42 protein-coding genes and 2 pseudogenes (1 of these 44 running past the window's edge) are annotated in these 43,511 nt (G+C 66.2%); 24 read left to right on the top strand and 20 right to left on the bottom strand.

Annotated elements, in window-relative coordinates:
- From ABIC44_RS19620 to ABIC44_RS07880, 3 genes are all read left to right on the top strand, one after another.
- A partial coding sequence (locus tag ABIC44_RS19620) for an integrase core domain-containing protein (protein WP_502959829.1) occupies positions 1-317 on the top strand: 317 nt, incomplete at its 5' end.
- 516 nt (positions 318-833) lie between these two features.
- Positions 834-1,010, top strand: a complete 177-nt coding sequence (locus ABIC44_RS07885; RefSeq protein WP_354294717.1) for a hypothetical protein — start codon at positions 834-836, stop codon at positions 1,008-1,010.
- Positions 940-1,305, top strand: coding sequence for a DUF4878 domain-containing protein (locus tag ABIC44_RS07880; RefSeq protein ID WP_354294706.1), 366 nt, complete (start codon positions 940-942; stop codon positions 1,303-1,305). The genes ABIC44_RS07885 and ABIC44_RS07880 overlap by 71 nt, the downstream gene beginning before the upstream one ends.
- 117 nt (positions 1,306-1,422) lie before the next feature.
- Here the strand turns inward: ABIC44_RS07880 and ABIC44_RS07875 are convergent, their stop codons facing one another.
- The 4 genes from ABIC44_RS07875 to ABIC44_RS07860 are packed head-to-tail and all read right to left on the bottom strand — an operon-like array spanning position 1,423 to position 7,425.
- A complete protein-coding gene (locus ABIC44_RS07875) occupies positions 1,423-1,680 on the bottom strand; it encodes a hypothetical protein (RefSeq protein WP_309697963.1) in 258 nt (85 codons plus the stop codon).
- Positions 1,681-1,686: 6 nt separating this feature from the next.
- On the bottom strand, positions 1,687-4,962 hold the full coding sequence (locus ABIC44_RS07870; RefSeq protein ID WP_354294705.1) for an error-prone DNA polymerase: 3,276 nt from the start codon (positions 4,960-4,962) through the stop codon (positions 1,687-1,689).
- Positions 4,962-6,746: a Y-family DNA polymerase gene (locus tag ABIC44_RS07865; RefSeq protein ID WP_354294704.1), complete on the bottom strand. Its 1,785-nt coding sequence runs from the start codon at positions 6,744-6,746 to the stop codon at positions 4,962-4,964. The genes ABIC44_RS07870 and ABIC44_RS07865 overlap by 1 nt, the downstream gene beginning before the upstream one ends.
- Positions 6,664-7,425: an ImuA family protein gene (locus tag ABIC44_RS07860; protein WP_502959830.1), complete on the bottom strand. Its 762-nt coding sequence runs from the start codon at positions 7,423-7,425 to the stop codon at positions 6,664-6,666. The genes ABIC44_RS07865 and ABIC44_RS07860 overlap by 83 nt, the downstream gene beginning before the upstream one ends.
- Positions 7,426-7,904: 479 nt before the next feature.
- Between ABIC44_RS07860 and ABIC44_RS07855 the strand changes: the two genes are divergently transcribed.
- Both ABIC44_RS07855 and ABIC44_RS07850 read left to right on the top strand, forming a co-directional pair.
- Entirely contained in the window at positions 7,905-8,531 is a 627-nt protein-coding gene (locus ABIC44_RS07855; RefSeq protein WP_354294701.1) for an SOS response-associated peptidase, read from the top strand.
- Between the two features lie 2 nt (positions 8,532-8,533).
- Positions 8,534-9,514: an MBL fold metallo-hydrolase gene (locus ABIC44_RS07850; protein WP_354294700.1), complete on the top strand. Its 981-nt coding sequence runs from the start codon at positions 8,534-8,536 to the stop codon at positions 9,512-9,514.
- Positions 9,515-9,740: 226 nt separating this feature from the next.
- Here the strand turns inward: ABIC44_RS07850 and ABIC44_RS07845 are convergent, their stop codons facing one another.
- From ABIC44_RS07845 to ABIC44_RS07815, 7 genes and pseudogenes are all read right to left on the bottom strand, one after another.
- Positions 9,741-11,876: a relaxase/mobilization nuclease domain-containing protein gene (locus ABIC44_RS07845; protein WP_309697949.1), complete on the bottom strand. Its 2,136-nt coding sequence runs from the start codon at positions 11,874-11,876 to the stop codon at positions 9,741-9,743.
- Positions 11,873-12,187, bottom strand: a complete 315-nt coding sequence (locus ABIC44_RS07840; RefSeq protein WP_309697947.1) for a hypothetical protein — start codon at positions 12,185-12,187, stop codon at positions 11,873-11,875. The genes ABIC44_RS07845 and ABIC44_RS07840 overlap by 4 nt, the downstream gene beginning before the upstream one ends.
- Before the next feature lie 243 nt (positions 12,188-12,430).
- Positions 12,431-13,372 carry a hypothetical protein gene (locus ABIC44_RS07835; RefSeq protein ID WP_354294697.1) on the bottom strand — a complete coding sequence of 314 codons (942 nt, stop codon included), beginning with the start codon at positions 13,370-13,372 and terminating at the stop codon, positions 12,431-12,433.
- Complete coding sequence (locus ABIC44_RS07830; protein WP_354294696.1) at positions 13,369-13,863, bottom strand: hypothetical protein; 495 nt, start codon at positions 13,861-13,863, stop codon at positions 13,369-13,371. Before ABIC44_RS07830 ends, ABIC44_RS07835 begins: the two co-directional genes overlap by 4 nt.
- Complete coding sequence (locus ABIC44_RS07825) at positions 13,860-14,162, bottom strand: recombinase family protein (RefSeq protein WP_354294694.1); 303 nt, start codon at positions 14,160-14,162, stop codon at positions 13,860-13,862. The genes ABIC44_RS07830 and ABIC44_RS07825 overlap by 4 nt, the downstream gene beginning before the upstream one ends.
- The gene (locus ABIC44_RS07820; RefSeq protein ID WP_354294692.1) at positions 14,159-14,347 is read right to left on the bottom strand and encodes a hypothetical protein; all 189 of its coding nucleotides are present in this window, start codon (positions 14,345-14,347) and stop codon (positions 14,159-14,161) included. The genes ABIC44_RS07825 and ABIC44_RS07820 overlap by 4 nt, the downstream gene beginning before the upstream one ends.
- 36 nt (positions 14,348-14,383) lie before the next feature.
- A pseudogene (locus tag ABIC44_RS07815) lies at positions 14,384-14,993 on the bottom strand (IS5 family transposase); the annotation flags it as partial.
- A gap of 377 nt (positions 14,994-15,370) precedes the next feature.
- Here ABIC44_RS07815 and ABIC44_RS07810 point away from each other — a divergent pair.
- From ABIC44_RS07810 to ABIC44_RS07785, 6 genes and pseudogenes are all read left to right on the top strand, one after another.
- Positions 15,371-18,592: a TonB-dependent receptor gene (locus ABIC44_RS07810; protein WP_354294690.1), complete on the top strand. Its 3,222-nt coding sequence runs from the start codon at positions 15,371-15,373 to the stop codon at positions 18,590-18,592.
- A gap of 14 nt (positions 18,593-18,606) precedes the next feature.
- Positions 18,607-19,731: a purine nucleoside permease gene (locus ABIC44_RS07805; protein ID WP_354294689.1), complete on the top strand. Its 1,125-nt coding sequence runs from the start codon at positions 18,607-18,609 to the stop codon at positions 19,729-19,731.
- 245 nt (positions 19,732-19,976) lie between these two features.
- A pseudogene (locus ABIC44_RS07800) lies at positions 19,977-20,771 on the top strand (IS481 family transposase); the annotation flags it as partial.
- Positions 20,772-21,141: 370 nt separating this feature from the next.
- On the top strand, positions 21,142-21,693 hold the full coding sequence (locus tag ABIC44_RS07795; protein WP_354294687.1) for a hypothetical protein: 552 nt from the start codon (positions 21,142-21,144) through the stop codon (positions 21,691-21,693).
- 163 nt (positions 21,694-21,856) lie between these two features.
- The gene (locus tag ABIC44_RS07790) at positions 21,857-22,168 is read left to right on the top strand and encodes a hypothetical protein (RefSeq protein WP_307101393.1); all 312 of its coding nucleotides are present in this window, start codon (positions 21,857-21,859) and stop codon (positions 22,166-22,168) included.
- Between the two features lie 100 nt (positions 22,169-22,268).
- Positions 22,269-22,937 carry a hypothetical protein gene (locus tag ABIC44_RS07785; RefSeq protein ID WP_354294685.1) on the top strand — a complete coding sequence of 223 codons (669 nt, stop codon included), beginning with the start codon at positions 22,269-22,271 and terminating at the stop codon, positions 22,935-22,937.
- Between the two features lie 400 nt (positions 22,938-23,337).
- On the opposite strand, the gene ABIC44_RS07780 is transcribed toward ABIC44_RS07785, so the two are convergent.
- Positions 23,338-24,339 carry an esterase-like activity of phytase family protein gene (locus ABIC44_RS07780; protein WP_354294684.1) on the bottom strand — a complete coding sequence of 334 codons (1,002 nt, stop codon included), beginning with the start codon at positions 24,337-24,339 and terminating at the stop codon, positions 23,338-23,340.
- Positions 24,340-24,529: 190 nt separating this feature from the next.
- Between ABIC44_RS07780 and ABIC44_RS07775 the strand changes: the two genes are divergently transcribed.
- Positions 24,530-24,868: a glycine zipper 2TM domain-containing protein gene (locus tag ABIC44_RS07775; RefSeq protein ID WP_307102199.1), complete on the top strand. Its 339-nt coding sequence runs from the start codon at positions 24,530-24,532 to the stop codon at positions 24,866-24,868.
- A 110-nt stretch (positions 24,869-24,978) separates the two neighbouring features.
- Here ABIC44_RS07775 and phbB read toward each other — a convergent pair whose 3' ends face one another.
- The 3 genes from phbB to ABIC44_RS07760 all read right to left on the bottom strand — a co-directional run bounded on the left by phbB (position 24,979) and on the right by ABIC44_RS07760 (position 29,004).
- On the bottom strand, positions 24,979-25,701 hold the full coding sequence (phbB, locus tag ABIC44_RS07770; RefSeq protein WP_354294683.1) for an acetoacetyl-CoA reductase: 723 nt from the start codon (positions 25,699-25,701) through the stop codon (positions 24,979-24,981).
- Between the two features lie 85 nt (positions 25,702-25,786).
- The gene (gene hemH, locus ABIC44_RS07765) at positions 25,787-26,800 is read right to left on the bottom strand and encodes a ferrochelatase (protein WP_354294681.1); all 1,014 of its coding nucleotides are present in this window, start codon (positions 26,798-26,800) and stop codon (positions 25,787-25,789) included.
- Positions 26,800-29,004, bottom strand: a complete 2,205-nt coding sequence (locus ABIC44_RS07760) for a xanthine dehydrogenase family protein molybdopterin-binding subunit (RefSeq protein WP_354294715.1) — start codon at positions 29,002-29,004, stop codon at positions 26,800-26,802. Before ABIC44_RS07760 ends, hemH begins: the two co-directional genes overlap by 1 nt.
- A gap of 487 nt (positions 29,005-29,491) precedes the next feature.
- Between ABIC44_RS07760 and lgt the strand changes: the two genes are divergently transcribed.
- From lgt to ABIC44_RS07735, 5 genes are all read left to right on the top strand, one after another.
- Positions 29,492-30,373 carry a prolipoprotein diacylglyceryl transferase gene (gene lgt, locus ABIC44_RS07755; protein WP_502959828.1) on the top strand — a complete coding sequence of 294 codons (882 nt, stop codon included), beginning with the start codon at positions 29,492-29,494 and terminating at the stop codon, positions 30,371-30,373.
- Positions 30,374-30,413: 40 nt separating this feature from the next.
- Complete coding sequence (locus ABIC44_RS07750) at positions 30,414-31,496, top strand: class I SAM-dependent methyltransferase (protein WP_354294680.1); 1,083 nt, start codon at positions 30,414-30,416, stop codon at positions 31,494-31,496.
- Positions 31,493-32,002 carry a GNAT family N-acetyltransferase gene (locus ABIC44_RS07745; RefSeq protein WP_354294679.1) on the top strand — a complete coding sequence of 170 codons (510 nt, stop codon included), beginning with the start codon at positions 31,493-31,495 and terminating at the stop codon, positions 32,000-32,002. Before ABIC44_RS07750 ends, ABIC44_RS07745 begins: the two co-directional genes overlap by 4 nt.
- Positions 31,999-32,763, top strand: coding sequence for a peptidoglycan editing factor PgeF (pgeF, locus tag ABIC44_RS07740; RefSeq protein WP_354294677.1), 765 nt, complete (start codon positions 31,999-32,001; stop codon positions 32,761-32,763). The genes ABIC44_RS07745 and pgeF overlap by 4 nt, the downstream gene beginning before the upstream one ends.
- Positions 32,764-32,844: 81 nt before the next feature.
- The gene (locus ABIC44_RS07735) at positions 32,845-34,182 is read left to right on the top strand and encodes a cystathionine gamma-synthase family protein (RefSeq protein WP_354294676.1); all 1,338 of its coding nucleotides are present in this window, start codon (positions 32,845-32,847) and stop codon (positions 34,180-34,182) included.
- A 31-nt stretch (positions 34,183-34,213) separates the two neighbouring features.
- Here the strand turns inward: ABIC44_RS07735 and ABIC44_RS07730 are convergent, their stop codons facing one another.
- The 5 genes from ABIC44_RS07730 to ABIC44_RS07710 all read right to left on the bottom strand — a co-directional run bounded on the left by ABIC44_RS07730 (position 34,214) and on the right by ABIC44_RS07710 (position 37,432).
- A complete protein-coding gene (locus ABIC44_RS07730) occupies positions 34,214-34,786 on the bottom strand; it encodes a TetR/AcrR family transcriptional regulator (RefSeq protein ID WP_354294674.1) in 573 nt (190 codons plus the stop codon).
- A 2-nt stretch (positions 34,787-34,788) separates the two neighbouring features.
- Positions 34,789-35,250, bottom strand: a complete 462-nt coding sequence (locus ABIC44_RS07725; RefSeq protein ID WP_354294673.1) for a nuclear transport factor 2 family protein — start codon at positions 35,248-35,250, stop codon at positions 34,789-34,791.
- Positions 35,251-35,336: 86 nt separating this feature from the next.
- Positions 35,337-35,885, bottom strand: a complete 549-nt coding sequence (locus ABIC44_RS07720; RefSeq protein WP_354294671.1) for an SMI1/KNR4 family protein — start codon at positions 35,883-35,885, stop codon at positions 35,337-35,339.
- 30 nt (positions 35,886-35,915) lie between these two features.
- Positions 35,916-36,263 (bottom strand): low molecular weight protein tyrosine phosphatase family protein, encoded by a 348-nt coding sequence (locus ABIC44_RS07715; RefSeq protein WP_309698067.1) that lies wholly within the window; start codon positions 36,261-36,263, stop codon positions 35,916-35,918.
- A 320-nt stretch (positions 36,264-36,583) separates the two neighbouring features.
- Positions 36,584-37,432 carry a cold-shock protein gene (locus ABIC44_RS07710; RefSeq protein ID WP_354294670.1) on the bottom strand — a complete coding sequence of 283 codons (849 nt, stop codon included), beginning with the start codon at positions 37,430-37,432 and terminating at the stop codon, positions 36,584-36,586.
- Positions 37,433-37,732: 300 nt separating this feature from the next.
- On the opposite strand from ABIC44_RS07710, the gene ABIC44_RS07705 reads away from it, so the two are divergent.
- The 7 genes from ABIC44_RS07705 to ABIC44_RS07675 form a co-directional block, all read left to right on the top strand.
- Complete coding sequence (locus ABIC44_RS07705) at positions 37,733-38,353, top strand: ribonuclease D (protein WP_354294668.1); 621 nt, start codon at positions 37,733-37,735, stop codon at positions 38,351-38,353.
- A gap of 29 nt (positions 38,354-38,382) precedes the next feature.
- Complete coding sequence (gene lptC, locus ABIC44_RS07700) at positions 38,383-39,009, top strand: LPS export ABC transporter periplasmic protein LptC (protein WP_354294666.1); 627 nt, start codon at positions 38,383-38,385, stop codon at positions 39,007-39,009.
- 18 nt (positions 39,010-39,027) lie between these two features.
- Entirely contained in the window at positions 39,028-39,570 is a 543-nt protein-coding gene (locus tag ABIC44_RS07695) for an LptA/OstA family protein (protein WP_307102172.1), read from the top strand.
- Between the two features lie 62 nt (positions 39,571-39,632).
- Positions 39,633-40,421 (top strand): LPS export ABC transporter ATP-binding protein, encoded by a 789-nt coding sequence (lptB, locus tag ABIC44_RS07690; protein ID WP_354294664.1) that lies wholly within the window; start codon positions 39,633-39,635, stop codon positions 40,419-40,421.
- A 90-nt stretch (positions 40,422-40,511) separates the two neighbouring features.
- Entirely contained in the window at positions 40,512-41,990 is a 1,479-nt protein-coding gene (rpoN, locus tag ABIC44_RS07685) for an RNA polymerase factor sigma-54 (protein ID WP_354294663.1), read from the top strand.
- A gap of 72 nt (positions 41,991-42,062) precedes the next feature.
- On the top strand, positions 42,063-42,416 hold the full coding sequence (locus ABIC44_RS07680) for a hypothetical protein (RefSeq protein ID WP_354294661.1): 354 nt from the start codon (positions 42,063-42,065) through the stop codon (positions 42,414-42,416).
- A gap of 725 nt (positions 42,417-43,141) precedes the next feature.
- Positions 43,142-43,511 carry the 5' portion of a Ros/MucR family transcriptional regulator gene (locus tag ABIC44_RS07675; RefSeq protein WP_307102164.1) on the top strand. Its footprint extends 122 nt past the window's final position, so the window shows 370 of its 492 coding nt (coding positions 1-370); it begins with the start codon at positions 43,142-43,144; the stop codon falls past the right edge of the window.

Below are 43,511 nucleotides of genomic sequence, written 5' to 3'. Positions count from 1 at the left end.
GCTCAGTTCGCCGTCATCTTCGGCGAGCGTTTCATCCGGGCCATGGCGGCGTAATGTTCATCCGCCCGCCCGCACACGAAATTCCTGACACTCCCCTGAACGAGACGCTGTTCTTCACCATCGGCCAGGCCCGCTCGATCCTGGCGCGCTGGGTCGACGACTACAATACCGAGCGGCCGCACTCGTCGCTCGGCTACGCCACTCCGGCAGCCTTCGCTGCCGGGCTCGAACAGCAACGGGCGGGGTTAACCCCGCCCGTTGCTTCACCAGCGCTCATGCGCGACAACACCGGTCGGTCTCTGGTTGCAGCTGGATGAAAGACCGGGGTCACGTCACTACTTGCACGCACTCGAGCCCCTTCCTCTCCCGCATGAAAGAACGTCTGCCTCTGACGATCGGCGCCCGGAAGCCGACCGTCCTCTTTCCTGCCACGCCGGGCGTTCGTCCAACCAGAGCGACAGCGTACGATGCGCTGATTCCAATATGCACGAATGGCAGATACGAGAAGCTGGTGAGGCGCACCCAATGACCGATTATGGGTCTCGCCTGACGCATCTTTAGCCCCAGCGCGCGGCGAAGCAGCTCGATGGTTGGTCTGGCGAGATCGACGCGCGCGGCGCGAAGGTCGTTCGGCTCCGAAAAGTCCGGTCGCCACTCGCCTCGTCTCGTCTCGCTCGTTAGCGTCCACGATCGTGGTGTAATTTCCCGGTGTAGATGACGGTGTGTGCCGGGGTGGGGCCGAGGCCCCATCCCGGCGTCGGCGTCACGGTGGCCACCGGGCGCATCGGATATGGTGGAGTTTCCAGACTTCAACCTGACCCGAGGAATTCCCGATGACCGATGACAGACTACCGCTTGCCGAGCTGATGGCGAAGACCGGCGACGGCGATTTCCTGCGCAGCGTTGCCGAGAGCGTGCTGCAGATCATCATGGAGGAGAATGCATATTCGTCCGCTGTTCGCAGCCGCCGCACTTCTCGCACTGACCGCCTGCGGCCAGGGACCGGGTGACGCTGCCCGTGCCGCGATGGAGGCAGCCGGGCGCGGTCAGACCGCCGAGGCGCTCGAACGCATTGATCCGGAGATCAAGGCGACCGCCGGAATTTTCATCACGCCGATGCTGCAAGGCAAGGCCGCGAATGCGCAGAAGCGGGGCGGCGTGACGTCTGTCGAGGTCGAGAAGGTCGACCAAACGGATGCGGATCACGCACTGGTGACCACCGTCACCCGCTTTGGCGACGGGTCGACGCAGACCGACACCGGCAAGGTACGAAAAGTCGACGGCAAGTGGTACATCACGATGTGAGGTTACACACGCCCGTTCCGAGCCGATAATCGCCACGTTCCATGCTCGGCCTATGCGAGAATGGCTGGCTGGCTGGGGGCAGTCCAGCGTGCTGGCTTCGGTGCGCTGGACAAGCGCCTAGCGAGGATCGCTCCCGATCTGCCGGATAATGCCGTTCAGCGCTGCGGTGCATCCCTGCGCGCGACCGATATCGTGATCGGTGCCGGCCGAGTTCCAGAACATATCGAGCGGCCAGCGCTCCGGGCAATGTGCGATCAGGCAGCGAAGCGCGAGCCGCACCTCGATTGTGTCGACCTTGCCCTTGCCCGACCGCGCGGCGGCCCCGCGCAGGATGTGGAGCGACAAGTCTATGATGATCCGCTGATGGCGCGACATGGCCGATCAATGAAAGTCGCGGGACTTGATCCGCACCACCTGTTCGGGGTCTTGGCCATTGGCGTGCGGTGGCCAGTAGCTGTCGCGCGGGCCCGGTCGCCAGCCGGCATCGCCCCGGTCGGGCGACCCGGCATGGCGCGCACCGTCTCCCCGGCCGGTCGCATGGGGGAAGTCCATCTGTCCGACTTGGGCGAGCAGTCGGCCATAGTCGATGATCCGGTCGCAGATGACGTGGATGACTAGCCCCTCGCGCTGCACCCGGCCCTTCATCCCGATCATTGCGGCCGACATGACGGTCCGGCGCTGCGCCTCGAACCGATCGGGCCAGAGGATGCCGTTGGCGATGCCGGTCTCGTCCTCGATGGTGATGAATAGCACGCCCTTGGCGCTGCCGGGCTTCTGGCGGACGAGGATGATCCCCGCCACCTCGACATGGCGGCCGTCCTTGATGTGGGCGAGGTCGGCGCAGCGGACGATGCCGCGGCGGGTGAGGTCCTGGCGCAGGAAGGCTAGGGGGTGGGCGCGCAGCGACAATTGCAGCGCGCGGTAATCCTCCACCACCTCGCGGCCCTCGGTCAGCGGGCGGAGCGACACGTCTGGCTCCAGCCCCTCCGGGCTGAACGAGGCTTCGCGCGCATCGGCGGCGGCGAACAGTGGGAGGGGGGTCTCACCCAGGCCCTTCACCTTCCATAACCCCTGACGGCGATCCTCGCCCAGCGCATGGAAGGCATCCGCTTCGGCCAGTCGCTCGATCGCTGCACGGGGCACGCCCGCACGCCGCCACACCTCTTCGACCGACTGGAAAGAGGCGTCTCCCCGCGCCGCGACGATCGCCGCACCATGCGCATTGGCAAGGCCGCGCACCTGGCATAGTCCGAGCCGCACGGCGAGATAGCGGCCACGGGTCGGTTCCAGCGTACAGTCCCAGCGGCTGGCGTTGACGCAGGCCGGCCGTACCTCGACGCCGTGCTCGCGCGCGTCGCGGACGACCTGGGCGGGCGCGTAGAAGCCCATCGGCTGGGCGTTGAGCAGCGCCGCGCAAAACACGTCGGGATGATGATGCTTCATCCAGCAACTGGCATAGGCGATCTTGGCGAAGCTGGCGGCGTGGCTCTCGGGGAAACCGTAGGAGCCGAAGCCCTCGATCTGCTTGAAGGTCCGTTCGGCGAAGTCGCGGGGGTAGCCGCGCGACACCATGCCCTCGACCAGCTTGTCGTAGAAGTGGCTGACCCCGCCGGTGAACTTGAACGTCGCCATGGCGCGGCGGAGCTGGTCGGCCTCGACCGCGGTGAAGCCTGCACCGACGATCGCGACCTTCATCGCCTGTTCCTGGAACAGCGGCACGCCCAATGTCTTCTCCAAGACCGCGCGCAATTCCGGACGGGGATAGTCGGGCTTCTCGCGCCCCTCGCGGCGGCGGAGGTACGGATGGACCATGTCGCCCTGGATCGGCCCCGGTCGCACGATCGCGACCTCGATGACGAGGTCGTAGAAACGCGCCGGCTTCATGCGCGGCAGCATGCTCATCTGCGCGCGGGACTCGATCTGGAAGGTGCCGAGCGTGTCGGCCTTCTGGATCATCGCATAGACGTTCGCATCGTCGTCCTGCAGGTCGGCCATGCCGACCGCCACGCCCTTGGCTTCCTCCAGCAGGTTGAAGGCGCGGTTCATGCAGCCGAGCATGCCCAAGCCCAGCACATCGACTTTCATGAACTTCAGCGCATCGATATCGTCCTTGTCCCATTCGATGACCTGCCGGTCGACCATCGCGGCGGGCTCGATGGGGACGAGATCGTCAAGCCGGTCATGGGTGAGGACGAAGCCGCCGGGATGTTGTGACAGGTGGCGCGGTACGCCGATCAGCTGGCGCGACAGCTCTAGCGCCAGGCGCAGCCGCCGGTCATCCATGTTGAGGCCGAGCTGGGTAACCTGTTTCTCGCCGACGCCCTCCTGGCTCCAGCCCCAGATGAGGCCGGCAAGCGCCTTGGTCAAATCCTCGGGCAGGCCCAGCGCCTTGCCGACCTCACGCACCGCTCCGCGGGCGCGGTAGCGGGTGACGACCGCGGTTAGTGCGGCATGGTTGCGCCCATAGGTGTCATAGATCCACTGGATGATCTCCTCGCGCCGTTCATGCTCGAAATCGACGTCGATGTCGGGCGGTTCGCGGCGTTCTCCGGAGACGAAGCGCTCGAACAGCAGCTCATGCTTGATCGGGTCGATGCTGGTGATGCCGAGCACAAAGCAGACGCAGCTGTTGGCGGCGGACCCGCGCCCCTGACAGAGGATACCGCGCCTGCGGCTCTCCGCGACGATGCTGTTCACCGTGAGGAAGTACGGAGCGTAGCCCAGCTCGCCGATCAGCCTGAGCTCGTGTGCGATCTGGTCGCGATAGGCTTGCGGCAGGCCCTCGGGGAACATCCGTGCCGCCGCCGTCTCGGTCAGCCGTTCGAGTGCGCCTTGCGCGGTCAGTCCTTCTACCACGCGCTCCTGCGGATATTGGTAGCTGAGTTCGCCGAGGTCGAAGGTGCAGGCGCGCGCGATCGCGGCGGTGGCCGCGATCGCATCTGGGAAGGCGGCGAAGCGACGCTCCATTTCCTCAGGCGACTTGAGGTGGCGATCGGCATGACGCTCACGGGCATAGCCGAGCGTGTCGACGGTGCATTTCTCGCGGATCGCGGTGACCACGTCCTGCAACAGACGCGCTTGCGGAGCATGGTACAGGATGTCGCCGATGGCGACGGTCGCGACCCCTGCAGCCGCCGCCTGCATCGATAGCTGGTGCAGGCGAAGCGCGTCGTCGGGCCGCCGCCGGAAGGCAAGGCCGAGATAGCCGCGCCCGCCGAATGTCTTGTGCAGATCGACAAGATGGCGGTCCGTCATCTTGTCGGCCTCGTGCGGGAGCAGGATCGCAATCAACCCCTCATTCCAGGCAACCACATCCGCCCAACCGAGCGTGCAGCCGCCCTTGCCCGCGCGCGACTTGCCCAGCGTCAGTAGCCGGGTGAGCCGCGACCAGGCGTTCTTGTCGGTTGGATAGAGCAGCAGCGCCCGCCCATCGTCGAGATCGACGCGCGCGCCTGCGATCATCCGCACGGCAGTGGCCTTCTGCGCCTCCCACCCGCGCACCAGTCCGGCGACACTGCCCCGGTCGACGATTCCGAGCGCGGTGTGGCCTTGCAGCGCGGCTGCGGCGAAGAGTTCGTCGGGGCTGGAGGCGCCGCGCAGGAACGAGAAATGGCTCGTCACCTGAAGCTCGACATAGGTCGTGGTGGGGGCAGCCATCAGCCGAATAGCCCGTGGAGGTACCAGCTGAGATCACCGGTTGCGGCATCGACCCCGTCGCCGCGGCGGAACAGCCAGAAGCGTGCGCCGGTGTCGTCCTCGACCCGAAAATAGTCGCGCACCGCCCAGACCTCGCCGTCGCGCCGCCACCATTCGCCGTGAATGCGCTCCGGACCATCTCCGGCCACCACCGCATGGACCTGCCCGCGCCAGGTGAAGCGGCGCGGCGGTGCGTCGGGGAGGAGGGCGAGCACGCCGGTCAGCGGCTCGGGCCGGCTGAGCAGCCGTACCGGCCGGCGCCAGGCCGGCCAGCCAGTCGGCGCGGCGAGCGGCGGCGCGCGGCGTACCGCGCGTTCGGGCACGTCGCTCTCGACTGGCGCGGCGGTGAACAGCGCCGCCTCGCCGACCCGGCCGGCGATCTGGTCGACAAGCGTCGCGACGTCGGGCACCGCCGCCTCGCCGGTCAGGTCACCCGCCACCGCGGTAGCACCCAGCGGATCGGTCCGCGTCGCGGCGAGGCGCATCGTCTCTATCCCGTCACCCGGATCGATCCGCTCGATGCGCAGGTGGAAGAGGCGGGCGAGATGCACGACATCGCGGGTCGCGCGCGCGGTGCCGATCGCGAGCCGCTGCTCGCTGCCGTCGATCCGGTCGAGCAGCAGCACCAATGTGCGCACACCGCGCCCGCGCGCCTGCAACAGCAGCATCATGTCGGCGAGCAGGTCGGCGATCACTTGCTCAATCGCCTCGGCGGTGCCGATCGGCTCGAGCAGCCGGCGCTTTGCGACCGGCGTCTCCTCGGGCACGACCGGCACGATCGGTTCGGGGACACGCCCCAGTGCCTCGTCGAGGCGGCGGACACTCGCCATGCCTAGCCGCCGGGCGAGCGGCCCGCGTGGCAGCGGCAGGAGATCGGCGATCCGGTCGAGCCCAAACCGGTTCGCCGCCGCTGTTGCCTCCGGGGGTAGGCGGAGTGCGGCAGGAGGTAAGGGAGCCAGCGCCTGTGCCTCTTGTCCGCCGGGAACCAGCAGGATGGCATCGCGACCGAAACGGGCGAGCGCATGAGCTGCGCCCGGCGTGGAGGCGACCGTGACTCGTGCGGTCAGGCCGAAGCGTCGGCAGAACCCGACCAGTCGTTGGCAGAAGCGGGTCTCGCCCCCGTGCAGATGCGCGACGCCGCTCAGGTCCAGCCACAGCCCGTCCGATCCGCTGACCGCGGCGGTCGGTGTCCAATGGCGCACGGCATGCAGCGCCAGATCCGCCAGCAACGCCATATCTGCCGCCCGGTCGGCGGGGCGGATGTCGAGATCCGGGATTAGCGCCCGCGCCTGCGTCACCGCCATGCCCGGGGTCAGTCCGAGCGTCATCGCCGCCGGGCAAGCGGCGGAGATCACCTGTCGCTGTCCGATCTGCTCAGCCAATACCATCGGCACGAGGTTCAACGCGGGTGCTGGCCCTGATACTGCCTTGTGCTGACCCGGTGCGCTGGGGTGTCTGAACGGATGGTCCGCCGCCTCAGACCGACGACCCAGCTCGCGCATCGGCGGTCGCTGGTGCAGCGGCAGTGCCGCTACCTGCTTCTCCACCGTTGCACGCGCAGCGCCTTGCGCCCAGCGCGCACCGGGACGCCAGCCGCCGCCCCGCGGCACCGAGCAGGCACCGGGGTCGTCGTCGATGGGAAGCATAGGCGCGGGCCTTGGTTCAGGCAGCGCGCGCGGCCGCTCCAGCCGTCGCATTCGCTCGATCGCGAGATGCGGCAGGTAGAGCGAGGCGACCCGTGTCATCGCATGCCTCCAAGTCCATCGTGAAGCCCGGGCCACCGCGCTGGCGTGCCAGCTCGACCATCCAGCGCGCGCGGCCGACCCCGGGGGCGAGGAGCGGCGCGGAAGGCGCGCAGGCGATCCGCCACCGTGTCATGGCCGCCGACAGCTCGGTCAGTGGGCAGGTGCCCTGTCGGCGCCAGCGACGCGAGAGCAGGGCAGGGGTATTTCCCGTCATTGCCGCCAGCTGCAGTCGCCGGGTCGCAACCATGTCGGCGCGCTTTACCTCGCCGACGACCGCTGCAAGCCCGCCATGACGCAAGCCATCCTCCATGACGGCCAGAACGTCCTTGTCTTCACGTACCTCGGCGAAGAACAGCGTTGCAGGGCTGAGCCCGGCCTGTTCGAGACCCGGCGCATAGAGGTCGAACCGGGTGAGCGCCCAGAGCACCCGGCGGCCGCTCAGCGCTGCTGCGCGCGCGGCAATCCCGACCGCGAACAGCGTGGCAGCTGCATCATCTGTAAGGGTCGGTGTCGCCGAAGACGTCTCGTGCAGACCGCCGAGCGCAAGGCCGCCGCCCGTCAATCGCTTGTCTATCGCCTCGATGCCGAAAGGCAGGACTGCACCCTCACCGCTGCGCACAGCGCCTATGGCATTCCGTAGGCGTGCCAGTGTTTCGAGGGGTGGGGCGGTGGAAGACATCATTGTTGCGACTCATATGTTCTTTATATGTTCCGTTGATTCCGCAAGCGGGTCAAGGCGTTGCGGAAGCGGATCGATAATCGGAACGGGACAGGGCCGTGGCAGATGAGGGCCGTAAAAGGGGCAGCCAAGAGGGCAGGGCAGGGGCCGATCACGATCATATCGGGCGGCGTCTGCGCACGTTGGAGGAGTGTGCCCTGCACAAGCGCACGCTGCGCCTCACCTGTCCAAAATGCGGTCACGTGCGCGTCTTCGATGCCGTTGCGCTCTGGTGGATGTTTCACCGGCGAGGTTGGGACGGCACGCTGGGGGTGGTTGGTCGACGGCTATGTTGCTCGGCATGCCAGGCGGAAGGACGCACCCAGCGTCCCCATATGGTGATCGGCCGGGACCAGCCCACTGGTGCCGCTCTGCCCTATCCGGACTCCGCGACGTGGAAGAAGCTTGTCTCGCGCTACCGGTCGTGATCGAACGAGCGAATGTGTAATCTTTACAATATCAAGGTCGATCCCCGGACCTATTTCGACGCGCTTGCTGCGGTCGACGATGCGAACAACACGCTGGAGGTCGAGAAGGATTACGCGGCGCCCGGCAAACCCGGCTATGTCGTTCGCGTCGAGGAGGGCCGACGGGTGCTCAGCACGATGCGCTGGGGCTTCCCGACCCGCAAACCGCGCAAGCGGCCAGCGCGCGAGGGGGAACTGCCCTTCCTCTACGACTGGTGGACCAACGCCCGGAACATGCAGAGCAACATGTGGAAGCCTTGGCTGATGAAGGCCGAGCATCGCTGTCTCGTGCCCTTTACCCGCTTCTCTGAACCCAAGGCAGCATCCGATCGGAAGGCGCCAGGCGACACCAACTGGTGGTTCACCGTCGAGGATCAGGCGGTGCCCTGCTTCGCCGGGCTATGGAAGGTCGATCAGGATCATGACCGGGTCTATGCCTTCTGCACGACCGAGCCCAATCCGCTGGTCGCGCCCAAGCACCCCAAGGCGATGCCGGTCATCCTGCTGGCCGAAGATCAGGAACGCTGGCTGACCGCCCCGGTGGAGGAAGCGCTCAGCTTGCTGACCGCCTATCCCTCGCAGCTGATGAGCGTTGCCTGACCATGGCCCGCAACCGCTATTATGACGGTCCGCCGAGCGATCACTTCGACGGTACGCGCTTCTTCAATCCGGGCCAGCCCAGCACCGATCGAGGCTTGCGCGCCATCCTGCGCTGGAAGCTTGCGGGGGCTGCTGCCAAATGGCCGAAGTCGGTGCTGGTGACGCCCGCCAAGCCTGAGGCGCGCGTCGATGGCCTGTGCGTGACGATGGTGGGTCATGCTTCGCTGCTGATCCAGGCGGCAGGGGTGAACATCCTCACCGATCCGGTCTGGTCGGAGCGTGCCAGTCCATTCCGCCGCGTCGGGCCGAAGCGGGTGACCGCACCGGGGATCGCGTTCGACGACCTCCCCCCGATCGATGTCGTGCTGCTGAGCCACGCGCATTACGATCATCTCGATGTCGACACGCTGCGGCGCCTCCACGCCGCACACGACCCGCTGATGGCGATGCCGCTCGGCAACGATGCGATCGTCCGGGCGGCGGTACCGGCCGCGCGATGCCAGATCGGCGACTGGTGGAGCCGGCTTGACCTCGGCAACGGCACCGCGACGACACTAACACCGGCCAACCACTGGTCGAACCGCTGGCCGAGCGACACGCGCATGACGCTGTGGAGCGGGCATTATCTGGACACGCCTTCCGGGACGATCTGGTTCGTCGGCGACACCGGCTATGGCGATGGACGCATCTTCGGCGAGGTGCGCGGGAGGTTGGGTGCGCCCGATGTCGCGCTCATCCCGATCGGAGCCTATGCGCCGCGATGGTTCATGGCCGCACAGCATGTCGATCCAGCCGAGGCCGTGCGGATCTTCACAGACGTGGGGGCAGGACGTGCGCTGGGCATTCATTGGGGGACCTTCCAGCTGACCGACGAGGCCCGTGAAGCGCCGGTCGCGGAACTGGCGACAGCGCTGGACGCGGCGCGCATCGCCCCGGACCGCTTCGTCGCGGCGGAAGCGGGCGGCGTGTACCGCTTCAGCTAGAGCATCTCCAAGGGCACGCGTCCCCTGGCGCGCGGCTATAGCTCATCGGGGTGAGTGAGGGCATCCGCATCTAGCGTCAGGTCGGCCGCCGCCCGGTTATCCCGCACTGCGCGCTGCTCGCTGCCTTGGGGATGACGATGACATCGCCCTGCGCCGACAGCCAGGCCAGCGCCACTTGGGGCGGCGAAGCACCGAGTTCGTCGGCGACGCCACGCTGTTGTGCTGATTACTGCAATTGCAATCCCCGACTGGGTGTCTGCACCTGTGCCGCCAGCATTCGCGCGTGATCGCCTGCTTGCTGCTGCAATCGCATTGCGGCCGGCATTCCCTCAGCGACCCATTGATTAAGCAGGTTGCGCGCCTTCGGATCGGCGAACGCCTTCGCGGCCAACGGCCTCAGCTTTGCCATTGCCTTTGGATCACGCCGCCATTCATCCAGCCATGCATCGACCGCCGAATGTCCACCGCGCATCTCGTCAAGGGTCGGGGAGGCGGGTGAGTGGGGTTGGGACAGCTTTGTCAATGCCGGCAACGACACCGCACTAGGCGATACCGGCGCCGTTTCGCTTGTGGGCGCAGGTAACGGGAGCGCGGGCGAGGTGAATCTTGCAGCATCCTGCGCGATCCCTTGTCGGATGCGCGCTGCGAGTTTGCCGGTGAGTTTTATCTTCTCTTCGTCCGCGACCTCGACCGCCATGCGCAGGAATGCTTCACTTCCTGCGATCAGCTCGACCGTTCCCCATTTTCGTTGCGCTAGCTTGAGCGCCGCGACCACATCGGCACGCCGGAGCGTGTGGATCGCTACAGTTGGCCCATGGTCAGTGAACGCTGGTCCCGGCTGATTGATGCGGCGGTAGATGCAGGCCCCATCGTCACGGTGCCACTCATAGCCGGCGACCGGAACGCCCGTAGCGGCATGGTCCCCGGAGGACGCGACTACCATCGGCACCGTAAGGTCGAGTGCCTTCGGGACAGAAGGAGCGCTCGCGCCGGCGCACCAGGCGTCGTAAGACGGAAAGCGCGCGGCGGCATCGAGTGCGGCCACGGCCGGCGCGGTCGCCGCCATCAGATCCCGTTCGATCCCTGCGAAGTGCATGCCAAATAGCTTGCGCGTGGCGTTCAGCTGGTCCCGGCGCCCGCGCCAATCGCTGGCGTTGATCTGGGCAGCGATGGCCCGCCGCCACGCGATGATCGTCGCACGTGCCTGCGTACGTTGCGCGCCGAGCTGTTCGCGTGCGGCGGTCACTGCGCCTGCGTGCGCATCGCGCGCTGCCTCATAGCCGGGACGACGTTCCTGCCCCGGCATGTAGCGAGGTTTATGCATGACGATCTGATCGGGACTGCCCGCGCTGAATGGGCCAAGCCGATCAGCCTGCACAAGCTGCGTCAGCGCCGCGCCGCGGGCGGCGATGCTCGCCGAGATCGCGCGCTCGCCCATCGTGATCCGCGCGCCGTTGGTACCGGAGCGTGCGTAGCCGAGCCCTTCCTTGCCGAGCTTCTCGTGAAGCTCGTCCCATGAGCGGGCACGCGCGATGATCGGGGCAGCAATCGTCATCGCGATGCGCTCGAAGGACATGCGCCCGGTGCGCGCCTCATAGCCGCGCGCGCCGCGCGATACCCTTTTGTCGACAGCCTTATCCAAGGTGCGGCGGTCGGGCGGGTGCACCCCGGTGGCGCTGCCATCCACATGGCGGACCAGCCGACCGCTATCGATGTGGCGCACGCCGTCGACATCGACCCGGTACTGCGCGCCCTTTTCGGCCTCCCAGCCCTGCTGGTGTTCTATCAAGGCTGCCGCCTGACCGGCGGCGTTGAGCTGCCAGCCGTCGCCTGCCGCGACGACCGTGCCGGTCTCCGGATGCACGCGGTTGGCCGCGACATGCACATGATAGTGTCGGGTATTGCTATGGGCGGCGTAGATCGCCTGATGCTCTTCCAAGTTCAGGACACGCATGAGCAGCGTGACCGCTTCGTCGACCTGTTCCGGCGTCGGGTGTTCGTTCTCACCCCAGCTGATGACGTAGTGCTCGATAGGGTCAGTGCCGCCGGCACGCGTGATCTGTGCCAGCATCTCGATCTGCGCGCGTTCGAATTGCGGGGTGACGTTGCGGTAGCCGATGAGGTCGACCTTCTCGCCACCATGCGCCTGGTCGGTGACATAGCCGAGCAGCGCATGGTCGGCGTGGTCGGCAAGGCCGAGAACCTCCAGCGTGGCTGGGTCGGCATCGCGCAGATAGTCAGAGAGCGCGATGAAATGCGCGCGCACCTGTGCCACGGTGGTATGCTCCACCTGCTTCTTGAGGGCGCGCGCTGTGGCGCGGCGCTGCTGGCGATTGCGGTGGCTGATTGCGACGACAATCATCGCAGCTCCGTCCTTGCTAGCAGATGGAGCGCTTCGATCAGCGCCTCAAGGTGGCGAACGAGCGCATGGTCCACCACCTTGCCGTTCTTCACCGCGGTACGGCATGCCGCCAGCGTGGCGAGGCTTTGTGCCATGAGCGGCTCGTAGGGGCGCAGCACGACCCCCTGGCGTAGCACCGCCGCGCGGATGAAGGCCGCACGGCTTAGCCCCGAGGCTGCGACTGCCAGTTCGAACTGCGCGAGCTGCGCTGCGTCGAGCTTGGTCGAAATCGCTTGCGATCCGCGGTCCGGCGTTGGTTCATCGACGCCCATCGCAGCCTCCGGCTGCCGAGGGTGTGACAAGCGGAGCGCGGAACACCCGCATGGCCCGGTTTACCGGGCCCATCCTGCCCTCTCTACCCCCCACTTCCGTGCTGCCCCTCTGGTCACCCGGGTTGTGCTGACGCTGCAGGACACGAACGTGTGGCCGGGACACGAGCAATGCCAATGACGATGTCGGCAACTGGTCATCTACCGGACACCGGGTTGGATACAATGCCCCGCGGCTATGGAGCGTCATCGTTCGAGCAGCCTGTCGACGTACTTGCGCGCGATGAGATAGCGCCGTGTTGCGGCCCCGAGGGTGGCGTTATCATCGTTGTCGTCGAGCCGGTCATGGAGATCGAGGACAGTCGCCCAGCCATCAATGACCTCGTCGGTTAGTCGGGATGCTATAACCTTGGCGGGCAGCGCACGGCGTGGTGCCAGCAGTGCAACTTGCTTCAGGAGGGGCAATCCAGCCTCGAGACCAAGCCATTTGGCAAAGTCGCCGGACATCGCGAGGTGCAGCAAATGTGCTGCCCACATCCCACGCAGTCGCTGATAACCGGGAACGTCGTTGCGAATGAAATCGGCAGGCAACTGATTGCAAGCGAACGACATGTTCAGCACCGTCGGCGCCAGATGGGGAACTTCGTGACGAGGCAGCATGGCGAGCGTTGGTGGCAGGTCATTAAAGTCAGCCGTGCCGTCCACGTTCTGCCGAACGATGTGGATGTTGAGCAGGTCACCGAGTTGGTCGGCCGCTCTTGCCATGTCATCGACGATGTTGGCCTTGTTGGGAATCTGTGACACCAGCATTGCCGCATTGCCAGCACGACTTCCGAGGCGAGCCACCAGCTTCATGAGCGGTATGAACGTCCGCTCGCTCGTCAACTCGTTGGCACCGACATCGAACAGGATGAGGTCGCACTCCACCAACTGATCGAGGAGCGCCGACACCGGCGTCCCGTCGACAAGTGGGATGACCGGCACGTCAGGACGCTGGATGCGGTGCGAAATCGCGCTCGTGCCAGTAGCGTCGGCGTCGATGATGCCGACGCGCAAGCCGGCGAGCAGTGCCAACGAGGTGGTCGCGAGCAGCACGCTCGTCTTGGCGCTGCCACCGGCCTTGCTACCGCTGGCCAGAAGCATCGGCCGGTCGGCGTGCTGGCGCAGCCTCGTGGGAGCGTTGCTCATGCCTCGTGCCTTACTGGTGGGGTGGCGCGCAGGCCCTGCATGCGTGCGAACAGGTCGGCCTCCGTCACGTTGTCGTTATCATCGCTGCGGGATGGCGAGGGCGCGGTAGTCTCAATGTTTCCAAGAAGATGGGGGGAGGTGACGGACGGCACGGGCGCGGGCACTTTGCGGCGTGGTGCGCGGGTAGGCGAGGGGGTGGACCTCGTGTTGTCGCCCAGATGGGGCTGTGCTAGTCGCTTGATGGTGCGGGTGAAGGTCGCGCCGCACGCCGCCTCGTCCTCTTCCGCAATGAGCGCGAGCAACTCGCTGGGCCTGAGATGGGGTAGCTCGCGGCGCGCATTGACGTACTCGCCGAGCCAGTATTCAGCGCGTTTTCCCTTACTCATCGGTGCAACCGTGACGGGAAAGCGTTCGGCGGCGAGCTGCGCGAGGCGGCCGTTATGCGCGAGCGGCGGCAGTGAGGTTGCGGTAGCGGAGCGATCACGGCTCATGCGTGGCCTCCCGGGACCAGATCACGGCGAGTCGTGATTGACATGGGGCAGGACAGCGCACCGCGCATGTGCACGACGAGGTCACCCGCCTCGACGGCTGAAAGCAACGCTCTCAGCCCAGGGCAGTCGCGCCGATAGCCTGAAATCTCTGGATCGAGCCAGGTCGCTACGACCCTGCCACCAAGGAAATTGACGAGCGGCGCACACGCCGCAACCTGATCGTCGGGCGATGTGGCCGCTTGTAGGGCGGTCGAATGTCTGCCGTACAATGCGACGCGACGTTGGCCGGAAATTGTCATGAGGATGAAGCCTTTTCTGTTGGGGGCCGCGCGGAGGACGCGGTGTGGCGGCGTTCCGCCGCCAGCTGCCGGGCGAGCAGCTGCACGAGTTCGGCCAACGCCTTCTCGCTTTCTGCATTTTTCACCCACGAGATCCGCGCAATGGCCATGGGGTGGTGATAGGAAGACAAAATCCAGGCGTGCATCAACGATACATAATCGTCAGGGTCAGGACTCGTTGATCACAGCCAGCAGATGACGGTGGCAGCGAGGGCAATGGCGGAGAAGAAGACGGTTGGGCAGCGGTCATAGTGTGTGGCGACGCGGCACCAGTCCTTGAGGCGACCGACCGTGATCTTGATGCGCCTGCGCGCCGGTAGCGGCGCTTGTCGTACCGGACTGGCTCGTTGCGGGACTTGCGGCCTGGAATGCAGGCCTGGATGCCCTTGGCATAGAGTGCGCCCCTGAACCAGTCGGCGTCGTAGCCGCGGTCGCCGAGCAGCCACTGCGCGCTTGGCATGTCATCGAGCAGGGCTGCCGCGCCGGTATAGTCGCTGACCTGGCCAGCGGTCATGAAGAAGCTCAAGCGGCGCCCGTTCACATCGGCGATGGCGTGGAGCTTGGTGTTCATGCCGCCTTTGGTGCGGCCGATCAGTCGGCCGAGATCCCCTTTTCAACCCACAGGCTCAATGCCGTGCGGTGCGCCTTCAGGTAGGTTGCGTCGATCATGACCGTTTTCGGCCCAGCGCCAGCTGCCGCTAAACCTTCCATCATTCGCGTAAACACACCGGCCTTGCCCCAGCGTTTCCATCGATTGTACAGCGTCTTGTAAGGGCCATACTGGCTGGGAGCAGAACGCTTGGCTGAACAGGGACTGCATCCGCGCCTTCACCTTACGCAGCGGTGATGCCCAAAACTCCAGCGTTGTCTCGATCGATGCTCCCGTCACCACGACCTCCTCGCCATGGTGACACATTGAGTCAGAACACGATCAAGAACGCATCTGTAATGCTAAACTCGCGGACGATCGTGGGCTGCGCTCATTTTTGCAACGATCTGTGATAATCATTGCGTTTTGTTTTTCCCGTGGTCTTCCTTAATTGAACGGCCGGGATAGCGACGCAGATCGGCTCCCATAGCCGCGCACCGCTGAAAATCCGACGCAGGGTAATGAACGCTCTTTCCGCGTCTGATCAATGCAATCCATTGCCGTCAAAGGGGGCTTCGTCATGCGTGTTCTTCATCGTTCCGGCCTGTTTGCTATGGCGTTGTGTTCCGCTACGGCGATCCACGCGCAGGAGACGACATCCGCGATCCGGGGAATAGTGACGGATGGCGGCATGGCCATCGCCGATGCTGATATCACCATCGTCCACGTGCCGTCGGGCACCACTGCGACTAGCCGGACGGACGCTTCGGGTACTTTCGCCGCGACTGGCCTGCGCCCGGGTGGCCCGTTCACCGTCCGTGTGGAGGTAGCGGGACATGCTCCGATCGAAATTACCGGGATCAGCCTGACCGCCGGTCAGCCACTGCGTCTGCCTATCGAGTTGAGCCAGCCTGGCGACGGGGCCGACATCGTCGTTACAGGCAGCAAACGTGGCGAGGCGACACAATTGTCAACTGGCCCGATTTCAGTCTTTGATCGCACCGCGATCGCTGGCGTTGCGTCGGTCAAACGCGACATTCGCGACATTGCCAAGCGCGATCCCTTTGCGACGATCGACCCAACCAACAACGGCATCAGCATCGCCGGAGCGAATGCACGCACCAACAAATTTTCGGTCGACGGCCAGCGCTTCAGTGACACGCTGGGCCTCAACACCGGCGGCCTGCCGACCGCACGCGGTCCCGTACCGCTCGATGCGATCGAGCAATTATCGGTCAAGGTAGCGCCATACGACGTTGCCGAGGGCGATTTTCAGGGTGGCGCCATCAACGTCGTTCTGCGCTCGGGAGGCAACAAGTTCCACGGTGACGGCTTCTTCACCTACACCAACGACGGCCTTACCGGGAACAGCACGCGAGCAATCCCGCTCGCCCTCGATTTTAGTAGCCGGAGCTACGGCGGGTTTCTGTCTGGACCAGTTTTCGAGGACAAATTGTTCTTCGCATTAGCCTATGAACGGTTAAGCGAGACCACCCCGGCGACTTTCGGGCTGGCGGGCGCGCCAAACGTCGTGCCCAGCCTTGCGCAATCGCAGATCGACACGGTCAGTTCGATCCTGTCATCCAACTATAAATACGACGCAATGGGGGTGCTTGGATCGGTCCGCGAGACGGACGAGAAATATACGGCTAAAATCGATTGGAATATCGTCGATGGGCAGCGTCTGGCGCTTACGTATATTCATAATTCGAACACAAATGTGAGCGCGGGGGGCGGTTCGGTATCCGTCAGCCAGCCCTCGCTGGCACTGGCAAGCAACGCAACGAAAGTCCCGCAAGAGTCAGATGCGGCAATTGCACAGCTTAATTCAGATTGGTCCGACAATTTCCACTCCGAAATCCGCGTCAATTACCGAAGCTATGATGCGCCGAGGTTGCCAGCCGGCGAAGCAGGATTTGCGCAACTAACGACCTGCCTTGATCCGTCATCGGTTGGAAATCCGATAAACTGCGTATCCGGGACGACTGGCGTTGCCGATAACGCCAGCTTGGTAGTAGGCACTGCCCGTTTCAACCAGACCAACATAGTCCGTACTAAGAATTATGGGGCGGATGTTACACTGCGGGGCGAATTTGCCGCGCATTCGGTAAAGTTAAACTTTGCCTATAACCGAAACGACATCGTAAACCAGTTTATTGCCAACTCGCTGGGGACATATTACTTCGACTCTATCGCGGATTTGCGCAGCGGCCGGGCAAGCTCGCTGGTGTTGGCGGGGGCCGTGTCGGGCAACAACGCCGATGCGTACGGCAACTTTTCCTACAATCAAATCACCTATGGTCTGCAGGACAGCTGGGACGTTAGCAACCGGCTGAACGTCACTTATGGCGTCCGAGCCGACCTGTACGATATGTCGGACCGACCGGCGGACAGTAACTTCTTCCAAGCGCGGTACGGCTTCACCAATACCAGCACCTTCAAGGGCAAGTTTGTGCCGCAACCTCGCATCGGGGCGACATGGCGAGCGAGTGACCGGCTAACGCTACGCGCTGGCGGTGGGCTCTTTCAGGGCGGCACACCCGACGTGCTGATCGGGCGCAGTTTTACCGATACCGGGGTCGTCAGCAATTCTATAACCATCCAACGGCTTGCGAACGGCAGTTGTAACGTCGCTGCGGCACTGTGTTCAGCGGCATTGGACGGCGTCAACGGACGTACGTTCACTCCCGCCGTGCTCGACTATCTACGGACGAACACCGCCAGCCTGGCCAATGCGGGCACCGCATCGATGGCCGCGAACTATCGGCCTGCCTCGACGTGGAAAACCAGCCTCTCGGGTGATTATATTGCCAACCTCGGCTTCCTCGGCGATGGCTGGCGCATCGGCGGCGACATATACTATGGCTTCGTAAAGGACGCGCCGATCTACACCGACTTACGTTCGGTAGTAATCGGCACGACCCCAGACGGTCGCCCACGCTATTCGACCGCGACGGTTAACAGTGATTTCCGGCTGACAAACACTGACCGGGGCCATTCGCTGGTGGCCGTCGCCCGCATCGACAAACGCTTCGGGAAGAGCTTGGGACTAGGTGCCAGCTACACCTTCCAGGATATCACCGAACTTGCGCCGCTCAATGGCTCGCTGGCGTCGGAACTCTACAGCGCAAGTGCTGCGGTCGATTCGAACGGATCCGCCTACGGCACAAGCCAATATGAAATCCGCGGCAGCCTAAAGTTCAATCTCGACTTCAATCATGCGTTCTTCGGTGACAATAATACCCGGTTCAGTTTGTATGGTGAACGACGCTCAGGCAATCCCTATAGTCTGACGATGCGCGATCCGGCATCCGTCAACAGCCGTTCGGTGGTGTTTGGAACGACGAACACCGCAACGCGAGCGCTGCTGTACGTGCCGGATCTGTCCAGCGCGACTGCGGATCCGCTGGTCGTGTACGACAATTCGGCGACCTATGACTCGCTGCATGCATATGCCGTTGCCAACGGGCTGACCAAGGGGGTCATCGCCAAGAACAGCATGCGTGCACCGACGTGGTTCAAGGTCGATCTGCACGTGGATCAGGAAATGCCTATCCCATTCGTGCCAGCGAAGTTCAAACTGTTCGCGGACCTTGAAAACGTGCTCAACCTGATCGATCACAACTGGGGATCGTACCGCACGGTGGCGACAAATTCGCCAATCGTCAGTGTTGCCTGTGTCGCCAGCGGCGCCAACGCCTGTGCGCAGTATCGCTATTCCGCGTTCACGGCACCGGTGGAAACCAACCAGGCGCGCTTTTCGGTCTGGGGCCTGCGGGTCGGCGCGCGGATAGACTTTTAAATCGGGAGATGACGATGCAATCGATCCTTGCCGCCGTACTGCTCGTGCTCACCGCCTCCCCCGTCGCCGCCGCTCAAGAACCTACGGTGCCACCGCTTCCCGTCACGAAGCGCATCCCGGTCAAGGTGATCGTGATCGCCAATTTCGAACCGGGGGAGGACACCGGCGACATCCCGGGGGAATTCCAGCTGTGGGCCGAACGGGAGAAGCTCGACGACGTCATCGCGTTGCCCGGTGGCGTCCACCCGCTGCGCCGCAATGCGCGCGGGCTGTACGGGATGGTCTGGGGCGGCACCGGAACCTTGTTCGGCGATGCCGGGCAGCAGTTGATCGGACTGCTGATGGATCCGCGGTTCGATTTTTCGAAGACCTACTGGCTGTTCACCGGGATATCGGGCGTTGATCCGCAGCTTGCCTCGGTCGGCAGCGCGGCGTGGGCACGCTGGGTCGTGCAGGGCGACACGCTGCGCGAATTCGACGACCGTGAGGTTCCGAAGTCCTGGCCCTACGGACTGTTCGCGATAGGGGCGACGGCGCCCAATGCCTTGCCGGACAACGGCAATAGCTTCGGTGGCAGTGACGACACGGCCGGGCTGGGCATGGCGATCGAACTGAATCAAGGCCTTGCCCGCTGGGCCTTTGAACGAACACGCTCGATCACGATTCCGGATACCCCGGCCCTCCAGAAAGCGCGCGCAGCTTGGAAGGGCTTTCCCAATGCGCAGAGGCCTCCGTTCGTGCTGATGGGTGAGACACTCGGGTCGCGGCGCTACTGGCACGGATCCGGCCGGACGCAATGGGCACGCGACTGGGTCAAGTTGTGGACGCATGGCAAAGGCGTGTTCGCCATGACCAACATGGAAAGCCAGACATTGGCGGGCGCGATCGAACTCGGCGCAAAGCTGAAGCTGGTCGATCCCGCGCGCGTGATGGTGCTTCGCACGGGTAGCAATCCCTCGATGCCCCCACCCGGCAAGTCCGCCGTCGCCAGCGTCAGCGACGAAGGGCTGGGTCAAATCGCAGCGTATGAAGCCAACTATCGCGTAGGCGCGCCTGTCGTGAACGAACTGCTAGACCATTGGGACCGATACGTCGACACGATTCCAACTGCTTCGGCCTTGTCAAAACGGCAAAAATGAGGGGTTTGCATTAACCGCATCACTCAACGTCGCCAGCGGTCTGGTCATCACTACGCTGATTAGCCTGTCGGTCGGGTACCAGACAGCAGCGAAGGAAATAGGTGGACGACCAACCTGCCACCGGGATATCTCGCTGCGGACGTGATCGATGCGGCGAGGGTCATACAGAGGTGGTCCCGGTTTTCTGAACAGAAGGCTAACTTCATGATTAGCGCCTATGTTCGCAACATCATGGACGAACGCATTCAACCCTGTCCGAGGCGGCGGAGGCAATGGTTGTGGCGTTCCGGCGGCACACGCTGCTGCCGCTGGCCTGCCCCCGCGGAGGCGGGGGACTGCCTCTACGCCCTGCAACCGTCGCTCCCGCACCTGACGCGCTCAGCGCTGCACCGATGCTCCAGCGGCATGGGATCTCCCGCCTGCCGGACATCGAAGGCGACAAACCGAAGCGGCAGCGCTTCAAGTGCTACCCGACCGGCTTCTTCCACATAGACATTGCAGAGGTGCAGACCGCCGAAGGCAAGCTGTACCTGTTCGTCGGCATCGATCGCACCAGCAAATTCGCGGTCACGCAGCGGGTCGATAAGGCTGACAGGCGCACGGCGTGGGAGTTCCTCGAGTACCTGCTGAAAGCCGTGCCGTACCGCATCCACACCATTCTGACGGACAACGGCAGCCAGTTCGCCGAGCAGCCCCGCAACCGGAACACCGCCTGGTCGCGCCAGATGCGCTTCGACATGATCTGCGAGGCAAACGACATCGAGCACCGTCTGACGAAGCCGAACCATCCCTGGGCCAACGGACAGGTCGAACGGATGAACCGCACCATCAAGGAGGCGACCGTCAAACGCTTCCACTACGAGAGCCACGACCAGTTGCGAACACACCTCGCCGACTTCATGGCCGCCTACAACTTCGCCCGCCGGCTCAAGACGCTCAGCGGGCTCACGCCCTACGAATACATCGCCAAGATCTGGACGTCAGAGCCAGACCGGTTCATCGTCAACCCGATCCACCAGATGCCGGGACTGAACACCTAGATGCATGAATGGGAAGGTATGTACCCTGGCAATGATCCGATGCGGCACTCAAAATTGAAAACCGGGTTCTGCAGCGGTCAAATCCTGCCCCCGCAACCATCACCACACGCCGCCCTAACGGGCGGCGTTCGCGTTTATGGCATACGCCACCAGCGACGCCGCGCTGGCCACCACCTCCGCCTCTGGGGCATCCGATGCATCCGGGTAGATCGGCACGGCGAGGGCGGGAAATACCAGCCGCAACAGCGTTGCGTGAGCCGATCGCTTGGTTTGCGGCAGATCGCGCCGGTTGGTAATGACGACTGCTATGGTTGCACCCTTTTCCTCCCGTCGCTCGGTGTCTCAGTCCATCTTGACGATGGCGGTGCTTGTGACGGCCAACATGGTCGGTATCCCCGCACATGCCCGCGAGCCGTCGACGCGGGAGGTTGCCGGATGGACCGTCGCGGTCGGGAAGGATGGCGAGGGGTGTTTCATCACGCGCAGCTATGACCGCACCGGTGGGACGACCCTGTTGCTGGGGCTCGACCCGGACGGGGCGAACCGGTTGTCGGTGTTGAACGCGCATTGGTCTATCAAGCCCAAGGCGGAGTTGAAGCTCGATTTCCGTCTGTCGGGCGGCAGCTATCCCAAGCATTTCGCGGTCGGGATCGCGTCGGACGGCAAGCAGGGGTTCGTCACCAGCTTCGAGCCGCAATTCCCGACCTATTTCGCGACGTCCCGGCTGCTGGAGATCACGCGCGGCGAGGTGCCGGTCGAGCGGCTGGACCTGGCCGGCAGCGGCGCCGCCATCGCCGCGCTGCGCCGCTGCGTCGCGGAGCAGCGCGCGCAGGCCAAGGGAGCGGACAGGCCCGATGTTCGGGCCGATGATATTCCCGTCGATCCCTTCGCTCCGTCGGCCAAGGCGAAGCGCAAGAAGTGATCCCTCTCGCACTGGACGTGCGACGGAACGCCCCAAGTCCACGATATGCGGTGGGCAATAATCGGCTGGGCGAAGAACAGGCACAGTCGAACAGATGACGGATTGCAAGTCGAACACGACACGGCTTGATTGTTCCAGTTGGTTAATGACTGGAAGAAATGTGATGTCTGCTTTCGCGTCGAAATCCCTAGTGGCGGTTGTGGTGCTGGCCGGTGCGGTCAGCCTTGGCGGCTGTGCGACCAAGTCCTTCGTTCGCGAACAGATCGCGCCGGTAAGCCAGCGCGTCGATACGCTGGAGGCCAAGCTGCAGGAAACCGACGGCACCGCCAAGTCGGCGCTTGCGGAGGCCCAGGCCGCCGCCGGGCAGGCCCAGAATAACGGTCAGCGGCTGGATCAGCTGAATGGCCGCGTCGATGGCGTCGAACAGCGGTTGACCGTGCAGGAGCAGAAGCCCGCACGCCGACCGCGCCATTGATGAACCTGGGGGCGGTGTCGAGTCCCCGATCCACCCTGTCCCCGTTCCTCGGTCGGCCTTCCTTATGGGGAGGCCGATCTTTTTCGAGTATGCCGCACCGATGAGGCCGACCCTGCGCGCCCTGGCCGCGCTGATGATGATCACCCCCGTCCCGGCGGGCGCCGCGCATCCGCCAAAGCCTGCCAAGGCCGCTCCCGCCGATCCGGTCATCCTGCCGTCCGACGGCGCGACGCGGGTCATGGCCTGGGTCGCCGCATCGGGCGACAATCGCGGGCTGCCCTGGGCGGTGGTCGACAAGGCGCAGGCGGCGATGTTCCTGTTCGATGCGAAGGGCAAGTTGCTCGCTTCGGTGCCGGTGCTGATCGGCATCGCGACCGGGGACGAGGCCAGCCCCGGCGTCGGCGGCAAGAAGCTCGCCGATCTGGGCCCCGCCGAGAAGACGACCCCCGCCGGGCGATTCCTCGCCAGGTTCGGACTGCCGGTGGCGGGCCAGCGCGTCCTGTGGGTCGATTATGCGACCTCGGTCGCGCTCCATCCGATCCCGTCGGATGCGGGCGCCAAGGAAAAGCGGCGCGAGCGGATGCTGTCGCCGACACCGGAGGACAATCGCATCACCTTTGGCTGTATCAACGTACCCAAGACCTTTTACGTCCGCCAGTTGCGCCCGCAATTCCAGAAGAAGGGCGGCTATGTCTATATCCTGCCCGACACCAAGCCGCTGGAGCAGGTTTTCCCGCGTTTGCGCGTACAGGCCGTCGCCGCTTCCTAGGGCGGATCGACATTCAGTATTGCTTTTTCTTCCCTCTCCCCTGGATAGGGGAGAGGGTTAGCGAAGCTTGCCAGCCTGCTGGCTAGCGCAGCTTGGGTGAGGGGTTGAGCGAGCCCAAAGGCTCGCGCGCTCGCCAAGCGAGCGCCCACCCCTCACCCAGCTCCGACTAAGCCTTTGCTTTTGCAAAGGCCAAGTCTGCGCAACCCTCTCCCCTCTGCGAGGGCCGAAGGAAGGATAAGGCATCATGGAATGCCGATCGGCCCTGGGGCATGGCCTTCGACTTCGCTCAGGCTGAACGGGTGTCAGCATCCGTGTCCGCGATTCGCCTGGCCCATTCCAAACCGCCGTTTGGCCGACGCGATGTCGAAGGCCTCGCGAATCACGTTCACGAATCGTCCGCTCAGCGTCGGTCCAGCCGGAATTTCAGCAGATAGCTGCGCTCGATCGGCAACTGGTTGTCGTCCGACACCAGCCACAGGATCGTCGCCTCGCCCTCCTGCGTCACCGCGACCCCTTCGAAATTGTCGTGGATCAGCGGCGCGTCGAGTTCGGCGAGCAGATGCCCCCGCACCACCCGCCCCGGCGCGATTCGCTCCGCCGGGACCAGCATGATCCGATTCGAGAAGCGGAACGGCAGCCGGAACCGCCGCTCGACCACGATCAGCGCGCCATCGGGCAAGGCGGCGGCGTCCGCCACGTCGTAATCGGGCGACACGCGATAGGCGAACAGGCGCGGGCGGTGGCGCAACGGATCGCCCGCGAAGATCAGCCCCTGCCGCGTGGTCTTGCGCGACGCCTCGCCGCCGCGCCACAGCGTGCGGCGAATCTTGGCCTCTTCCGAAATGGTGACGAATCGCCCGTCGGGCATCCGCGCCAGCGACTCGGGGCCGCCATTGATCGGCCAGCGCTTCATGGCGCGCGGCGCGACGAATCCCTCCGCGCGCGCGAAGCCGGGGGCATAGCGCCAGATCTGGTTATAGCGCTCGAACCCCACCCATAGGGCGCCGGTGCGCGGATCGACCGCCATCGATTCGCTGTCGCGGTCCCATTTCTGCCACCCGATCCCCGGCCCCGCGGGCAGGTTGGCGAAGTGGATGCCGTGCGGACGCCAGTCCCCGCCCATCGCGAACTGCACGACATTGCCGCCGTCGCTGAGCAGGGTGAAGCGGTCCCCCGTCACCGTCAGCGACGAGAATCCGCCAAAGGCCGGATCGCGGCTGGTCAGCGCCACACCGCCTAGATAGGTCAGCGCGCCCAGCGTCCGGCGCGACGGATCATGCGGGTCGAGCGCGACGCGGCGCACGTCCATTTGTCCCGGCTGCTCCAGCAGGCCCAGCCGGGCCTCACCCGACCATCCGGGGATACAGGCCAGCAGCAACAGGCAGGACAGGAGGATACGCATGGTGCCTCATACGCGCCGCGCCGCAACACGACAGCGCCAAAAACGCGGCCGCCCGATCGGATCGGCACAGGCCGGCGCGGATGAACGGCGGATAACCGCGGCATTCAGGAAAGGCTCAAGCCGAATCGTCCAGAAGCGGATCAACGGCGGACGGGACCGTCGATCGAAACGAAATATCGGGAGTGATATCATGATGAAGACCCTGACCCTGGCGGCGACCACGCTGGCGATGCTCGGCGGTGCTGTCCTGCCCGCGACCGCCGCGGATGCGCACCGCTATCGCCGGGCCTATCATGCCGATCGCTACGACCGGGGTTATGAGGATGGCGCGCGCGCCGAATATCAGGCGCGCAAGTGCCGCCGTTCCGGCACCACCGGCACCATCGTCGGTGCGGTCGCGGGCGGCCTGCTGGGCCGGACGATCGACACCGATGGCGACCGCACGCTGGGCACGCTGATCGGCGGCGGTGCGGGCGCGCTGGCGGGCCGCGCGATCGAGCGGTCGGGCCGTCCGGGCTATTGCCGCTAACACAGTTCGGGCGGGCGGGGCCTGTATCCGCCCCACCCGCCCCGGTTTTCCTCGCGTAGCGTATCGAGGACGGAACGCCGATCTCCCCCGTGGAGGTCGGCGTTCTTGCATCAATACATGTGCTGGCCGCCGTTGATCGACAGGGTCGAGCCGGTGACGAAGCCCGACTCGTCCGAACACAGGAAGGCGACGCCGCGCGCGATCTCATGCGCCTGGCCCAGTCGGCCGACCGGGATCTTGGCGACGATCTTCTCCAGCACGTCGGCGGGGACCGCGGCGACCATGTCGGTGTCGATATAGCCCGGCGCGATCGCGTTCACGGTCACGCCGACGCGCGCACCTTCCTGCGCCAGCGCCTTGGTGAAGCCATGGATGCCCGACTTGGCGGCGGCATAGTTGACCTGGCCATATTGGCCCGCCTGGCCGTTGATCGAACCGATATTGACGATGCGGCCCCATTTGCGCTCGCGCATGCCGGGGAACACCGCCTTGGCCATGTTGAAGCAACCGCCCAGATTGGTGTCCATGACCTCCTTCCACATCTGGTAGGTCATCTTCAGCAGCGTGCCGTCGCGGGTGATGCCCGCATTGTTGACGACGATGTCGACCGGGCCCAGTTCCTCGGCGACCTGCTCGACGCCCGCCTGGACCGCGTCATAATCGGCGACGTCCCACTTGTACGCCTTGATCCCGGTGCGTTCGGAGAATTCACGAGCGCGTTCGTCATTGCCCGCATAATTGGCGGCGACGGTCACGCCCGCCTCTTTCAGCGCCAGGCTGATCGCCTCGCCAATACCGCGCGTACCACCCGTCACAATCGCGACCCGTGCCATCAAACCTCTCCCATTTTCCGATTGTGGCTTAAAAGGGGCAGAGGTCATCCGCAATGGCGAAGACCGGGCGAAACGTAATATTACGCTACGGCAACCACCCCTGAAGCTCACGTGCGATCAATCCGCGCAGCATCGCGATCCCGACATCACTGTCGTTGAGGCAGGGGAGATAGGCGAAATGGGTGCCGCCCGCGCCCTCGAAACTTTCGCGACCGCGAATCGCCAGTTCCTCCAGCGTCTCGATACAGTCGGCCGAGAAACCCGGCGCCAGGATCGCGACCTTGCGGATGCCGCGTCCGGGCAGCGCCTCCAGCACGGTGTCGGTCGCGGGCTCCAGCCATTTGGCGCGGCCGAATCGCGACTGGAACGCGACCAGCAATTCGCGGTCGCCCAGCGTGCCCTTCATCGCCTCGGCCAGCAGCCGCGCGGTCTTGCGGCAATGGCAATGATAGGGGTCGCCCAGCTCTAGCGTCCGCTGCGGCATGCCGTGGAAGCTGGCGACGACCGCCTCGGGGGTGAAATCCAGCGCGGCGAGCTGCGCCTCCAGCTGGGTCTTCAGTGCGTCGATATAGAGCGCATCGTCATAATAAGACGGCAGGGTGCGGATCGCGGGCTGCCAGCGCATCGTCGCCAGATGCGCGAAGGCCCGGTCATTGGCGGTCGCCGTCGTCGCCGCGCAATATTGCGGATAGAGCGGCGCGAGCAGAATCCGCTCGCACCCGGCGTCCTTCATCGCCTGGACCTGGTCGGCAATGGCGGGACGGCCATAGCGCATCGCCCAGTCGACCATGACGCCGGGCCCGAACGCGTCCTTCAGCGCCGCCGCCTGTGCCTTGGTGATGGCGGCGAGCGGCGAGCCGTCTTCGCGCCAGACCAATGAATAGGCATGCGCCGACTTCTTGGGCCGGGTGTTCAGGATGATGCCGCGCAGGATCGGTTGCCACAACAGGGCCGGAATCTCGATGACGCGGCGGTCCGACAGGAATTCGCCCAGATAGCGTTTGACCGCGCGCGGCTCGGGCGCGTCGGGGGTGCCCAGATTCATCAGGAGCACGCCGATCTTCGGACGCGGGACGGGCGGATGGTCGGGGGGCAGCATCAGGCGGACAACTCCATCGGCAGGCTTCGTATCCGTGGGAAGCCCGGCAGGGTGGCAAGCGCGTTGGCGATGGCGGGCGCGACCGGCGGCACGGCCAGTTCGGACACGCCGCCGGGGGCCTCGTCCGAGCGGATCAGCTCGACCGTGATGTCGGGGGTGTCGGCCAGACGCGGCAGGTTCAACGCCCCCAGCCGCGCGGGCTCGGCCAGCCCCTGAGTGAAGCCGACCGCGCCGCCGCGCCATGCGGCGAGGCCGAAGATCAGCCCGCCCTCGATCTGCTGGCGCACGATGTCGGGGTTGACGATCCGCCCAGCATCGACCGCCGCGACCAGCCGGTCGACGATCGGCCGCCCCGCGGCGTCGCGGTGAACCTCCGCCATCACCGCGACGAAGCTGCCGCGAAAGACGTGCGCCGCCACACCCTGCCCGCTGCCCGCGCGGCCCCCTTCCCATCCGCCGAGCGACGCGGCGGTGGACAGGCAGCGCGCCAGGCGCGGCGCCTCGCCCAGCATCGTCATCCGCCAGGCCAGCGGATCGGCCCCGGCGGCCTGCGCGCACTCGTCGAGAAAGGATTCGGTCACGAAGCCATGGCCGACATGGGCGCCGCCGCGCACATGGCCGGTCGGGATGGGCAGCTCGACGGCGTGATGATCCACCGCCAGCGCCGGGATCGCATAGGGCGGCACCGCTCCCCCCATCGCATAGGCGTCGCCCCGCGCCATGCCTACCCGGACGAACCCGCCGGGCATCAGCCGCGCGGCCAGATCGCGGCCGGTGTCCGGCGCGGCGACGCGCGCCCGCCACGCCAGCAGCCGCCCGCCCGCCACGCGCGCGGTCATCTCGGCCCGCATCGGCGCGCGATACGCGTCGCGGCGCAGGTCCTCGGTCCGCGACCAGAGGAGGTTGACCGGCCGCTTCAACCGGACCGCGATCACAGCCGCCTGCGCCGCCGCCTCGCTCTCCAGCGCGACGCCGAAGGAGCCGCCGATCGGCATGGGGTGGACGATCACCCGGTCCGGCGCGATCCCCGCCGCCCGCGCCGCGATGTCGCGCGCGCGGACCGGGGCCTGGGTCGGCAACCACAGCTCCAGCCCGCCGTCGCGCCAGGCCGCCACTGCCGCGCGCGGCTCGATCGCGGCATGGACGCCCACCCCGATCCGATAGCGCGCCGCGATCCGCCCCCCGCCTTCCAGCGCAGCCTCGACATCGCCCTGCGAGGCGACCGAACGCCCCTTCCCCGCCAGCGCCGCGTCGAGCGCGTGGGCCATGTCCGCCGTCGTCGGGATCGGCCCCTCGGTCACGGCGCGCGGTGCCAGCGCATCGAGGCCCTTTTGCGCGATCCACCAGCTGGCGGCGGCGACCGCGACCCAGTCGTCGCCCTCGACCACATCGACCACGCCCTGCACCCGCATCGCCGCCGCGCGGTCGATCGCGATGGAGCGGGTCCGTCCCCAGGGGGCATGGCGAACCGCGACATGCACCATCTCGGGCAAGCGGATATCGGCGGTGAAATTGGCCGAGCCATCGACCTTGGCGGGTGAATCGAGCCGGGGCAGGTCCCGGCCCGCCAGCGCGCCCGCACCGCCGCTGCCCAGCGGCAGGGGCTCGGGCACCGTCTCGCCCGCCGCCGCCTCGGCCAGTTCGGCGAAGCGCAGCCGCTGCGCGCCATGGGTGATGAAGCCGTCCCTCGCCTCGCATGCGGTCCAAGCAACGCCCCAGCGGCGCGCGGCGGCCTGCGCCATCAACGCGCGCGCGGTGGCGGCGGCGGCGCGCGCGGGGGGCTCGAACATGCGGATCGAACTCGACCCGGCGGTCAGCATCACCATGTCCCGGCGCAGCCATTCGGCGCGCACCGCCTCGGGCAGCCGGTCGAACGCGCCCTCGAACAGCGAATCGACCCCGATGCTATTGGCATAAAGCGGGCCGAGCGGCGCGGGCTCGACCGCGACGGTCCGCCAGTCCGCGCCCAGTTCGTCGGCGACGACCTGCGCCAGCGTCGTCGCGATCCCCTGTCCATGCTCGGCCTGGGGCACCGCGACGGTGACGATGCCGTCGCGCCCGATCTTCAGCCATGCGCCGAACGCCTGCTCGCCCGGCTCGGTGGCGAGATCGGGCACATAGGCGCGCGGCCACAGCCCCCAGGCGACCAGCAACCCCGCCCCCGCGCCCCCGCCGATCAATATGTTGCGCCGGTTCAGCTCCATCCCCGCCAGCCTTAGCCGACGGGCAGGTGCAGACAAGCCGGGGGTTTCGCTGTCTCAAAGCGACGGAGTCGATTGTTCGCGCGATGCCGCGAAGTCGCGAAGTCTTTTGGGTTCGCGCAGAGGCGCGGAGGACGCAGAGGGGGACCCGCCGCACGATCATCCCGCCGTCTCGATCGGCAGACGCTGTCACGCGCGAGAGGCAGACTGGCCTGGCGGCCGGGCCGGACACCTCTGCGCCCTCCGCGCCTCTGCGCGCAAAAATCTTCGCGCCATCGCGGCTTCGCGTGAATCCGGTTCGGCGACCGTCCTGGCGTGGCCTTCGACTGCGCTCAGGCTGAACGGCGGGAGGGAATGGGTCTGGATACAAAAGACCGTTCAGCCTGAGCGCAGTCGAAGGCCACGCCGCCACACCCCACGGCACCGAAGCCCCGGTCTTGGTGTTGTCTCACGACCGCTCTATGGAGACGGGCCAGAAAGGGAAACGCGCTTGATCCTGTCCATGCTCGCGGCCGCCGGCGGCCATATCCGGTTCGAGGATCTGGGGTTGCACCCGGACATCTTCTCGATCGGCTTCTTCACGCTGCGCTGGTACAGCCTGGCCTATATCGCCGGTATCCTGTTCGGATGGTGGTATCTGGGCCGGATGCTCGACCGGCCGGGCGCGCCGATGTCGCGGACCCATGCCGACGATCTGGTCTTCTATGCCACGCTGGGGATCATCCTGGGCGGGCGGATCGGCTATGTGATCTTCTACGCGCCCGAGATGTTCCTGCACCCGGTGCGGATCCTGCGCCTGTGGGACGGGGGGATGAGCTTTCATGGCGGCGCGGTCGGCACCGGGCTCGGCGTCATCCTGTTTGCGCGCAAGCACAAGCTCAACTGGCTGCGCATCCTCGACTATCTGGTCTGCGCCGCGCCGGTCGGGCTGTTCCTGGGCCGCCTGGCCAATTTCGTGAACGGCGAGCTGTGGGGCAAGCCCTCGGACGTGCCCTGGGCGATCGTCTTTCCGCGCACCGTCCCCTTCGGCCTGCCCGACCCGGCGCGCCACCCCAGCCAGCTGTACGAAGCGGGGCTGGAGGGGCTGGTCCTGTTCGCGGTGATGAGCTTCGCCTTCTGGCGGACCAAGGCGCGCTACGATCCCGGCAAGCTGTCCGGCCTGTTCCTGCTCGGCTATGGCATCGCCCGCTTCATCGTCGAGTTCTTCCGCGAACCCGACCAGCAACTGCGCGCCTTTGCGCAGATGACCGGGCTGCACATGGGCCAGTGGCTGTGCGTGCCGATGATCCTGGGCGGGCTGTACCTGATGAACAGCGCCAAGGCCCGCCGCGTCCGGGTCGAGCCGATCGCGGGCAGCGACAGCGTCGCCTGACGCTCTTGCGGGCGGGCGTGCCGGGGGGCAGAGCGGGGGCATGACGAACCCGCTGATCCCCCCCGCCGATCACAAGCCCGAGCCCGAGGACGCGCTGCCCGAACGGCTCGCCCGCGCGATCGCGCTTGCCGGACCGATCCCGGTGGCGCAGTTCATGGCCGCCGCCAATGCGCATTATTACGGCACCCGCGATCCGCTGGGCGCGGGCGGCGACTTCACCACCAGTCCCGAGATCAGCCAGATGTTCGGCGAGCTGGTCGGCCTGTGGTGCGCCGACCTGTGGGACCGCGCGGAGCGGCCCGAGATACACTGGGTCGAACTGGGTCCGGGGCGCGGCACACTGGCGGCGGATGCGCGGCGGGCGATGGCGAAAGCGGGACTGACCCCGACCATCCATTTCGTCGAGACCAGCGCGACGCTCCGCACCGCACAGCGCGAGCGGGTCGCGGACGCCCAGTGGCACGACACCGTCGAGACGCTGCCCACCGACCGGCCGCTGGTCGTCGTCGCCAACGAATTCTTCGACGCGCTGCCCATCCGCCAGCTCGTCCGGCGCGGGGATGGCTGGCATGAGCGGCTGGTCGCCGCGCAGGACCTGTTGTTCCTGCCGATCGCCGGGCCGCCGGTGCCCCCGGAGATCATCCCCGAACCGCTGCGCGCGGCCGAGGCCGGGTCGGTGATCGAGGTGTCCCCCGCCAGCGTCGCGGTGATGCGCGGCCTGTCCGCCCGGATCGCCGCGCAAGGGGGCGCCGCGCTGATCGTCGATTACGGCTATGAAGGCCCCGCCATCGCCGACACGCTCCAGGCGGTGCGCGGCCATGCCTATGCCAATCCCTTCGACCGGCCGGGCGAACAGGATCTGAGCGCGCATGTCGACTTCACGACGCTGGCCGCCGCCGCGCAGGGCGCCGGCCTCGCCGCCTTCGGGCCGGTGACGCAGCGCGACCTGCTCGGCGCGCTGGGGATCGACCAGCGCACCGCCGCGCTGGCCCGCACGCATCCCGACCGCGCCGATGCGCTGCTCGCCGACCGCAACCGGCTGATGCAGGACATGGGCACGCTGTTCCGCGCGCTGGCGGTGACGCGGCCCGACTGGCCGGTGCCTGCGGGCTATGGCGAATGATCGCCTATCGCGACGCAGGCCCGGACGACGCCGCCCCCCTCGCCGCCATGGCGCGGACGGCGTTTACCGAGACGTTCGGCCATCTCTATCCGCCCGCCGACCTCAACGCCTTTCTGGACGAGGCCTTCGGCCCCACCGGCCTGCCGTCGCAGATCGGCGATCCGGCCTTTTCGATACGTCTGGCGCTGCAGGGCGATGCGGTGATCGGCTTTGCCAAGATCGGCCCCGTCGCCTTTCCCGGCGACTGGCCGGACGATGCGGTCGAGCTGTACCAGCTCTATGTCCTGTCGAGCCATCTGGGCGCGGGTGTCGGCCCCGCGCTGATGCAATGGGCGATCGATGCGGCCCGGCTTCGCGGTGCGCGCGACCTGATGTTGTCGGTCTATGTCGACAACCACCGCGCCAAGGCCTTTTACGCGCGCCACGGCTTTGTCGATGTCGGGCGCTATGACTTTGCGGTCGGCGACACGATCGACGAGGACCGGATCATGAGGCTGTCGCTATGACCATCGAAACGCTTCGCACCCCGCTATTGGAGGATGTGCCGCACGGCTTTCTCGGGCGGCGCGGCGGCGTGTCGGCGGGGATTCATGGCGGGCTGAATGTCGGGCTCGGCTCGCAGGACGATGCCGATGCGGTGGCCGAGAATCGCCGCCGCGCGCGTGACGCGGTGCTGCCCGGCGCGCGGCTCGTCACCTGCTACCAGATCCACTCGGCCGAGGCGGTGACGGTGCTGACCCCGCCCGAGGACGATGTCCGCCCGCATGGCGATGCGCTGGTGACCGACCGGCCGGGGCTGCTGCTCGGCATCCTGACCGCCGATTGCGCGCCCGTGCTGTTCGCCGATGCCGAAGCGGGGGTGATCGGCGCCGCCCATGCGGGCTGGAAGGGTGCGTTCGGCGGGATCACCGACGCCACGCTGCTGGCGATGGAGGCGCTGGGCGCGCGGCGCGAGCGGATCGCCGCCGCGATCGGCCCGTGCATCGCCCGCGCCAGCTATGAGGTCGATGCCGCCTTCCTCCGGCGCTTCGTCGAACAGGCGCCCGAGAATGAGCGCTTCTTCGCCGATGGTCGCCGCATGGACCATTACCAGTTCGATCTGGAGGCCTATGTCGCGCATCGCCTCGCCGCCGCCGGGGTCTCGCGCGTCGCCGCGCTGGGCGAGGACACCTATGCGCAGGGCGACCGATTCTTTAGCTTCCGCCGCGCCACCCACCGCGCCGAGCCGTCCTATGGCCGCCAGATTTCGCTGATCGGCCTGGCCTGAGCCTCGCCAAAGCCGTTTGCCGCGCTATCCTGCCCGTATCGCCGCCGACAGAGCGGCCCCCTCGTTCGCAAGGAAACCGACATGCCGACCGAATCCGATCTGACCGGCGTCCCGCCCCAGACTCAGACCCCGGCCACGGCCGAGCGCAGGAGCGATGCGACCAGCATCGGCGACCGCAAGCTGAGCCCCGCGACGCTGATGATGGGCCATGGCTTCGACCCGACCCTGTCCGAAGGATCGCTCAAGCCGCCGATCTTCCTGACTTCCACCTTCGTCTTCCCCAATGCGGCGGCGGGCAAGCGCCATTTCGAGGGCGTGACCGGCAAGCGGCCGGGCGGCGCGGACGGCCTGGTCTATTCGCGCTTCAACGGGCCGAATCAGGAGATATTGGAGGATCGCCTCGCCATCTGGGACGAGGCGGAGGACGCGCTGACCTTTTCCAGCGGCATGGCGGCGATCGCCACGCTGTTCCTGTCGATGGTCCAGCCGGGTGACGTGATCGTCCATTCGGGGCCGCTCTATGCCGCGACCGAGACGCTGATCGGCCGCATCCTGGGCCGGTTCGGGGTGAAGTGGCTCGACTTCCCCGCCGGTGCGACGCGCGAGGAGATCGACGCGGTCATGGCCCGGGCGGCGGAGATCGGCCGGGTCGCGCTGATCTATCTGGAAAGCCCCGCCAACCCGACCAACGCGCTGGTCGATATCGAGGCGGTGGCGGCGGCGCGCGACGCGGCCTTTGCCGATTCGGCGGAAAAGCCCCCGATCGCGATCGACAACACCTTTCTGGGGCCGCTGTGGCAGCGGCCGCTGCGCCACGGGGCCGACCTGGTCGTCTATTCGCTGACCAAATATGCGGGCGGCCATTCGGACCTGGTCGCGGGCGGCGTGCTGGGGTCCAAGGCGCACATCGCCACCATCCGGTCGATGCGCAACACCATCGGCACCATCTGCGACCCCAACACCGCCTGGATGCTGCTCCGCTCGCTCGAGACGCTGGAGTTGCGGATGAGCCGCGCGGGCGAGAATGCCGCCAAGGTCTGCGCCTATCTGCGCGATCATCCCAAGGTCGAACGCGTCGGCTATCTCGGCTTTCTCGACAGCACGCCCGGCCTGGAGCGGCAGGCCGATATCTATCGCCGTCACTGCACCGGAGGCGGTTCGACCTTCTCGCTCTATCTCAAGGGCGGCGAGGCGGAGGCGTTCCGCTTCCTCGACAGCCTGCGCATCGCCAAGCTGGCGGTCAGCCTGGGCGGGACCGAGACGCTGGCGAGCCATCCGGCCGCGATGACGCATCTGTCGGTCCCCGACGAGCGCAAGGCGGCGCTGGGCATCACCGACAATCTGGTGCGCATCTCGATCGGGGTCGAGGATGCAGGCGACCTGATCGCCGATTGCGAACAGGCGCTAGCCGCGATCTGACCGGACGAAGGGGGGAGCGCCGCCTCCCCCCTCAAGCCGCGGCGAGCGCGGTATAAAGCCGCGCGGTCAGCCGCCCCAGCGTCGCGCGGAACAGCGTGGGATCGGCCAGCGCCCGCGACAGGGTGATCGCCCCCTGGATACCGCTGACCACATCCTGCGCCAGAGTCAGCGCGCGGTCGTCCTCCACCCCGCCCCGCGCCAGCGCATCGGCCAGCACCGCGATCCAGCGCTGGAAATAGCCCGCGATCGCGACGCCAAAGGGTTCGCGCGTCGCCCCCAGCCCCCAGGCGCCGATCAGGCATGCCTGTTGCCCGGAGCGGTAATAACGGTCGATCGCGACCATCATCGCATCGATACCGCCGCGCGGGTCCTCCGCCTGGGCAAGCGGCGCGAAGACCTGGCGTTCGAACCAGTCGCCGATCTTGGCCAGCACCGCCTCGGCCATCTCCTGCTTGCCGCCGGGGAAGAAGTGATAAAGGCTGCCCCGCCCCAGCCCGGTCGCCGCGCCGATCAGCGACAGGCTGGCCCCGGCATAGCCATGTTCGCGAAACACCTCGGCCAACCCCGGCAGCGCGTCGGCCCGCTCGGCGATCAGCCGCGCCACCGCTACAGCCCCAGATCGCTCAGCGAGGGATAGTCGGCCGGACGGGTGCCGAGCGGCCAGCGGAACAGCCGCTCGGCCTCGGCGATCGGCAGGTCGTTGATCGACGCGATCCGCCGCCGCATCCGCCCATCCTCGGCAAAGTCCCAATTCTCATTGCCATAGGAGCGGAACCACTGGCCCCGGTCATCATGCCATTCATAGGCGAAGCGGACCGCGATCCGGCTCCCCTCCTGCGCCCAGAGTTCCTTGATCAGCCGATAGTCACGCTCGCGCGCCCATTTGCGGCGCAGGAAGACGACGATCTGGCCGTGCCCCGTGATGAACTCGGCGCGATTCCGCCAGTGGCAATCGGGGGTATAGGCCTGCGCCACGCGCTCGGGGTCGCGGCTGTTCCAAGCGTCTTCGGCGGCGCGCACCTTTTGCGCGGCGCTTTCGGCGGAGAAGGGCGGCAATGGCGGGCGCATGGCGAGAAACCTCCTGACCACATATTCATGTCTGTATCGATCAGTACAGAATGAGAATGCGTCGTGCAACGCGATACGGCCGCCGGTCAGTGTATCTGGGGATCGTCGCGCAAGGCCAGGGCGATGAACGCGCCCATATCGTCGGCGACGAAGGCATCGGGCGGATCGCCACGAATCAGCGCGATCCGGCCGTAATCTGGCCCTTCCACGCAGCAGATCGCCCAGGCCCAGCACCAGATCATATAGTCCGCAAAGACCAAGTAACGGTGCGCGTCGGACTCGACGGCATCGCCCCATCCGGGTGTCCATTTGGCGCATTCTTCCGCCAGTGACTTTATGTCACCGACCGCCCACCAGCTGATCGTCACTTGGTCCATGAATTGCCGGCGCGGCGCCGCGATCGAGAGATAGGCGCGAAATTCGGGTGGCAGACGGATGCCATATCGCGACTCCAGCGCCGCGATGTCGTCCTCATCATGGGCGGGCGTATAGAATTTGGATTCTGCCAGCGCCCAGTAATCGGCCAGAGCCGCATAGCGCTGCTCCGCCGGTGCGTCGCCCAGTAGCGGCGGGGTCACACACGGATATGATGCCGGTCGCCCGAAGAACGGAAGCCTCTTGAGCCAGGCGATCACCTCAACGCCTCCATTCCACCATGGCCATGGTCACGCTTCAGGCAAATGCCGGGCCAGCCGCGTTTGCAACAGGTCGATCAAGGCCGGATCCATGAAGGCATAGTTGTCGGGGATGTCCAGACAGATCAGCCGTTTGCCGTTCAACGCCCGGCGGAACCGCTGCTGAACCTTGGTTCGGTGGACCTTCTCCATGACCACGATGACGTCCGCCCAGATCACTAGCTCGGCCGTCAGCGGATTTTCGGCGTCGTTGTTCGTCCCGGCGGACGAGACCTCCAGGTCACGTCGCGACGCGAAAACCTGCTCCGCCGTCGGGCTGCGCAGCCGGTTCTGGCTACACACGAACAGGACATGGGTGATTGCAGGTCGGCGGGGCATGGCGCCCAAGCCTATCCGTTTCGCGATGCTGCTGGGAAGCCTCGATCGGCGGACTTTCGCCCGACCGCGATAGGGGGCGGGCGCTGGAGGTAGAGGATGCCGGTGCGAGTTCAACGGGCAATCAGAGCGGCCGCATGGCCTCTCCGGCCGCGCGGCTGAGCGCGTTCGGCCAACCCGTTATCGCGGCTGCCATCACCAGGCCGGAAATCGCCACCAGTGGCGCGGCGCGGGCCGTCCGTAAAACGAAAAGGCCCGGCGTCGCATCGCTGCAACGCCGGGCCCTGTCGCCCGAAAAGGGATGGCTTATTCAGCCGAGGGGATCAGCCCTCGTTCTGCAGGTTCACCGCGGCATACTTGCCACGACGATCGACTTCGATCTCGAACTGCAGACGGTCGCCCTCGTTCAGCGAACCCATGCCGGCGCGCTCGACGGCCGAGATGTGAACGAACGCGTCGGGCTGGCCGTCGTCGCGCTGAATGAAGCCGAAGCCCTTCATCGCGTTGAAGAACTTGACCGTGCCGGTTGCCTTCTCGCCGGTCAGCTGGCGCTGCGGGGCGCCGCCGAAACCACCGGCCGCACCGCCGCGGGGACCGCGGTCACGGTCGCCGCCGAAGCCGCCTTCACGCGGTTCGCGGGGTGCGCGATCCTGGACCGGAAGCGGCTCGCCTTCAATCTTCAGCTCGGTGGCCGAGATGCGGCCGCCGCGATCGACGAGCGTGAAGCCGAGCGGCTGGCCTTCCGCCAGGCCGGTCAGGCCGGCCTGCTCGACCGCCGAAATGTGGACGAACACGTCTTCGCCGCCGTCATCACGCACGACAAAGCCGAAACCCTTCTGCGCGTTGAAGAACTTGACGACGCCCGTGCCCTCGCCAACGACCTGGGGGGGCATGCCGCCGCCGCCACGACCGCCGCCGAAGCCGCCACCGCCGCCGCCACGGAAACCGCCGCCGCCGCCGCCGAAGCGATCACCGCCGCCGAAGCCGCCACGATCGCCACCACCGCCGAAGCGGTCGCCGCCACCGAAGCCGCCGCCGAAGCCGCCACCGCCGAAGCGATCACCGCCGCCGAAGCCGCCACCAAAGCCGCCTTCATCGCCGCCGCCGAAATTGTCCCGCTTGTCGCGACCACGCGTGCCGCGATTGCCTCGGCTACCTCTATCGAAACCCATAAGCCCTGTTCGTCTTCCCGGTTCGCCCGCAAATGCTATCTTCAAGAACCGTGCGCCGGACGAAGAGCGCGGGTCTTTTGGCGCCAAACCTTTTGCGCCTAGTTGCTATCCATAACGCAGAAGCTCTCCCATCGCGAACGAAATCGTGCACGCGCCCCTCTGTTCATCGCGAACGAGGCAGATTGCGTCGGAATTGTGGCCGAAACTCCACAATTCCTGTGGAAAAAAGCGGAGGCATCGGCCCGCCGATTCGGCCGATCGCGGTTGAGGCTTTCCCCCGCCCCCGCTAGGGCAGGACATATGACCGTTCATCTGCATGAAGAAGACATCCCCGCCGACCTGTTCGCCGCCGGCGCCGCGATCGCGGTGGATACCGAGACGATGGGCCTGATCACCCCGCGCGACCGGCTGTGCGTCGTCCAGCTGTCGGATGGCGGCCCGGACGAGCATCTGGTGCGCTTCGGTCCGGACAGCGACTATGCCGCGCCCAACCTGCGCGCGCTGCTGGCCGATCCGGCGCGGTTGAAGCTCTATCATTTCGGGCGATTCGATATCGCCGCGATCCGCCATTATCTGGGCATTGTCGCCGCGCCCGTCTATTGCACCAAGATCGCATCGCGGCTGATCCGCACCTATACCGACCGCCACGGCCTGAAGGAGCTGGTCCGCGAGCTGCTGGGCGTCGAGCTGTCCAAGGCGCAGCAATCGTCCGACTGGGGCGCGCCCGAGCTGTCCGATGCGCAGCGCGAATATGCCGCCTCGGACGTGCGCTATCTGCACCGGATGAAGGTCGAGCTGGACAAGCGGCTGGTGCGCGAGGGGCGGATGGAACTGGCCCAGGCCTGTTTCGATTTCCTGCCCGCCCGCGCCGAGCTGGACCTGGCGGGCTGGCCCGAGGTCGATATCTTCGCCCACGCCTGATCCGCCCCGCCCTTTAGGAAGCCGCCGCCATGTCCGAGATCGCCGATCGCGTCCGCACCCAGCGCCAGCGCTGGGCCGCGCCGGGCAGCCGCCACGATCGGTTCGTGACGGCGGCGCGCTGGATCCTGCCCAGCGCGATCGGCGTGCTGACCGCGTTCCTGGTGATGGCGCCGATCTATTCCTCCAGCGAGGTGTCCTTCGTCCTCGACAAGAAGAAGGTCGAGGTCGCGCGCGAACGGATGAAGATCCAGGCCGCGCAATATCGCGGCGTCGACGACAAGGGGCAGCCCTTCTCGCTCGACGCGGGCTCGGCGATCCAGCGCAGCTCGGCCGAGCCGGTGGTGGAGCTGAACCGGCTGGCCGCCGCGATCCAGCTGTCCGACGGCCCCGCCACGGTGCGCGCCAATTCCGGGCTCTATGACATGCGGACCGAGCAGGTGAAGCTGGACGGCCCGCTCAACGTCCAGTCGCAGGGCGGCTACAACCTCCAGACGCAGAACGCGACGATCGACCTGCAACAGCGCACGCTGGTATCGGGGGGCGCGGTGACGGGCCGCATGCCGCAGGGCAATTTCAGCGCCGACAGGCTGCGCGCCAATCTGGAGGATCGCACCGTCCGGCTGGAAGGCAACGCCCGCTTGCGCATCGTGCCGTAAAGCACGAAATAGCCGATCATGAACAAGTTCATCGCCGCGACGGCTCCTGCCCTCATCGTCCTTGCCGTGTCCGCGGCGGCGCAGGTCCGGCACAACAGCCGCGCGCCGATCGATTTCGGCGCCGATGTCATCGAATTGCAGGACAAGCAGAATCGCGGCGTCTTGTCGGGCAATGTCTCGCTGCGCCAGGCGGAAATGACGCTGACCGCGGCGCGGATGACGATCACCTATACGGGGCAGGTGATCGGCGGGAAGCCGCAGGTGTCGCGCTTCGACGCGTCGGGCAATGTCGTGGTCAAGCGCCCCAACCAGACCGCGCGCGCCAATTACGGCATCTATGACCTGAACCGCCGGGTCATCACCATGCTGGGCAACGTCACCCTGACCCAGGACGGTAACACGGTGAACGGCGGGCGGCTGACCATCAACCTCGACACCGGGCGCGCGGTGATCGACGGATCGTCGGTGGCGGGTGGTGCATCGGGCGGCAATGGCGGCACCGTGTCGCGCGCGCCGTCGGGCCGGGTCACGGGCACCTTCTCGGTTCCCGATCGCAACTGACGCGTGACGCCGGGCGCCCGCCCGCGCTACCGTGGTTGCCAATGAAGGGAACAGACTGGCCGATGGATATGGAAACCCCGATTCGCGAGGCGCAGGAGCACAGGCCCCCTGTGTCCGAGCCGCCCGTGGCGAACGGCCTGCAGGTCGTGTCCATCGCCAAGAGCTATGACAAGCGCACCGTCCTGACCGACGTCTCGGTTTCGGTCGGGCGCGGCGAGGTGATCGGGCTGCTCGGCCCGAACGGCGCGGGCAAGACGACCTGCTTCTATTCGGTCATGGGGTTGGTGAAGCCCGATTCGGGCCGCATCATGCTGGACGGCGAGGATATCACCGGGCTGCCCATGTATCGCCGCGCGATCCTGGGCCTGGGCTATCTGCCGCAGGAAACCTCGATCTTTCGCGGATTGTCGATCGAGAAGAACATCCTGACCGTGCTCGAACTGGCCGAGCCCGATCCCGCCGAGCGCGCGCGCAAGCTCGACAAGCTGCTCGAGGAATTCGGGCTGACCCGCCTGCGCGCCGCGCCCGCCATGGCGCTGTCGGGCGGCGAGCGGCGCCGCGCCGAGATCGCCCGCGCGCTGGCCGCCGATCCGTCGATCATGCTGCTCGACGAACCGTTTGCGGGCATCGACCCCATCTCGATCGCCGACATCCGCGATCTGGTGAAGGACCTGAAGCGGCGCGACATCGGCGTGCTGATCACCGACCATAATGTCCGCGAGACGCTGGACATCGTCGACCGCGCCTACATCATCTATGACGGCCGCGTACTGTTCACCGGATCGCCCGAAGAGCTGGTGGCCGATGCCAATGTCCGCCGCCTCTATCTGGGCGAGGGCTTCTCGCTCTGACCGCATGAGGACCGCGCCCCGCTCCGCCCCGTTCCGCTTCATCGCCTTTGCCGGGCGATGGGCACGGGGCGTCGGATCGGGGGCGTCCGCATGAGCCTGGCCCCGCGCCTCGACATCCGCCAGTCCCAGTCGCTGGTGATGACGCCGCAGCTGCAACAGGCGATCAAGCTGCTGGCGCTGTCCAACCTGGAGATCGAGGCATTCATCGCCGAGGAGGTGGAGAAGAACCCCCTGCTCGACGCGACCGCGATCCGCGACGTGGCCACCCCCGAGCGTCCCGAGCGCGAGGCGCCCGCCGGTGCCGACGAGCTGGTCGCGGGCACCGCGCCCGCCGAGGATCGCGGGCTCGACCTGGATTACGCGACCGAGAGCCATCAGCAGGACAGCGTCGCCGATGGCGGCACCGGCCCCGATGGCGGGCTGTCGCTGAACGGCGCGGGCGGGGGCCTGGGCGGCGAGGATGGACCCGACTGGGATTCGCTGGCCAATGATGCGCCGGGGCTCGCCGAGCATCTGGGCGCGCAGGTCGCGATGATCCTGTCGGGCGCCGACCTGACGATCGCGACCCATATCATCGACCTGCTGGACGAGGCGGGCTATCTGACCGCACCGCTGGCCGAGATCGCCGAGCGGCTGGGCGTCCCGCTGGCGCGCGTCGAATCCATCCTGTCGGTCGTGCAGGGGCTGGAGCCGACGGGGGTTGGCGCGCGCGATCTCGCCGAATGCCTGGCGCTCCAGGCGCGCGAGGCCGATCGCTACGATCCGTGCATGGCGCGGCTGATCGCCAATCTCGACCTGCTGGCGCGCGGCGACCTGGTCCGGCTCAAGCGGATCTGCGGGGTCGATGACGAGGACATGGCCGACATGATCCGCGAACTGCGCGGCTATGATCCCAAGCCCGGCTGTCGCTATGGCGGCGAACCCGCACAGGCGGTGGTGCCCGACCTGTTCGTCACCCGGACCAAGGCCGGCTGGGGCATCGAGCTGAACACCGCCACCCTGCCCCGCGTGCTGGTCAATCGCCGCTATTATCAGGAACTGCGTCACGGACCGCAGGACAAGGGGTCAAAGGCGTGGCTGGCCGATTGCCTGGCGAGCGCGAACTGGCTGATGAAGGCGCTCGATCAGCGGCAGCGGACGATCATCCGCGTCGCGACCGAGATCGTGAAGCAGCAGGAGGCGTTCTTCCTGAACGGCGTCGCGCATCTGAAGCCCCTGACGCTGGCGCGGGTGGCCGAGGCGATCGGGATGCACGAATCGACCGTCAGCCGGGTGACGAGCAACAAATATCTCAGCTGCGCGCGCGGACTGTTCGAGCTGAAATACTTCTTCACCAGCGGGATCGCGACGGCGGATGGCGGCGATGCGGTGTCGGCGGAGGCGGTGAAGAGCGCGATCCGGACGCTGATCGCGGGCGAAGGCGCCAAGATCCTGTCCGACGACACGCTGGTCGAGCTGCTCCAGGCCAAGGGCTTTGACATCGCTCGGCGCACCGTCGCCAAATATCGCGAATCGATGGGAATCGGCAGTTCGGTCCAGCGACGGCGCGCGCGCGCGCTCAACGGCTGACCACCCCGCCACCTTGTACGCGGACCAAGGTGTATTATATTGAAAATACACCAGGACAGGAGTGCGCCGTCGATGGGCAAGAAGAAGCACAAGAAGAAGCAGAAAAAGGCGGCACGTGCCGAGCAGGCCGGGCCCGCCACGGCGTCGCCGCTGCACCGGGTCGGGCAGGTCCTGCTGGATCAGGCGCGCAGCCCGATGGGACGCCAGCTGATCGCCACCGGCCTGGTGGTCGCCGCCGCCGCGCTGGCGCGCGATACCCAACGCCCGAGCGCCGACGAACCCTCCGGGCCGCCGCCGCAGGACGGCCTGCCGCGCGATCCCGCTCCGTCGGTCCCCGGCGTTTCGGAAGCGGCGGCCTTTGCGGGCATGGCACTGTCCGCGCTCGACCAGTTCATTCGCCGCAAGACGCCCGAGGACAAGGCATAGACGCGGCCGGTCGTACCCCTCAGCTTCAGGCCGGGGTCGAGCGCATGGGACGCCCGGCGCATCCCAGGTACATCATCGCGATGCGATACGCGCGCCGACATGATCGCTTGTCGGCGCTGACGCCGTCGGTGGTCATCGAATCAGGTTGGACGGGGGGAGCGACCCGGGTCGCTCGACCCCCGGCACCGACGCGCGATGCCGGTCTTTCCGGCGGCTTCCACTCCTGCTTATCTTGTCATTGAAGCGCGGCGATGCGGCAACCTAGGCGCATGCCCGCCGAATGCATAGCAAAAAAAAGGCTGGTCCGAGGACCAGCCGTGAAAGTTTTTAGGAGAGGATGCCTGAAAGGCCCGCTCTCTTTGGCGGATCGACGCGATTAGCACAACTGCAAGCTAAACAATTTTTGTTGCATTTTTTGCAATCGTGGAACCGGAGGGGCGTGGAAACAGCTGGGTAATTGCTTGCAAAACCACGCTGCTGACGGGGCCGTCATCCAATTCTTGATCTGGATTTAAACCTGCTTCGCCAAGCATTGTCCGGGTTGCCGACCCTATCGCCTTGCATCGGCGCCCATCAGCCGCAGCAACGCCGTCCCAAATAGAGATATTGGCGCCTCACCAAGTCAAACGAATAGAGAAACGGATATATTTGACCTATTTCCGCTCCGGACGGTTGACGCGGCGAGATTGACGGTTAGGTCAAACCATAAATAAAAGGAGCGTATCATGGCCGACGACCCTATCGATGTGAATGCCGTAGAACTGGCGACCGAACTGACCATCGCGTGGCTGGGTAATCCCAACACCCGCACTTCGTCCGAAGAGGTTCCGGCCTTTCTGCACAAGATGCACGAAACCGTATCTTCGCTTCTGGGCAGCGCGCCGCAGGCCGCCGATGTCGAAGCGCCGACCGAATATGTTCCGGCGGTTTCGGTCCGCAAGTCGCTTGCGTCGAAGGACCACATTGTCTCGATGATCGACGGCAAGCCCTACAAGACGCTGCGCCGTCATCTGGCGACCCATGGCCTGACCCCTGAGGAATATCGCGAGCGCTACGGCCTGAAGCCCGACTATCCGATGGTCGCCGAGAGCTATT

This window comes from Sphingomonas sp. 1185 (assembly GCF_040544655.1).
In the GTDB taxonomy this organism is placed as follows: Bacteria; Pseudomonadota; Alphaproteobacteria; order Sphingomonadales; family Sphingomonadaceae; genus Sphingomonas.
The sequence above is the reverse complement of the archived record's forward strand: the minus strand, read 5'-3'. Positions and strand labels throughout refer to the sequence as shown.

Bases quoted from the DNA above. Each gene is read 5' to 3' on its own strand.
- ABIC44_RS07885 (WP_354294717.1), top strand. From the start codon at position 834: ATGACCGATGACAGACTACCGCTTGCCGAGCTGATGGCGAAGACCGGC.
- ABIC44_RS07880 (WP_354294706.1), top strand. From the start codon at position 940: ATGCATATTCGTCCGCTGTTCGCAGCCGCCGCACTTCTCGCACTGACC.
- ABIC44_RS07875 (WP_309697963.1), bottom strand. From the start codon at position 1,680: ATGTCGCGCCATCAGCGGATCATCATAGACTTGTCGCTCCACATCCTG.
- ABIC44_RS07870 (WP_354294705.1), bottom strand. From the start codon at position 4,962: ATGGCTGCCCCCACCACGACCTATGTCGAGCTTCAGGTGACGAGCCAT.
- ABIC44_RS07865 (WP_354294704.1), bottom strand. From the start codon at position 6,746: ATGACACGGGTCGCCTCGCTCTACCTGCCGCATCTCGCGATCGAGCGA.
- ABIC44_RS07860 (WP_502959830.1), bottom strand. From the start codon at position 7,425: ATGTCTTCCACCGCCCCACCCCTCGAAACACTGGCACGCCTACGGAAT.
- ABIC44_RS07855 (WP_354294701.1), top strand. From the start codon at position 7,905: ATGTGTAATCTTTACAATATCAAGGTCGATCCCCGGACCTATTTCGAC.
- ABIC44_RS07850 (WP_354294700.1), top strand. From the start codon at position 8,534: ATGGCCCGCAACCGCTATTATGACGGTCCGCCGAGCGATCACTTCGAC.
- ABIC44_RS07845 (WP_309697949.1), bottom strand. From the start codon at position 11,876: ATGATTGTCGTCGCAATCAGCCACCGCAATCGCCAGCAGCGCCGCGCC.
- ABIC44_RS07840 (WP_309697947.1), bottom strand. From the start codon at position 12,187: ATGGGCGTCGATGAACCAACGCCGGACCGCGGATCGCAAGCGATTTCG.
- ABIC44_RS07835 (WP_354294697.1), bottom strand. From the start codon at position 13,372: ATGAGCAACGCTCCCACGAGGCTGCGCCAGCACGCCGACCGGCCGATG.
- ABIC44_RS07830 (WP_354294696.1), bottom strand. From the start codon at position 13,863: ATGAGCCGTGATCGCTCCGCTACCGCAACCTCACTGCCGCCGCTCGCG.
- ABIC44_RS07825 (WP_354294694.1), bottom strand. From the start codon at position 14,162: ATGACAATTTCCGGCCAACGTCGCGTCGCATTGTACGGCAGACATTCG.
- ABIC44_RS07820 (WP_354294692.1), bottom strand. From the start codon at position 14,347: ATGCACGCCTGGATTTTGTCTTCCTATCACCACCCCATGGCCATTGCG.
- ABIC44_RS07810 (WP_354294690.1), top strand. From the start codon at position 15,371: ATGCGTGTTCTTCATCGTTCCGGCCTGTTTGCTATGGCGTTGTGTTCC.
- ABIC44_RS07805 (WP_354294689.1), top strand. From the start codon at position 18,607: ATGCAATCGATCCTTGCCGCCGTACTGCTCGTGCTCACCGCCTCCCCC.
- ABIC44_RS07790 (WP_307101393.1), top strand. From the start codon at position 21,857: ATGTCTGCTTTCGCGTCGAAATCCCTAGTGGCGGTTGTGGTGCTGGCC.
- ABIC44_RS07785 (WP_354294685.1), top strand. From the start codon at position 22,269: ATGAGGCCGACCCTGCGCGCCCTGGCCGCGCTGATGATGATCACCCCC.
- ABIC44_RS07780 (WP_354294684.1), bottom strand. From the start codon at position 24,339: ATGCGTATCCTCCTGTCCTGCCTGTTGCTGCTGGCCTGTATCCCCGGA.
- ABIC44_RS07775 (WP_307102199.1), top strand. From the start codon at position 24,530: ATGATGAAGACCCTGACCCTGGCGGCGACCACGCTGGCGATGCTCGGC.
- phbB (WP_354294683.1), bottom strand. From the start codon at position 25,701: ATGGCACGGGTCGCGATTGTGACGGGTGGTACGCGCGGTATTGGCGAG.
- hemH (WP_354294681.1), bottom strand. From the start codon at position 26,800: ATGCTGCCCCCCGACCATCCGCCCGTCCCGCGTCCGAAGATCGGCGTG.
- ABIC44_RS07760 (WP_354294715.1), bottom strand. From the start codon at position 29,004: ATGGAGCTGAACCGGCGCAACATATTGATCGGCGGGGGCGCGGGGGCG.
- ABIC44_RS07750 (WP_354294680.1), top strand. From the start codon at position 30,414: ATGACGAACCCGCTGATCCCCCCCGCCGATCACAAGCCCGAGCCCGAG.
- ABIC44_RS07745 (WP_354294679.1), top strand. From the start codon at position 31,493: ATGATCGCCTATCGCGACGCAGGCCCGGACGACGCCGCCCCCCTCGCC.
- pgeF (WP_354294677.1), top strand. From the start codon at position 31,999: ATGACCATCGAAACGCTTCGCACCCCGCTATTGGAGGATGTGCCGCAC.
- ABIC44_RS07735 (WP_354294676.1), top strand. From the start codon at position 32,845: ATGCCGACCGAATCCGATCTGACCGGCGTCCCGCCCCAGACTCAGACC.
- ABIC44_RS07725 (WP_354294673.1), bottom strand. From the start codon at position 35,250: ATGCGCCCGCCATTGCCGCCCTTCTCCGCCGAAAGCGCCGCGCAAAAG.
- ABIC44_RS07715 (WP_309698067.1), bottom strand. From the start codon at position 36,263: ATGCCCCGCCGACCTGCAATCACCCATGTCCTGTTCGTGTGTAGCCAG.
- ABIC44_RS07710 (WP_354294670.1), bottom strand. From the start codon at position 37,432: ATGGGTTTCGATAGAGGTAGCCGAGGCAATCGCGGCACGCGTGGTCGC.
- ABIC44_RS07705 (WP_354294668.1), top strand. From the start codon at position 37,733: ATGACCGTTCATCTGCATGAAGAAGACATCCCCGCCGACCTGTTCGCC.
- lptC (WP_354294666.1), top strand. From the start codon at position 38,383: ATGTCCGAGATCGCCGATCGCGTCCGCACCCAGCGCCAGCGCTGGGCC.
- ABIC44_RS07695 (WP_307102172.1), top strand. From the start codon at position 39,028: ATGAACAAGTTCATCGCCGCGACGGCTCCTGCCCTCATCGTCCTTGCC.
- lptB (WP_354294664.1), top strand. From the start codon at position 39,633: ATGGATATGGAAACCCCGATTCGCGAGGCGCAGGAGCACAGGCCCCCT.
- rpoN (WP_354294663.1), top strand. From the start codon at position 40,512: ATGAGCCTGGCCCCGCGCCTCGACATCCGCCAGTCCCAGTCGCTGGTG.
- ABIC44_RS07680 (WP_354294661.1), top strand. From the start codon at position 42,063: ATGGGCAAGAAGAAGCACAAGAAGAAGCAGAAAAAGGCGGCACGTGCC.